49 protein-coding genes and 4 tRNA genes (1 of these 53 cut by a window edge) are annotated in these 46,608 nt (G+C 73.2%); 36 read left to right on the forward strand and 17 right to left on the reverse strand.

Going from position 1 to position 46,608, the window contains the following annotated elements:
• Nucleotides 1-259, forward strand: the 3' end of a protein-coding gene (locus tag G3T38_RS10725; protein ID WP_163772285.1) for a 1-acyl-sn-glycerol-3-phosphate acyltransferase. It extends 317 nt beyond the left edge of the window; only the last 259 of its 576 coding nucleotides appear in the window; the start codon falls outside the window, past its left edge; the stop codon is at nt 257-259.
• 171 nt (nt 260-430) lie between these two features.
• Here the strand turns inward: G3T38_RS10725 and G3T38_RS10730 are convergent.
• Together G3T38_RS10730 and bcp are read right to left on the reverse strand one after the other, a co-directional pair.
• Nucleotides 431-511 (reverse strand) — tRNA-Leu (locus tag G3T38_RS10730).
• Between the two features lie 13 nt (nt 512-524).
• Nucleotides 525-1,013, reverse strand: coding sequence for a thioredoxin-dependent thiol peroxidase (bcp, locus tag G3T38_RS10735; protein ID WP_163772286.1), 489 nt, complete (start codon nt 1,011-1,013; stop codon nt 525-527).
• A 121-nt stretch (nt 1,014-1,134) separates the two neighbouring features.
• Between bcp and G3T38_RS10740 the strand changes: the two genes are divergently transcribed.
• The 6 genes from G3T38_RS10740 to G3T38_RS10760 are packed head-to-tail and all read left to right on the forward strand — an operon-like array spanning nt 1,135 to nt 4,306.
• Nucleotides 1,135-1,845, forward strand: a complete 711-nt coding sequence (locus G3T38_RS10740) for an energy-coupling factor ABC transporter permease (RefSeq protein ID WP_174267849.1) — start codon at nt 1,135-1,137, stop codon at nt 1,843-1,845.
• A complete protein-coding gene (locus G3T38_RS20910; protein ID WP_174267850.1) occupies nt 1,842-2,189 on the forward strand; it encodes a PDGLE domain-containing protein in 348 nt (115 codons plus the stop codon). Before G3T38_RS10740 ends, G3T38_RS20910 begins: the two co-directional genes overlap by 4 nt.
• A 4-nt stretch (nt 2,190-2,193) precedes the next feature.
• The gene (gene cbiQ / locus G3T38_RS10745; protein WP_338037593.1) at nt 2,194-2,907 is read left to right on the forward strand and encodes a cobalt ECF transporter T component CbiQ; all 714 of its coding nucleotides are present in this window, start codon (nt 2,194-2,196) and stop codon (nt 2,905-2,907) included.
• Complete coding sequence (locus tag G3T38_RS10750; protein ID WP_163772287.1) at nt 2,904-3,665, forward strand: ATP-binding cassette domain-containing protein; 762 nt, start codon at nt 2,904-2,906, stop codon at nt 3,663-3,665. Before cbiQ ends, G3T38_RS10750 begins: the two co-directional genes overlap by 4 nt.
• Before the next feature lie 54 nt (nt 3,666-3,719).
• On the forward strand, nt 3,720-3,968 hold the full coding sequence (locus G3T38_RS10755) for a DUF3618 domain-containing protein (RefSeq protein ID WP_163772288.1): 249 nt from the start codon (nt 3,720-3,722) through the stop codon (nt 3,966-3,968).
• A 38-nt stretch (nt 3,969-4,006) separates the two neighbouring features.
• Complete coding sequence (locus G3T38_RS10760) at nt 4,007-4,306, forward strand: GroES family chaperonin (protein ID WP_163772358.1); 300 nt, start codon at nt 4,007-4,009, stop codon at nt 4,304-4,306.
• Nucleotides 4,307-4,328: 22 nt separating this feature from the next.
• On the opposite strand, the gene G3T38_RS10765 is transcribed toward G3T38_RS10760, so the two are convergent.
• Nucleotides 4,329-5,813, reverse strand: a complete 1,485-nt coding sequence (locus G3T38_RS10765; RefSeq protein WP_163772289.1) for a tyrosine-protein kinase domain-containing protein — start codon at nt 5,811-5,813, stop codon at nt 4,329-4,331.
• 86 nt (nt 5,814-5,899) lie between these two features.
• On the opposite strand from G3T38_RS10765, the gene G3T38_RS10770 reads away from it, so the two are divergent.
• Entirely contained in the window at nt 5,900-6,481 is a 582-nt protein-coding gene (locus G3T38_RS10770) for an arsenate reductase/protein-tyrosine-phosphatase family protein (RefSeq protein WP_163772290.1), read from the forward strand.
• Between the two features lie 20 nt (nt 6,482-6,501).
• On the opposite strand, the gene G3T38_RS10775 is transcribed toward G3T38_RS10770, so the two are convergent.
• On the reverse strand, nt 6,502-6,777 hold the full coding sequence (locus G3T38_RS10775) for a PqqD family peptide modification chaperone (RefSeq protein ID WP_163772291.1): 276 nt from the start codon (nt 6,775-6,777) through the stop codon (nt 6,502-6,504).
• Nucleotides 6,778-6,791: 14 nt separating this feature from the next.
• Here G3T38_RS10775 and G3T38_RS10780 point away from each other — a divergent pair, with 14 nt between their 5' ends.
• Genes G3T38_RS10780 through G3T38_RS10800 form a run of 5 tightly spaced genes read left to right on the forward strand, consistent with a single transcriptional unit; the run spans nt 6,792 to nt 10,360 of the window.
• A complete protein-coding gene (locus tag G3T38_RS10780) occupies nt 6,792-7,637 on the forward strand; it encodes a hypothetical protein (RefSeq protein WP_163772292.1) in 846 nt (281 codons plus the stop codon).
• Nucleotides 7,634-7,945: a hypothetical protein gene (locus G3T38_RS10785; RefSeq protein ID WP_163772293.1), complete on the forward strand. Its 312-nt coding sequence runs from the start codon at nt 7,634-7,636 to the stop codon at nt 7,943-7,945. The genes G3T38_RS10780 and G3T38_RS10785 overlap by 4 nt, the downstream gene beginning before the upstream one ends.
• A gap of 22 nt (nt 7,946-7,967) precedes the next feature.
• Nucleotides 7,968-8,831, forward strand: coding sequence for an aldo/keto reductase (locus G3T38_RS10790; protein WP_163772294.1), 864 nt, complete (start codon nt 7,968-7,970; stop codon nt 8,829-8,831).
• Nucleotides 8,832-8,849: 18 nt separating this feature from the next.
• Nucleotides 8,850-9,890 carry an LLM class flavin-dependent oxidoreductase gene (locus G3T38_RS10795; protein ID WP_163772295.1) on the forward strand — a complete coding sequence of 347 codons (1,041 nt, stop codon included), beginning with the start codon at nt 8,850-8,852 and terminating at the stop codon, nt 9,888-9,890.
• Nucleotides 9,887-10,360 (forward strand): YbaK/EbsC family protein, encoded by a 474-nt coding sequence (locus G3T38_RS10800; RefSeq protein ID WP_163772296.1) that lies wholly within the window; start codon nt 9,887-9,889, stop codon nt 10,358-10,360. Before G3T38_RS10795 ends, G3T38_RS10800 begins: the two co-directional genes overlap by 4 nt.
• Nucleotides 10,361-10,509: 149 nt before the next feature.
• Here G3T38_RS10800 and G3T38_RS10805 read toward each other — a convergent pair whose 3' ends face one another.
• Nucleotides 10,510-11,352, reverse strand: coding sequence for a DsbA family protein (locus G3T38_RS10805; protein ID WP_163772297.1), 843 nt, complete (start codon nt 11,350-11,352; stop codon nt 10,510-10,512).
• 213 nt (nt 11,353-11,565) lie between these two features.
• Here G3T38_RS10805 and orn point away from each other — a divergent pair, with 213 nt between their 5' ends.
• Nucleotides 11,566-12,219, forward strand: coding sequence for an oligoribonuclease (orn, locus tag G3T38_RS10810; protein WP_163772298.1), 654 nt, complete (start codon nt 11,566-11,568; stop codon nt 12,217-12,219).
• 55 nt (nt 12,220-12,274) lie between these two features.
• Nucleotides 12,275-12,350, forward strand: a tRNA-His gene (locus G3T38_RS10815).
• 76 nt (nt 12,351-12,426) lie between these two features.
• Here the strand turns inward: G3T38_RS10815 and G3T38_RS22645 are convergent.
• Nucleotides 12,427-14,499: an ATP-binding protein gene (locus G3T38_RS22645; RefSeq protein WP_163772299.1), complete on the reverse strand. Its 2,073-nt coding sequence runs from the start codon at nt 14,497-14,499 to the stop codon at nt 12,427-12,429.
• Nucleotides 14,500-14,625: 126 nt separating this feature from the next.
• On the opposite strand from G3T38_RS22645, the gene G3T38_RS10825 reads away from it, so the two are divergent.
• Nucleotides 14,626-16,245 (forward strand): phytoene desaturase family protein, encoded by a 1,620-nt coding sequence (locus G3T38_RS10825; protein ID WP_163772300.1) that lies wholly within the window; start codon nt 14,626-14,628, stop codon nt 16,243-16,245.
• Nucleotides 16,246-16,299: 54 nt separating this feature from the next.
• A tRNA-Lys gene (locus G3T38_RS10830) sits at nt 16,300-16,372 on the forward strand.
• 47 nt (nt 16,373-16,419) lie between these two features.
• Here G3T38_RS10830 and G3T38_RS10835 read toward each other — a convergent pair.
• On the reverse strand, nt 16,420-17,220 hold the full coding sequence (locus G3T38_RS10835; RefSeq protein ID WP_163772301.1) for an IclR family transcriptional regulator domain-containing protein: 801 nt from the start codon (nt 17,218-17,220) through the stop codon (nt 16,420-16,422).
• A 129-nt stretch (nt 17,221-17,349) separates the two neighbouring features.
• On the opposite strand from G3T38_RS10835, the gene G3T38_RS10840 reads away from it, so the two are divergent.
• From G3T38_RS10840 to G3T38_RS10860, 5 genes are all read left to right on the forward strand, one after another.
• A complete protein-coding gene (locus G3T38_RS10840) occupies nt 17,350-18,528 on the forward strand; it encodes a CaiB/BaiF CoA transferase family protein (RefSeq protein ID WP_163772302.1) in 1,179 nt (392 codons plus the stop codon).
• Entirely contained in the window at nt 18,525-19,355 is an 831-nt protein-coding gene (locus tag G3T38_RS10845) for a citryl-CoA lyase (RefSeq protein ID WP_163772303.1), read from the forward strand. The genes G3T38_RS10840 and G3T38_RS10845 overlap by 4 nt, the downstream gene beginning before the upstream one ends.
• Nucleotides 19,356-19,474: 119 nt before the next feature.
• On the forward strand, nt 19,475-20,377 hold the full coding sequence (locus G3T38_RS10850; RefSeq protein ID WP_163772304.1) for a DODA-type extradiol aromatic ring-opening family dioxygenase: 903 nt from the start codon (nt 19,475-19,477) through the stop codon (nt 20,375-20,377).
• The gene (locus G3T38_RS10855) at nt 20,374-20,736 is read left to right on the forward strand and encodes a hypothetical protein (protein WP_163772305.1); all 363 of its coding nucleotides are present in this window, start codon (nt 20,374-20,376) and stop codon (nt 20,734-20,736) included. Before G3T38_RS10850 ends, G3T38_RS10855 begins: the two co-directional genes overlap by 4 nt.
• A gap of 119 nt (nt 20,737-20,855) precedes the next feature.
• Entirely contained in the window at nt 20,856-22,313 is a 1,458-nt protein-coding gene (locus G3T38_RS10860; RefSeq protein ID WP_163772306.1) for an amidohydrolase family protein, read from the forward strand.
• A gap of 303 nt (nt 22,314-22,616) precedes the next feature.
• Here the strand turns inward: G3T38_RS10860 and G3T38_RS10865 are convergent, their stop codons facing one another.
• The 5 genes from G3T38_RS10865 to G3T38_RS10885 form a co-directional block, all read right to left on the reverse strand.
• Nucleotides 22,617-24,089, reverse strand: coding sequence for an HNH endonuclease signature motif containing protein (locus tag G3T38_RS10865; protein WP_163772307.1), 1,473 nt, complete (start codon nt 24,087-24,089; stop codon nt 22,617-22,619).
• Nucleotides 24,090-24,299: 210 nt separating this feature from the next.
• Entirely contained in the window at nt 24,300-24,719 is a 420-nt protein-coding gene (locus tag G3T38_RS10870; RefSeq protein WP_338037595.1) for a DoxX family protein, read from the reverse strand.
• Nucleotides 24,716-25,129 carry a hypothetical protein gene (locus G3T38_RS10875; protein ID WP_163772308.1) on the reverse strand — a complete coding sequence of 138 codons (414 nt, stop codon included), beginning with the start codon at nt 25,127-25,129 and terminating at the stop codon, nt 24,716-24,718. Before G3T38_RS10875 ends, G3T38_RS10870 begins: the two co-directional genes overlap by 4 nt.
• Before the next feature lie 67 nt (nt 25,130-25,196).
• Nucleotides 25,197-25,862: a hypothetical protein gene (locus tag G3T38_RS10880; protein WP_163772309.1), complete on the reverse strand. Its 666-nt coding sequence runs from the start codon at nt 25,860-25,862 to the stop codon at nt 25,197-25,199.
• Between the two features lie 123 nt (nt 25,863-25,985).
• Nucleotides 25,986-26,059: transfer RNA gene (locus G3T38_RS10885), tRNA-Arg, on the reverse strand.
• Between the two features lie 151 nt (nt 26,060-26,210).
• Here G3T38_RS10885 and G3T38_RS22650 point away from each other — a divergent pair.
• The 5 genes from G3T38_RS22650 to G3T38_RS10910 are packed head-to-tail and all read left to right on the forward strand — an operon-like array spanning nt 26,211 to nt 30,304.
• Nucleotides 26,211-27,155: a septum formation family protein gene (locus tag G3T38_RS22650; protein WP_163772310.1), complete on the forward strand. Its 945-nt coding sequence runs from the start codon at nt 26,211-26,213 to the stop codon at nt 27,153-27,155.
• A 1-nt stretch (nt 27,156) separates the two neighbouring features.
• On the forward strand, nt 27,157-27,888 hold the full coding sequence (locus G3T38_RS22655) for a septum formation family protein (RefSeq protein WP_163772311.1): 732 nt from the start codon (nt 27,157-27,159) through the stop codon (nt 27,886-27,888).
• Nucleotides 27,889-27,928: 40 nt separating this feature from the next.
• Complete coding sequence (locus tag G3T38_RS10900; RefSeq protein ID WP_163772312.1) at nt 27,929-29,455, forward strand: SDR family NAD(P)-dependent oxidoreductase; 1,527 nt, start codon at nt 27,929-27,931, stop codon at nt 29,453-29,455.
• Nucleotides 29,456-29,484: 29 nt separating this feature from the next.
• Complete coding sequence (locus G3T38_RS10905; RefSeq protein ID WP_163772313.1) at nt 29,485-29,802, forward strand: hypothetical protein; 318 nt, start codon at nt 29,485-29,487, stop codon at nt 29,800-29,802.
• Between the two features lie 52 nt (nt 29,803-29,854).
• Nucleotides 29,855-30,304 (forward strand): hypothetical protein, encoded by a 450-nt coding sequence (locus G3T38_RS10910; protein ID WP_163772314.1) that lies wholly within the window; start codon nt 29,855-29,857, stop codon nt 30,302-30,304.
• 9 nt (nt 30,305-30,313) lie between these two features.
• Here the strand turns inward: G3T38_RS10910 and G3T38_RS10915 are convergent, their stop codons facing one another.
• On the reverse strand, nt 30,314-31,750 hold the full coding sequence (locus G3T38_RS10915) for an aminopeptidase P family protein (protein WP_163772315.1): 1,437 nt from the start codon (nt 31,748-31,750) through the stop codon (nt 30,314-30,316).
• A 110-nt stretch (nt 31,751-31,860) separates the two neighbouring features.
• Between G3T38_RS10915 and G3T38_RS10920 the strand changes: the two genes are divergently transcribed.
• From G3T38_RS10920 to ettA, 5 genes are all read left to right on the forward strand, one after another.
• Nucleotides 31,861-32,979 (forward strand): PrsW family intramembrane metalloprotease, encoded by a 1,119-nt coding sequence (locus G3T38_RS10920; protein ID WP_163772316.1) that lies wholly within the window; start codon nt 31,861-31,863, stop codon nt 32,977-32,979.
• Nucleotides 32,976-34,775: a GTPase gene (locus G3T38_RS10925; protein ID WP_241728722.1), complete on the forward strand. Its 1,800-nt coding sequence runs from the start codon at nt 32,976-32,978 to the stop codon at nt 34,773-34,775. The genes G3T38_RS10920 and G3T38_RS10925 overlap by 4 nt, the downstream gene beginning before the upstream one ends.
• A 109-nt stretch (nt 34,776-34,884) precedes the next feature.
• Nucleotides 34,885-36,504 carry a GTPase family protein gene (locus G3T38_RS10930; protein WP_163772317.1) on the forward strand — a complete coding sequence of 540 codons (1,620 nt, stop codon included), beginning with the start codon at nt 34,885-34,887 and terminating at the stop codon, nt 36,502-36,504.
• A 349-nt stretch (nt 36,505-36,853) separates the two neighbouring features.
• A complete protein-coding gene (locus G3T38_RS10935) occupies nt 36,854-37,417 on the forward strand; it encodes a single-stranded DNA-binding protein (RefSeq protein WP_163772318.1) in 564 nt (187 codons plus the stop codon).
• 75 nt (nt 37,418-37,492) lie between these two features.
• A complete protein-coding gene (ettA, locus tag G3T38_RS10940) occupies nt 37,493-39,175 on the forward strand; it encodes an energy-dependent translational throttle protein EttA (RefSeq protein WP_163772319.1) in 1,683 nt (560 codons plus the stop codon).
• Nucleotides 39,176-39,303: 128 nt separating this feature from the next.
• On the opposite strand, the gene G3T38_RS10945 is transcribed toward ettA, so the two are convergent.
• On the reverse strand, nt 39,304-39,786 hold the full coding sequence (locus G3T38_RS10945) for a MarR family transcriptional regulator (RefSeq protein ID WP_163772320.1): 483 nt from the start codon (nt 39,784-39,786) through the stop codon (nt 39,304-39,306).
• Between the two features lie 84 nt (nt 39,787-39,870).
• Between G3T38_RS10945 and G3T38_RS10950 the strand changes: the two genes are divergently transcribed.
• Nucleotides 39,871-40,749: a thioesterase family protein gene (locus tag G3T38_RS10950; RefSeq protein ID WP_163772321.1), complete on the forward strand. Its 879-nt coding sequence runs from the start codon at nt 39,871-39,873 to the stop codon at nt 40,747-40,749.
• 9 nt (nt 40,750-40,758) lie between these two features.
• Here the strand turns inward: G3T38_RS10950 and G3T38_RS10955 are convergent, their stop codons facing one another.
• Nucleotides 40,759-41,139 carry a globin gene (locus G3T38_RS10955; RefSeq protein ID WP_163772322.1) on the reverse strand — a complete coding sequence of 127 codons (381 nt, stop codon included), beginning with the start codon at nt 41,137-41,139 and terminating at the stop codon, nt 40,759-40,761.
• 55 nt (nt 41,140-41,194) lie between these two features.
• Complete coding sequence (locus G3T38_RS10960) at nt 41,195-42,166, reverse strand: mechanosensitive ion channel family protein (RefSeq protein ID WP_241728723.1); 972 nt, start codon at nt 42,164-42,166, stop codon at nt 41,195-41,197.
• Nucleotides 42,167-42,212: 46 nt separating this feature from the next.
• Between G3T38_RS10960 and G3T38_RS10965 the strand changes: the two genes are divergently transcribed.
• Both G3T38_RS10965 and G3T38_RS10970 read left to right on the forward strand, forming a co-directional pair.
• Nucleotides 42,213-42,599 (forward strand): hypothetical protein, encoded by a 387-nt coding sequence (locus G3T38_RS10965; protein ID WP_163772323.1) that lies wholly within the window; start codon nt 42,213-42,215, stop codon nt 42,597-42,599.
• A complete protein-coding gene (locus G3T38_RS10970) occupies nt 42,586-42,963 on the forward strand; it encodes a DUF5130 family protein (protein ID WP_163772324.1) in 378 nt (125 codons plus the stop codon). Before G3T38_RS10965 ends, G3T38_RS10970 begins: the two co-directional genes overlap by 14 nt.
• Nucleotides 42,964-43,096: 133 nt before the next feature.
• Here G3T38_RS10970 and pepN read toward each other — a convergent pair whose 3' ends face one another.
• Nucleotides 43,097-45,652, reverse strand: a complete 2,556-nt coding sequence (gene pepN / locus G3T38_RS10975; RefSeq protein ID WP_163772325.1) for an aminopeptidase N — start codon at nt 45,650-45,652, stop codon at nt 43,097-43,099.
• A 105-nt stretch (nt 45,653-45,757) separates the two neighbouring features.
• On the opposite strand from pepN, the gene G3T38_RS10980 reads away from it, so the two are divergent.
• A complete protein-coding gene (locus tag G3T38_RS10980) occupies nt 45,758-46,384 on the forward strand; it encodes a mycothiol-dependent nitroreductase Rv2466c family protein (RefSeq protein WP_163772326.1) in 627 nt (208 codons plus the stop codon).
• Nucleotides 46,385-46,608 lie beyond the last annotated feature (224 nt).

Below are 46,608 nucleotides of genomic sequence, written 5' to 3' on the forward strand. Positions count from 1 at the left end.
GCTCGGGATCGCCGCCGAGGGCACGCGCGGCCGGGGCGAGTACTGGAAGTCGGGTTTCCACCGCATCTCGCGACAGACGGGCATCCCGATCACGTTGGCGTTCCTCGACGCCCCGAGCCGCACCGTGGGCTGGGGACCGACCTTCCCGGCGACCGAGGACGTGCGCGCCGATATGGACCGGGTCCGCGCGTTCTACGCCGACAAGCGGGGCTTCAAGCCCGAGCTCGCGACGCCGCCGCGGCTGCGCGAGGAGGGGTAGGGCCGGTCTGCCCCGTCGGCGCCAGCGCGGGGGCCTGGAACTGTGCGGCTGGTGCGGGTCGAGGGGCCTGGAGCGCGACGTACCGTCCCATTTCCGGCCCCGCGGGTTCCGCGCCGCGCCGTACGGCCCAGCTCGGCGCGCCTGCCGCGCCGTACGACCCATCTCGATGGGTGCCGGAGGCGGGACTCGAACCCGCACGCCCTGGGGCACAGGTACCTAAAACCTGCGTGTCTGCCGTTCCACCACTCCGGCGCGGCGCCGCGCCTCAGTCGAGACCGAGGTCGCGGCGCAGCTTGGCGACGTGGCCCGTGGCGCGCACGTTGTACGCCGCGTGCGCGACCTTGCCCTCCTCGTCGACCACGACGGTCGAGCGGATGACGCCCTGGACGATCTTGCCGTAGTTCTTCTTCTCCCCGAACGCGCCCCAGGCGCTGAGCGTCTCCTTCGACGGGTCGGCGAGCAGCGGGAAGGTGATGCCGTCGCGCTCGCGGAACTTCGCGAGCTTCTCGGGCTGGTCGGGGGAGATGCCGAGCACCTCGTAGCCCTGGGCCTGCAGCGCGTCGAGCGAGTCGCGGAAGTCGCAGGCCTGCGTGGTGCAGCCCGGGGTCATGGCAGCCGGGTAGAAGTACACGATCACCTTGCGCCCGCGGAGGCCGGACAGCGTCACCTCGTCGCCGGAGTCGGAGGTGAGGGTGAAGTCGGGGGCGACGTCGCCGGGGGCGAGCCGCTGTGCGGGGGCCGGGGACTGGCTCATCGGGCAGGCACCTCTCTGGTCGGACGGCTATTGCAATGGATCTGCAACAACGTACTCTTCGTGGGCAGCCCGGCACGGGGGTCCGGACGCACTGGTTGACCCCAACCTAGAGGAGGCAGGCATGCACGTGCCTGACGGGTTTCTCGACGCACCGACGTCGATCGCGACCGGCGTGGTCGCCGCCGCCGGCATCGGTCTCGCGCTCCGCGGCGCCCGCCGCGAGCTGGACGACCGCACCGCGCCCATGGTGGGCCTCGTGGCGGCGTTCGTGTTCGCCGCGCAGATGGTGAACTTCCCGGTGGGTGCCGGCACGAGCGGCCACCTCCTCGGCGGTGCGCTGGCCGCCGTGCTCGTCGGACCGTGGTCGGCCGTGCTGTGCCTGAGCACGGTGCTGCTCGTCCAGGCGCTGCTCATGGCGGACGGCGGGATCACGGCCCTCGGCACCAACGTCACGCTCATGGGGATCGTCGGCGTGGGGGCGGGCTACCTCGTCTTCGTCGCGGTCCGCGCGGTCCTGCCGCGGCGCCCGGCGATGGTCGTGCCGGCGGCAGCCGTCGGCGCGTTCGTCAGCGTGCCCGCCGCGGCGGCCGTGTTCACCCTGCTCTTCGCCGTCGGCGGCCAGGCCTCCGTCGGCATCGGGGACGTCGCCGTCGCCATGCTGGGCTGGCACACGGTCATCGGCCTCGGGGAGGCCGCGGTCACCGCGCTCGTCGTCAGCGCCGTCGTCGCGACGCGCCCCGACCTCGTCCACGGCGCCCGTCCGCTCCTCGCGGCCTCGACGCTCGAGATCCGTCGCCCCGGGGCACCGGCCGGGGCGGAGGTGGCGGGATGAGCACCGCGACGGACACCCCGACCTCGCCCGCCCGTCCGCGGCTGTCCCGCGGCCGCTTCTTCGCCGCTGTCCTCGTGGTGACGCTGCTCGTGGCCGGCGGTCTCAGCTACCTGGCGTCGGCGCACCCCGACGGCCTCGAGCACGTGGCGGCCACGACCGGGTTCGGCGACACCGCCCGCGACTCCGCGACGTCGGGCAGCCCGTTCGCCGACTACGGCACGGCCGGCGTCGACCACGCCTGGCTCAGCGGGGCCATCGCGGGCATCGTCGGCGTCGCGGTCGTCCTCGTGCTGGCGGGTGGGCTCGCCCTCGTCGTACGCCGCCGCGGCTCCGCGCAGGACTGACGCCGTGGGAGCGGGACACGGTCGACCGGGCGGGGGACTGACGCTCCACCACGCCGGCGCCAGCCGGGTCCACCGGGCACCGGCCCACCTCAAGGTGCTGGCGCTGCTGGCCTTCATGCTCCTCGTGGTGGCGATCCCGGGGGACGCGGGCTGGGCACCGGAGGCGTACGGCGTCGCCGCGGCCCTCGTCGTCGCGACGGTGCTCGTCGCGCGGGTGCCCCTGCTGTTCGTGCTGCGGCGGATGGTGGTCGAGATCCCGTTCGTGGTCTTCGCGCTCCTCGTCCCCTTCGTCGCCCACGGCCCGCGCACGACGCTTCCGGTGCTCGGGCTGGAGGTCTCGGCCCCGGGCCTCGCCGAAGCCGGTCACCTGCTGGCGACGGGCACGATCGGTGTCGCCGCGGCTCTCACCCTCGCGGCCACGACGACCGCCCGCGACCTCCTCGCGGGCCTCGCGCGGCTGCGCGTCCCCGCTCTCCTGCTCGAGATCATGGGCTTCATGCTGCGCTACGCCGAGGTCGTGACGGGGGAGTGGAGCCGCATGCTCGTGGCCCTGCGGTCCCGCGGCTGCGAGCCCCGCTCGCCCCGCCACTGGCCGGCCCTCGGCCGGGCCCTCGGGGCCCTGTTCGTGCGCTCCTACGAGCGCGGTGAGCGGGTGCACCTCGCGATGCTCTCCCGTGGGTACGTCGGGGCTCGCCCCGCGCGGGAGGGGGCGCCGTGAGCGACCCTGTCCTCGCCCTCGACGGCGTCGCGTTCGCCTACCCCGACGGCCACCAGGCGCTCTTCGGCGTCGACCTGCACGTGGAGCGTGGCGAGCGGGTCGCCCTGCTCGGGCCCAACGGCGCCGGCAAGACGACCCTCGTGCTCCACCTCAACGGCATCCTCAGCCCCGGCGCCGGCACGGTCCGGGTGGCGGGGCTCGACGTCGGTCGTCGCACCCTCGCCGAGGTGCGCCGCCGCGTCGGGGTCGTCTTCCAGGACCCCGACGACCAGCTGTTCATGGGCACCGTGCGCGACGACGTCGCCTTCGGGCCCCGCAACGCCGGGGTGCGCGGCGCCGAGCTGGACCGCCGCGTGGAGGCAGCGTTGGAGCAGGTCGGGATGGCGGCGTACGCCGACCGGCCGCCCCACCACCTGTCCTTCGGGCAGCGTCGCCGGGTCGCCATCGCGACGGTGCTGGTGATGGAGCCGGAGCTGCTCGTGCTCGACGAGCCCTCGTCCAACCTGGACCCCGCCTCGCGCCGGGAGCTCGCCGAGATCCTGCTCGGCCTCGACGTGACCATGCTGATGGTCACCCACGACCTGCCCTACGCGTTGCAGCTCTGTCCGCGGTCGGTCGTGCTCTCCGACGGGGTCGTCGTGGCGGACGCCGCGACGTACGACGTGCTCACCGACGAGGCGACCATGGCCGCGCACCGCCTGGAGCTGCCGTTCGGCTTCGATCCCCGCACGGCGGGTCGCCCGGGCGCGCGTTGGTAACGTTCAGCCCGACCGCCGAAGTGTTGACCTGAGCCTGTCGAAAGTGGTGCGTACGTGAGCAACGACCTCAACTCCCTCGAGGGCGAGATCGAGCAGACGCGGGAGCGTCTCGCCTCGACCATCGACGAGCTGCTGCACCGCACGAACCCGAAGACGATCGCCCGCAAGGAGGCGAACGCCGTCAAGGGCTACTTCGTCGACGAGGCCAGCGGTGCGCCCCGCACCGACAACATCCTCAAGGTCGTCGGCGGGGTCGCGGGCGTGGTCGCGGTGGTCGTGGTCGTCCGCAAGCTCGTCAAGTGAGCTCCGCCGGCGGCGCCGGTGACGGCACGCCGATCCGCATGCTCCACGACCGGCTCCTCGTCGAGCTGGACCGTGAGGCGGGGGAGCGGCGCTCGTCGGGCGGCATCGTGATCCCGGCGACCGCCGCCATGGGGGCGAAGCGGCTGGCCTGGTCGCGCGTGGTCGGTGTCGGTCCCCAGGTGCGCTCGGTGGAGGTCGAGGACCGGGTGCTCTTCGACCCCGACGAGCGTGCCGAGGTCGAGGTGCACGGCGACACCTACGTGGTGCTGCGCGAGCGCGACGTGCACGCGGTGGCGGCGGGCCGGCTCGGCGACTCCGCCACCGGCCTCTACCTCTGAGGGTCCCGCGCCGACGCCGCCGTCAGCTGCGGCGCCACCACCGGCTCGCCCTGCCGTCGGGCCGGGACTCCCGTGCCTTCCGGCTGCGGACCTTCGCGCCGTCCTTGCCGCCGTCCGTGGCGGGCTCCTCGCGGTAGTAGCCGCCGTAGTAGTAGCCCCCGGCCGAGTTGCGCCGCGGCACGCGGTTGAAGACCACGCCCAGCACGCGGCCGCGCACCGCCGTGAGGTTGCCCAGCGACGTCTCGAGCTCGGTGTCGACGGTGCTGCCGTAGGACACCACGACGATCGCGCCGTCCGCGACGGTCGAGAGCACGGCGGCGTCGGTGACGGGCAGCAGGGGCGGGGCGTCGAGCACCACCAGCGCCGACTCCGCCATCTGCTTGAGCAGGTTGCGCATCGACTGCGAGCCGAGCATCTCGCTCGGGTTGGGGGGCACGCCGCCGGCGGCGAGCACCTGGAACCCGGGCACGTCGGGGTGGTCCTGGAGCACGTCGTCGAGCTCGGCGCGCCCGATGAGCACGTCCGTGAGGCCCGCGCCCTCGACGAGACCGAGGGTGGGCGCGACGACGGGACGACGCAGGTCGGCGTCGACGAGGATGACCGGCTGGCCCGACGTCGCGATGGCGGCGGCGAGGTTGGTGGACACCGTCGACTTGCCGTCCGACTGCCGGGAGCTGGTGACGACGATGATGCGCGGCGGGTTGTCGATGTCCATGTACGACAGGTTGGTGCGTAGCTTGCGGAAGGCCTCGCCCGCGATGAAGGCAGAGTTCTGCTCCGTCTCCGTCACCGCCAGGTCGGCCGCCTCCCCCCGGGCGTGCTCGAGCGCCTTGGTGGCCGGGATGGCGCCGATGACGGCCACGCCGAACTTCTTCTCGATCTCCTGCGCCGTGCGGAGGCGACGGTCGAGCTGGGAGCGGACCGCGGCGTACGCGACGCCGAGGAGGAGGCCCAGGACGAGGCCGATGCCGCCGTCGCGGGCCGGCACCGGGGAGACGGGGGTGCTGGGCAGAGCAGCGCCCTCGACCGGACGCACGACGAGACCGGTGCTCGCGGCGACGCCGTCCGGGTTCTGGATCTCGTCGATCTCGTCGGCCAGCGCCTGCACCCACGCGTCCGCGAGGTCCCGGGCCGCCTGCGGCTCACCGGCCTGGGCCGTGATGCGGATGAGGGAGGTGTCGACGGGCTGCTCGACCGAGATGCGGCCGATGAGCGCCTGCGGCGACACGTCCAGCCCGAGGGTCGTGATGGCCCGCTCCGCGACCGGGCGGCTGGTGGCCACCTCGACGAACGACTTCGCCTGCGACTTCGCCAGCGAGTCGGCCACCGACTGCCCCGCGATCGAGGGATCGGGGTTGGCGGAGGTGACGAGCCCGGTCGCGTTCGCGGCGTACACCGCCGGCTGGCTCAGCGAGTAGGCCAGGGCCAGGACGAGGCACGCGACGACGATGACCCCGGCGCCGAGCCAGTGGTTGCGCAGCGCACGCAGGTAGTCGCTGAGGGACATGGGGTCCTTCCATCGGGAGGGTCTCGCACCTCACGGAACCGGGACTTCGGCTTCGTGACCCCACCGTCTCGTGGGAGCCTGGGCCCGTGAGGATCCTCATCGTATGCGTCGGCAACGTGTGTCGTTCGCCTCTTGGTGAACGTCTGCTCCGACTCGCGCTGGCCGACGAGGTCGCCGCCGGTCTCGTGGAGGTGACGAGCGCCGGCACGGGAGCGCTGGAGGGTCGGGCCATGGAGCCGGACGCCGCCGCCGAGCTCGAGCGCCTCGGCGGGTCGGCCGAGGGGTTCGTCGCCCGCTCGGTCACGGACGCGATGCTGGTGGGGTCCGACCTCGTGCTGACGGCGACCACGGAGGTGCGCAAGCAGGTCGTGGGCATCACCCCCGCGGTGCTGCACCGCACCTTCACGCTCAAGGAGCTCGCACTCGTCGTCGAGCAGGAGGCGCAGCACGTGCAGGTGCTGCCCGACGTGCGGCGTGCGATGCGCGCCCTCTCGGCCCGCCGCGGCGCGGTCGCGCGGAACGACCTCGACGTGCCGGACCCGATGGGACGGGACGCGGCGCGCCACCGCGAGGCGGCCGACCAGATCGCCGCGGCCGTCGACGTCCTCGCTCCGCTCGTGGCGGTGCTCGTCGAGGAGCAGCTCGCCGCCCAGGCAGGGGAGGCGTGAGGGCTGCGACCCGGCGCGCCTCAGGTCAGCAGCACCAGCCCGCGCTCGGCCAGCTCGCCGAGGAAGGGCAGCACGTCGCCGCGCACCTGGGCGGCGGCCGCGCCGTACTCGGTGGCCAGGAGGAGCACCAGTGCGCCGAGCGTCATCGGCCGCTCGAGGCTCTCCCACACCGACACGCCGACGGGGTTGAGCTCGAGGTACTCGCCGCGCTCGTCGAGCAGCACCATCGTGTCCCCGGTGCTGGTGCCGAGGGCCGACGGGTTGCGGGTGAGCGTGGTCGTGTCGTCGATGCGCACGGGGTGATGGTGCCATGACCGCGGAGCCCGGCGAGGGCACGCTCGTCCCCGTGCACGGCCTGGGTGCGGTCGTGACGCTGCGGCTCCGCGGCACGGAGCGGGCCGCGCTGGTCGACACGGTCCGTGCGGCCTGGGAGCGGTGCCTCGTGCCGGCGCCCGCACCCGGCGGCGCCGGTGACGTCGTCGACGCCGGCACGCTCGACGTCGTGCTCGACGCGCCCGACGCCGATCCCGCCGACCGGCACGCGGCCGTCGCGGCGGGTGCGGTGGCCGGCACGTCGCTCGCCGACGTGATGCACCAGCTGTCGCCGGCGGTCACCCTCCGCCTCATCGAGAGCCGCGCGGGGGCGCTCATGATGCTCCACGCCTGCGCCCTCGCCCACCCGGCGACGGGTCGCACGGCGGTGCTCGTGGCACCGTCGGGCACGGGCAAGACGACGCTCGCCCGCACCCTCGGCACGACGTTCGGCTACCTGACCGACGAGACCGCCGGCATCGACGCGCGCGGCCGGTTGCTGCCCTACCCCAAGCCGCTCTCCGTGATCCCGGTGCCCGGGGAGCCGATCAAGGACCAGCTCGCGCCCGCAGCCTGCGGGCTCGCGCCGGCGCCGGACGGTCCCCGGCTCGCTGCGGTCGTCCTGCTCGAGCGCGACGCGGCGGGTCCCGACGAGCCGGAGGTCGTGCCCGAGCCCACGGTCACCGCGCTGGCGACCCTGGCGGGCCAGACGTCGTACCTCACCCGCATCGAACGGCCCCTCCACGCCCTGGCCGCGACGATCGAGCAGGGCGGCGGGCTGCGGCGCGTGCGCTACCGCGAGTCCGCCAGCCTCGCCCCCCTCCTCGAGGAGTGGCTGTCGTGAGCGGGCTGCGGGTGCGGCGGGCGCCGGTGGCGGACTGGTACGTCGAGGGCGAGGACTCCGCCGTGATGGTGGGCGCCACCGTCGTCGTGCTGTCGGCGCTCGCCACGGCGGTGCTCGAGATCCTCGACGCCGAGCGGACCGCCGAGGACGGCTGGGTCGCCGCCACCGTCGTCACCGCCGGCCTGGTGGAGCGCTTCGGGGAGCCCGAGGGGCTCGACGTGCACGCCACGACCGCCGGCGTCCTGGCCGACCTCGCCGAGCAGCGGGTGGTGGAGACGGAGCAGCGGCCGGGACCGGCCGCGGGTTGACCCCGGTGGGACGCTGGAGGTCATGAGCGACCACGTCTCCGCAGCAGCGTCCGGCCACTTCCGCATCGGGGGCGAGCTCCCCGTCGTCCGCCTGGGCTACGGCGCCATGCAGATCACCGGCGAGGGGGTCTGGGGCTGGCCCGACGACCGGGAGGGCGCGATCGCCGTGCTCCGCCGGGCCGTCGAGCTGGGCGTGACCTTCATCGACACCGCCGACTCCTACGGCCCGACCGTCTCCGAGGAGCTCATCGCCGAGGCTCTGCGGCCCTACGCCGACGACCTCGTCATCGCCACCAAGGCCGGCCTGGTGCGCACCGGCCCGGCGCAGTGGGTGCCGGTCGGCCACCCGGCGTACCTGCGCCAGCAGGCGGAGCTCAGCCTCCGCCGCCTCGGCGTCGAGGCCATCGACCTGTTCCAGCTCCACCGCGTGGACCCGGCCTTCCCGCTCGAGGACCAGGTGGGCGAGCTGAAGAAGCTGCAGGAGGAGGGCAAGGTGCGCCACATCGGGCTCTCCGAGGTCTCCCTCGGTCAGCTGCAGGAGGCCCGCGAGGTCGCCGAGATCGCGACGGTGCAGAACCTCTTCAACCTGGTGAAGCGCGACGCGGAGCCGCTGCTCGACTACTGCGACGCGGAGGGCATCGGGTTCATCCCGTGGTTCCCGCTCGCGACCGGCGAGCTCGCCGGGGCCGACGGCCCGCTGGCGCAGTCCTCCCGCGACCACGGGGCCGAGCCGTCGCAGCTGGCCCTCGCCTGGCTGCTGCGCCGCTCGCCCGTCGTGCTGCCGATCCCCGGCACGAAGACCGTGGCGCACCTCGAGACGAACGTCGCGGCAGCGGCCATCGAGCTGAGCGACGAGGAGTACGCGGCCCTCGACGCCGTGCGCTGAGCCGGGGTCGACCCTGCGATGACACGACCGCTGCGCCGTCTCGGCTTCCTCACCATCGGGCTGTTCGACCCCGACGAGCCCCGCGCCGGCCACGAGGCGACGCTCCGCATCATCGAGCTCGGCGAACGGCTCGGGTTCGACAGTGCCTACGTGCGCCACCGGCACCTGCAGCACGGCATCTCCTCGCCGCTCACGTTCCTGGCTGCCGCCAGCCAGCGCACCCGCCGCATCGACCTCGGTACGGCGGTCATCCCCCTGGGCTGGGAGAACCCGCTGCGCCTGGCCGAGGACCTGGCCACCGTCGACGTCCTGTCCGGCGGGCGGCTCCAGCCCGGCGTCAGCGTCGGTCCGCCGATGCAGTGGGAGCACGTGCGCGGCGCGCTCTACCCCGACACCGCCGACGTGGAGGACTTCTCCTACGCACGGGTCGAGCGCCTGCTGCGGCACCTCCGCGGCGAGCCGGCGAGCACGTTCAGCGGCCAGCAGGGGATCGAGGTGTTCTCCGAGCGCGTGCAGCCGCACGCGCCCGGTCTCGCCGACCGGGTCTGGTACGGCGCCGGCTCGGTCCGGTCCGCCACGTGGGCGGGGCGGCAGGGCCTGGGGCTGCTGAGCAGCAACGTCGTGAAGCACGAGGGCGACCCGGGGGAGCCCGTCGACTTCGCGCGGGCGCAGCGCGCCCAGATGGATGCGTTCCTGGCCGCCCACCCCGACCCCGGCGCGGCGCGGCTGTCGCAGGGGCTGGTGGTCGTGCCGACCGACAGCGCGTCCGCCGACCAGCGGCGGCGCTACGAGCAGTACGCCGCGGAGCGACTGCCCCGCACCGCGGAGCCCCAGGGGCCGGCCCGGATGCTCTTCGCCCCCGACCTCGTCGGGCCCTCCGAGCAGCTCGCCGAGCAGCTCCGGGCGCACGCGGGCTTCCAGGCCGTCGACGAGGTCGTCGTCGCGCTGCCCTTCACCTTCGACCACGAGGACTACGTGCAGATCCTCACCGACATCGCGGAACGCCTGGCGCCCGCGCTGGGGTGGACGGGCCCGGCGGACGACGGGGACCCCGCGTGAGCGAGGAGCGAGCGGTCGCGGCCGCGCGAGCCCTCGGCGTACCCGTCACGGTGACGCGGCACGGTCCGGTCGCATCGCTGGAGGAGGCGGCCGCGGCCCGCGGCGTCGCGCCGGACCGCCTCGTCAAGACGCTGGTGGTGCGGCGCGGGGACGACGACCACCTCCTGGTGCTGGTGCCGGGGGACCGCACGATCAGCTGGCCGCGGCTGCGCGCCCTGCTCGGCGTCTCGCGGCTCTCCATGCCGTCGGCCGCCGACGCGCAGCGCGCCACCGGCTACGCCCGGGGCACCATCACGCCGTTCGGAGCCGCACCCGGACCGCACGGCCCCTGGCCCGTCGTCGCCGACAGCCGGGTCACCGGCACGATCTCCATCGGCGGTGGCGACCACGGCGTCGGGCTGACGGTGGAGGCGGAGGCCCTGCTCGCGGCGTACGACGCGGTCGTCGCCGACGTCACGGACCCCGCCTGACGTCGGCGCCTTCTCCTGTCCGCCCTCCGTGTAACGCGGTGTCCGGGCTACTGGAGCAGTGGTCGACCGCTTCTCCAGTAGCCATAACACCGCGTTACACGGGGAGGGGGCGGTGCGAGGCCACCACCAACCCCGCCCCGAAGGGACGGTCAGGAGACCTGGGCCAGGATGTTCTGGGTGATCTCGTCGATGCTCGCGCCACCCACCTGCTGGCCGTCGACGAGCACGGTCGGGGTGCCCTGCACGCCGTTGTCGGCGGCGGCGGTGCCGGCCTCCTCGACCCAGTCCTCGAACGCGAGGTCCTCGATGCCGGGGCGCACGGCGTCCTCGTCGGCCCCGGCGACGACGGCCTGGTCGACGAGCCAGTCATCGTCGGGGAACGGGCCGCTCTCGGAGGGCTGCTGGTCGTAGAGGAGGTCGTGGAACGTCTTCGCGGCGTCCGGCCCGGCGGCGTCCATGACGACCGCCATCGCGTTGGCCGAGCGCAGGGAGTAGTCGCTGATGCGGCCGAGGAGGTCGAAGACGCGGTACTCGACGACGATGTCGCCGGAGTCGACGAGCTGGGTCAGCTGGTCGCTGCTCGCCGCCTCGAGGGCGCCGCAGAACGGGCAGAGGAAGTCCTCGTAGATCACCACGCGGTGCTCGGCGCCCGGGTCGCCGAACGCGAACCCGTAGTCGGAGGTGACCTCGCCCGTCAGGTTGACGCTGTCGCCGCTGCCGGGGGCCGTCGCCGACCCCGCGTCGTCGGAGGGAGCGTCGGAGGGGTCGGTGCTGCGTCCCACGCCGGGAGCGTCGGCCTCCGCGCCGCCGTCGTCGTCACCGCCGGTGAACACGAGCACACCGATGATGACCACGGCCACGGCGACGACGACCCCGCCGACGATCAGCCACTCGCGGAGGCGCTCCTTGCGCTGCGCCTCGCGCTGGGCACGGGCCGCGACCTCCGCCCGGCTCTGCTTCGGTCCGTCGGGCCTGCCGGGCGCCTGGGCCATGCGTCCACGCCTCACTTCGTCGGGGAGCTCGGGATCGTTGCTGGCTCCTGAGGCTAGGCAGGGTTCCTTAATCCATCCTGAGCCGGTGCCGGGCGCGGGCCGTCCCGCGCCGGGCACGTGCGGGGGCGCGGGCAGGGGCGCGGGCGGGGGCGCGGGCGGGGGCGCGGGCGGGGGCGCGGGCGGGGGCGCGGGCGGGGCGTAGGCTGCGACGTCGTGACGGACCGACTGGTGTGGATCGACTGCGAGATGACGGGCCTCGACCTGGGTGCGGACGCGCTCATCGAGGTGGCCGCGCTCGTCACCGACTTCGAGCTGAACGTGCTGGGCGACGGGGTGGACCTCATCATCAAGCCCGAGCCGGAGGCGCTGGCGCAGATGGGCGACTTCGTGCGCGACATGCACGAGAAGTCGGGCCTGCTCGCGCAGCTCGACACCGGCATGACCCTCGCCGAGGCAGAGGCCGAGGTGCTCGCCTACGTGAAGAACCACTGCCCGGACGGCAGCCGCCCGCCGCTCGCCGGCAACACGGTGGCCACGGACCGCTCCTTCCTCGCGCGGGACATGACGGAGCTCGAGGGCTTCCTCCACTACCGCATCGTCGACGTCTCCTCCATCAAGGAGCTGTCGCGCCGCTGGTTCCCGCGGGCCTACTACCAGGCGCCGAAGAAGCGCGGCAACCACCGCGCGCTCGCCGACATCCAGGAGAGCATCGAGGAGCTGCGCTACTACCGCGAGGCCGTCTTCGTCCCGTCCCCCGGTCCGAGCTCGGCGCAGGCCGGCGAGATCGCCCGCCGCCACGGCGGCGCACTGACCGGTATCGGGGACCCGGAGACCGGATCTGACCCGGGTGGTCAGAGCACCCCCTGAGACCCGGTACACTTCTGCCCGGCCCGTCGCGATGAGAGTCGCGCACGCGGTCGTGGTGGGTATAGCTCAGCTGGTAGAGCGCCGCCTTGTGGTGGCGGATGTCGCGGGTTCGAGTCCCGTTACTCACCCCATGGAACGCGCGAGGCCCTCGGGCCTCGCGCGTTCGTCATTTCCGAGGGTCCCTGCAGGTCGGGCTCCGTCCCGGCGCTACCGCGCGCCGACGCCCAGCCGGGGGAGCACGACGAGGAACGTCGAGCCGATCGAGGGCTCCGACGTGGCGCCGATGACGCCACCGTGCTGCTCGATGATCGCGTGCGCGATGGAGAGCCCGAGGCCGGTGCCCTGGATCGCCTCGCGCTTCGCGATCGACGAGCGGAAGAACTGGGTGAACAGCTGGTCCTGCTCCTCCAGGGGGATGCCGAGGCCGGTGTCGCTGACCTCGAGCACCGCCTCCTCCGCCTCGAGCTTGACGGAGACGTCCACCTGTCCGCCGTCGGGGGTGAACTTGAGGGCGTTCGTCAGCAGGTTGAGCACGACGCGCTCGAGCATCCCCGCGTCGCCTTCGACGAGGGCCTTGCTCTCACCCAGCGTCACGCGCACGTCGAGCGCGCGCGTCTCGAGCTGGGGGGCCACGACGTCGTACGCCGAGCGCACGACGTCCCGCAGGTCGAGCGGCTCGCTGGCGAGGTCGAGCTGCCCGGCGTTGACGCGCGAGAGCACGAGGAGGTCCTCCACGAGCGAGCGGAGGCGCTCGCCGTTGTTGATGATGCGGTCGAGGGTCTGCGCCACCAGCGGCGGGAGGTCCCCGAGGTCGCCGTCGGCGAGCATCGTGGCGTAGCCGAGCACGCTCGTGAGCGGGGTCCGCAGCTCGTGGCTGACGGTCGAGACGAGGGCGTCCTTCATGCGGTCGGCCTGCTCGAGGCGCTCGACGGCCTCGCGCTCGCTGAGCAGGGCCGCCAGGAGCGCGTCCTGGCGCTGCACCCGCGCGGTGACGTCCTCGGACGTGCAGACGTAGCCGACGACCTCGCCGCGCTGGTCGTGCATGCGCGTGATGGTGAGCGAGTGGGTGCGCATCTCCCCGGACCTGCGGCGCATGCGCCAGTCGCGCGGCTCGCTCGAGCGCTTCGTGAGGGCGCGGGCGATCCGGTGGAACTCGGGCGCGGTGCCGACGGCCTCCGCCTGCGCGTGCAGCTCCGACCTCGGGACGAACGAGGCCGGGGTCTGCCCCAGCATCTCGCGTGCGTCGTACCCCAGCAGCAGCTCGGCGCCCACGTTGAACAGCGTGATGCGCCCGTCGCGGTCGGTGCCGATGATGGCGGTCCGCGTGGCCGAGTCCATGATCCGGCCCACGAGCTCGCGCTCGCGGTGCGCCTCCGCGGAGCGCTCGCGGAACAGCTGCGCCACGAGGGTGTACGGCACCACGAGGAGCACCGCGCTCACGAGGAACAGGTGCAGCACCGTGCTGTCGTGCACCGCCGTGCCCTCGCGCAGGGAGACGCTGTAGGGGCCGACCCCCAGGGAGGCGAAGGTCAGGACCGCGACGGAGACCACGAACAGCTGCGCGATCATGTCCGTCAGCGTCAGGCGGAGCGCGCCCCACGCCAGGAGCGGCACGAGCGTGAACGCCCACGCGACCTCGTCCTGCAGCGTGAAGACCGCGCTGGTCGCCAGGAGCACCGCGATCCACTGGGCCCAGCGTTCCGGGTCGGTCACCCGGAGGGTGGCCCGGTCGAGGCGCAGGAACGGGAGCACCAGCAGCAGCTGGGAGAACGCGGTGGCGAGCACGACCAGCATCGACCGGCTGGGCCCGGGTTGCACGCCGGCGGCGGCGACGAAGCCGGCGAGCGCGAGCACGCCCAGCAGCGGCCCGAGGGTGCCGGCGACGAGCCAGCGGGCCAGGTCGCCCTGGCTCCGCAGCCACGGCCGTCCACGCCCCCGCCAACGCAGCACGACCGATCCCACGAGCGCCTGTGCCGCCACGCTGACCCCGAAGCCGACAGCGGTGAGGGGGCGGACCTCGGACAACGACATCGTCCACCAGCCGACGAGGCCGCCGAGCACGATCGGCACCGGCGCCCAGCGGCGGGGCGCCACGATGACCGCGACCGTCACCAGGCCGACCGGCCACTGGGTGAACGCCACCACCCAGGACTCGCCCCAGTAGGTCGCGGTGAACCCGAGCCCGAGCACCACGAGGAGCAGCGACGCCGGGAGGCGGAGGCCCGTGAACGGGTCGCCCGTCCCGGGACGGGCGGTGCCCGTCTCGCTGGTGCTGCTCACGCGTCCTCCCTGCCGGGCCGGCATCGCCGGCCCCTCGTTGCCGCACATTCTCACCCCAACGGCGGGGCTTGGCAGGGGAACGCCGCTCTGTCCGGTCCTGGAGGGCCGCGCCCTAGGGTGGCCGACATGGACGAGAGCACGGAGACCCGGTCGCCCCGGCTCGGGCGGCGTGAGTACGACGTCGTCGTGGTGGGTGGCGGTCACAACGGCCTGGTGGCCGCGGCCTACCTCGCCCGCCGCGGCCTGTCGGTCGCGGTGCTGGAGCGTCTCGGACGCACCGGCGGCGCCGCCGTGTCCGCCGAGGCGTTCCCCGGTGTGCCGGTGCGGCTCTCCCGCTACTCCTACCTCGTGAGCCTCCTGCCGGAGCAGGTCGTCAGCGACCTCGGGCTCGACCTGCGTCTCGTGTCGCGCTCGACCGCGTCGTACTCGCCCTACCGACGCGACGGCGTCGACGGCGGGCTCCTGGTCGAGCGGCCCGAGGGTCCGGCCACGCGTCAGTCGTTCGCGGCGCTGACGGGCTCGGACGACGCGTACGAGGCCTGGACGGCGTTCTACGGCGAGGTGGAGGAGCTGGCACGGGTCGTCGCGCCGACCTTGACGCAGCCCCTGCCCCGGGTGGACGACCTGGCCGCGCGGGTCCCCGCGACGATCTGGCGGGACGTCGTGGAGCGCCCGCTGGGGGAGGCCGTGGAGCGGCGGTTCGCGGACGACCTCGTGCGGGGCGTCGTCGCCACGGACGGGCTCATCGGCACGTTCGCCTCGCTCCACAGCCCGTCGCTGGTGCAGAACCGCTGCTTCCTCTACCACCTCGTCGGCAACGGCACGGGGGAGTGGCGCGTGCCGGTCGGCGGCATGGGGGCGGTCACCGACGCGCTGCTCTCCTCCGCCGTGGGCGCGGGAGCCGAGGTGCTGACGCACGCCGACGTACGCCGCGTGCACGCCGCCTCCGCCGGCGCGGGGGCCGGAGGGTCGGGGGCCGAGGTCACGTTCGTCGACGCCGAGGGGACGCACACGGTCGGTGCGCGCTTCGTGCTGTCGGGCGTCGCGCCGTGGACGCTGGCCGGGCTCGTCGGCGACCCGCTCGACGGCGTGGTGAAGCCCCAGGGGTCGCAGCTGAAGATCAACCTCCTCCTCGACCGCCTGCCGCGCCTGCGCTCGGGCGTGGACCCCGCGGTGGCGTTCGCGGGCACGCTGCACCTGGCCGAGGGCGCGGCCGAGCTCGAGGTGGCCCACGCCGACGCGGTCGCCGGCCGGGTGCCGACGCGGATGCCGGGCGAGGTCTACTGCCACTCCCTCACGGACCCGTCGATCCTGGGCCCGCTGGCCGGCACCGGGGCGCACACGCTCACCTACTTCGGGCTCCACACGCCGGCGGGGCTCTTCGCCGGTGACCCCGGGTTCGCGAAGGTCGCCGTCGAGCGGGCCATCGCCTCCCTCGACGAGGTGCTCCTCGACCCGATCGCCTCCGTCGTCGCCCGGGACGCGGACGGCAAGCCGTGCATCGAGGCGAAGACCCCGCTCGACGTCGAGGCCGACCTCCAGATGCCCGGCGGCCACATCTTCCACGGCGACCTCGAGTGGCCCTGGGCGCCCGCGCGCGCCGCGCTCGACGCACCGGCGGCGGCGTGGGGGGTCGAGACGGCGCACGACGGCGTGCTCCTGTGCGGCTCCGGCGCGCGCCGCGGCGGAGCGGTCTCCGGGCTCGGCGGACACAACGCCGCCCAGGCGGTCCTGGCCTCGATCTGAGCCTCGATTTTTCTGGGGCGTCACTCGCTGCTAATGTTGCACCCGCTTCACCGCGCGCCATTAGCTCAATTGGCAGAGCAGCTGACTCTTAATCAGCGGGTTCGGGGTTCGAGTCCCTGATGGCGTACCGATCGAGAAGGCCCCGCACCACTGGTGCGGGGCCTTCTGCGTCTCTCAGGTCGTCTGCACCGAGGGGATGGCTGCCCGGCGCGCGATGTCGTCGCTGATGGCCGCGGCCGTGGCGAGCAGGTGGGGGAGGTGCTCCTCGACGAGGGTCTCGACCGTCGTCTCGGCAGCGTGCACGGTGACGTTGAGCGCCGCCAGGGTGCGGCCGTCGGCGCCGCGGATGGCCGTGGCCACGGAGCGCACGCCCGCGGCGAGCGCCTGGTCGGTGAGGCACCACCCCCGCTCACGGATCTCGGCGAGCTCGCGGTGCAGGTCCGCGGGACCGGGCGTGCGCTGCACGGTGACCCCGGAACGGCTGGGCTCGGCGAGCACCTCGTCCACCTGCTGGGGGTCCAGGTCGGCCAGCATGACCTTGCCGAGCGACGTGGACGTGGCCGGGAAGCGGGTGCCGATGGTCACGGCGAGCGCGATGATCTTGGGGACGGCCACGCGCGCGACGTACACGATGTCGGAGCCGTCCAGCTGGCCGACCGAGGACGACTCGCCCGTCAGGCGGACGAGGTCCTCCATGTGGGGGCGGGCGAGCTCCCAGAGCCCGGTCGAGTGGACGTAGGCCATGCCGAGCTCGACCACGCGCGGGGTGAGCGTGTAGCCGCTCTCCCCGGCGCGCACGTAGCCCAGCTCCTCGAGGGTCAGCAGGATCCGGCGCGCGGTGGGGCGGGCCAGCCCGGTGCGGGCGGCGACCTCCGACATGGACAGGGTGGGGCGCGCCGCGTCGAAGGCCTTGATCACGTCGAGCCCGCGGGCGAGCGCCTCGATGAAGTCCGGACCGGTGCCACGGGGACTCATCTCGCTCCTTCGGTCGGTCGCATCGCGGGTCACTGTACGGCCCTTGACAGCGCGCATGACGACGACCACAGTGACGGGCATGCATTGGCGGACAAGTGACCGCCAGGCGGACACGAAGGGTTCTGGTTCATGACCACGCGCACTGACGGGCCGCTCAGCGGGCTGCTCGTCGCCGACTTCTCGCGGATCCTCGCGGGTCCCTACGCCACGATGCTGCTGGCGGACCTCGGGGCCGAGGTGATCAAGGTCGAGGGCCCGGCCGGCGACGACACCCGCACCTGGGTGCCGCCGGTGCGGGACGACGTCTCGACCTACTACCTGAGCGTCAACCGCAACAAGAAGTCCATCGCCCTCGACCTCAAGGACCCCGCCGACGTGGAGGTCGCCCGCGACCTCGCCCGCCGTGCCGACGTGCTCGTCGAGAACTTCCGCCCGGGTGGCCTCGCCAAGTACGGCCTCGACTACGCCAGCGTCAGCGCGGAGAACGCAGGACTCGTCTACGCCTCCATCAGCGGCTTCGGCTCGGGCGGCGGCGCGCACCTGCCGGGGTACGACCTCATGGTCCAGGCCATGTCGGGCCTCATGAGCCTCACGGGCGACCCCGAGGGGCAGCCGTACCGGGCCGGCATCTCCGTCTTCGACGTGATGACCGGGATGCACGCACTCGTCGGGGTGCTCGCGGCGCTCAACGAGCGCCAGACCTCGGGACGTGGCCAGCACGTGGAGGTCAACCTCATGTCCTCCGCCCTCTCGGGGCTGGTCAACCAGACCGGGGCGTTCGTGGCGGGCGGTGCCGTGCCGTTCCGGATGGGCAACGCCCACCCGTCGCTCTTCCCCTACGAGCCGCTCCCCGCGGCTGACGGCGACATCATCATCATCGCCGGCAACGACCGGCAGTTCGCGGCGCTCGCCACCGTGCTGGGGGCGCCCGAGCTCGTCGAGGACCCACGCTTCGCGCACAACGAGGACCGCACCGCGCACCGCGAGGAGCTGCGTCCGCTCCTCGTCGAGCTGCTGGCGAAGCGCACGAAGGCCGAGTGGTTCGAGGCCCTGTCGGCCGCCGGCGTCGCCTCCGGACCGATCAACACCGTGGACGAGGGCGTCGCGTTCGCCACCGGGCTCGGCCTGGAGCCGGTCGTCGAGGTCGGGGAGGGCGCCGACGCCGTGCCGCTCGTGCGGAACCCCATCACGTTCTCGCGGTCGGGCGTCCGCTACGACCTGCCGCCGCCCACCGTCGGACAGCAGGGCGCCGAGGTGCGGGCGTGGCTGTCCGAGCAGGCCCCCGTCGGGACGGAGGGGGACCGATGAGCGACGACCTCCGCTTCCCGACCTCGCTCGGGATGTCCACCACCTCGAGCATCACCCTGCTGGGGGAGGACCTCGCCACCGACCTGATGGGCTCGGTGAGCCTCACCGAGCTCGTCTACCGCATGGTCACGCTGCGCACCCCCACGCCGGGACAGGTGCGGATGCTCGACGCCTGCCTCCTCGCGCTCGCCGACCACGGGTTCACGCCGACCGCCATCGCGGCGCGGCTCACCTTCCTCAGTGCCCCCGACTCGGTCCAGGGCGCCATGGCGGCCGGCCTGCTCGGCGGCGGCTCCCGCTTCCTGGGCGTCACGGAGGACGCGGGCCAGTTCCTGCACGGCGTCATCGAGGGCCTCGACGACCTGCCCACGGACACTGCGGGCTGGGACGACGTCGCCCGTGAGGTCGTGCGCGCGGCCCGGGCGGAGCGCCGCACGATCCCCGGCCTCGGCCACCCGGTGCACAAGGAGCTCGATCCCCGCACCCCGGCGCTCGTGCGCATCGCGACCGAGGAACAGGTGTACGGCGCGCACCTGGCCCTCTTCGAGGCCATCGGCCGGGTGCACCCCGAGCTCATCGGCCGCCGCCTGGTGCTCAACGGAGCCGGGGTCGTCGGCGCCGCCCTCGCGGACCTCGGCCTGCCGATGCAGCTCCTCCGAGGGTTCGCGCTCCTCGCCCGCGCCGCGGGCCTGCTGGGCCAGCTCGCCGAGGAGCTGCGCATGCCCGTCGGCATGGACACCTACCTCGCGGTCGAGCACAACGCCGTCTTCGTGCCGCCCGCGGAGGCGCTGGCGCGGCAGGAGGAGGCCGGAGGCAGCACCGGGTGAGCGCCTGCCGGCGGGGGAGCGCCCGCCGGGCCACCCGCCGTACCGCCCGTCCTGCCTGACCAGCCGACCCCACCCGAACGCGTCTCGATCCGCCTGCCGTCCGAACCGGAGGACCCCCGATGGCCGACCTCGTCGCGGTGCTCGCCACCACGCACCACCCGTTCTACTACCGCACCAGCCAGCTGCCCCCCGAGGAGCGGCCTCCGTTCGCGGAGGAGTGGATCTCCAAGATCGCCACCTACCGGGAGACCCTCACGCGGGCACGGCCCGACGTGCTCGTGATGGTCGGCTCCGACCACTTCCACCAGCTCTGGCTCGACAACATGCCGCAGTTCCTCGTCGGCAAGGCGCCGTTCTACGACGCGAACTGGGAGAACGAGATCCGGGAGTTCGGCATGCCGAAGCTCCTGCTGAAGGGCGACGAGGAGCTCTCGGCGTACATGCTCCGCGAGGGGCTCGATCGCGGCTTCGACCTGGCGTTCTCCAACGAGCTGCGCATCGACCACTCCGTGACCTGCCCGATCCTGACGGTGCGCCCCGAGGCGGACCTGCCGATCGTGCCGATCTACACCAACATCTTCGCCCCGCCGCTGCCGAAGCCCGAGCGCTTCGTGCAGCTCGGGCGCACGATCCGCGAGATCATCGACGCCTGGCCGAGCCACCTGCGCGTGGCGGTCATCGGCTCGGGCCACCTGTCGCTCGAGCTCGGCGGGCCGCGCCAGTTCGGTCCGACGGGACCCGACCCGGAGTTCGACCACCGCGCCGTCGAGTGGATCAGCAACGGCGACATCGACGGCTGCCTGCGCGAGGTGACGCTCGACAGCCTCCACGCCCCCGGCAACGCCACCCACGGGTTCATGGACTTCATGTTGATGATGGGCGTCGCGGGCCACGAGAAGGCCGATCACGCCGACCACCTGAGCCTCTTCCACACGATGGAGGCCTACTTCACCTGGTACCCGAACCCCCACCTGGTCGACCCGCCGCTCGGCGGTGTCCCCACGATCGGAGCGACGGCGTGAGCAAGTACCTCGTCAACAAGTTCCTCTACACGGTCGACCGCGACCACGACCTCACGGAGCGCTACCGGACCGACCCTGCCGGCACGGTCGCCTGGTGGGAAGTCGAGATGGCCGGCACGCTGCTCAACGCGATCGACGCCGAGCGCACGACCTGGCTGTCGTTCACCGACGCGGAGCGGGAGGCGCTCGTGGGGCACGACCACGTGGCGCTCTTCGAGATGGGCGCGCACCCGTTCCTCACCCTCACGCTCTGGATCGCGATGTTCGAGCGCGACCACCCGGAGCCGCTCGCCATGCAGCTCGACTACGCCGCGCGCCTCGCGCACGTCACGCAGCCGTACCCCGACATCACGACCTGAGCCCGGTCGTCCGGTCGTCCGGTCCGGCCGGCCGGTCGGTCGGTCCGGTCCGGCCGGTCGGTCGGTCCGGTCGGTCGGCCACCGCCACCCGTCCCACGCTCCGCCAGAGAGGCACCCCCATGACCCAGTCCGCAGCCACCTCCGCCGTCGCGTCAGCGCCGGCGGTCGTGTTCCGCAACGCGCTCGTGCTCACGATGGACACCGGGCGTCGCGTGCTCGAGGGCACCGACGTCCTCGTCGTCGGCACGACCATCGAGGCCATCGGCCCGGACCTCGCGGTCCCCGAGGGCACCGCCGAGATCGACGCCGCCGGCGGCATCCTCATGCCCGGGATGGTCGACACCCACCGGCACATGTGGCAGACCGCGATGCGCGGGTACGGCGCGGACTGGACCCTCACGCAGTACTTCGTGTGGAACTACCTCGAGCACGGCATCAAGTTCCGGCCCCAGGACATCTTCGCCGGCAACCTGCTGAGCGGTGTGGAGGCGCTCGACGCCGGCGTCACCACGACGGTCGACTGGTCGCACGGGCTCTCCACCGTCGACCACGCGGACGCAGCGGTCGACGCCCTGGAGGCGGTGCCGGGGCGCTTCGTCCTCGCCTACGGCAACATCCACGCCGCGCCGTGGGAGTGGACGCAGTCGGCCGACTTCCGCAGCTTCGTGGAGCGCCGCATGCCGCGCACCGACATGCTCGGCTTCCAGCTCGCGTTCGACGTGACCGGCGACCCGGCCTTCCCCGAGAAGGCGGCCTTCGAGGCGGCACGCGACCTCGGCGCCGCGGTGACGACCCACGCCGGCGTCTGGGGCGCGACCAACGACGACGGCATCCGCCTCATGCACGAGCACGGCTTCATGACGCCCGAGACGGTCTACGTCCACGCGGCCACGCTGTCCGACGACTCCTACCAGCGGATCGCGGCGACCGGAGGCACAGCCTCGGTCTCGGCCGAGAGCGAGGCCAGCTGCGGTCAGGGCTACCCGTCGAGCTGGAACCTCCGACGGCACGGCATCGACGTCTCGCTCTCCGTCGACACCAGCGTCTGGTGGAGCGCCGACGCGTTCGCCGCCATGCGGTCCACGCTGTCGTCCGACCGCACGCGCGAGCACCACGAGGCCCACGCCCGCGGGGAGACGGTGACCCACGTCGGGCTCCGCGCACGGGAGGTCGTCGAGTGGGCGACCATCGGCGGCGCCAAGGCCCTCGGGCTCGACCACGTCGTCGGCAGCATCGAGGTCGGCAAGCGCGCCGACCTCGTCCTCGTCAAGAACGACCGCTCGCCGGCGATGTTCCCCCTGCTCAACCCCTACGGCCACGTCGTCTTCCAGGCGCAGCGCGGCGACGTGCACACCGTGCTCGTCGACGGCCGGGTCGTGAAGCACGAGCACGAGCTCGTCGGGATCGACCTCGGCGCCGCGCGCGAGGCCGTCGGTGCGACGGTCGAGCACCTGCGCGCCACGCTCGGCGAGGAGGAGTGGATCGCGGGGATGAACCCCGACGTGCCGGAGTCGAAGATCCTCGACAACCCGTACACCTACACCGACTACGCCGACGCCTCGACGCACGGCCAGTGACGGGCGCCGGCGGATCGGGCCGGTCGGGCCGGTCGGGCCGGTCGGGCCGGTCGGGCCGGTCGGGCCTGGCTGGGCCCGTCGGGCACATGCCCCTCGTCGGACGTCATGCGAGGCGGTGCGCTCGGCGACCGGAGCGCATGACGTCCCCGAGCCCGGTCGCCGGACGTCATGCGAAGCGGCGGCCCGGGCGATCGTCGCGCATGACGTCTTCGGGCCTGACCATCTGGCTGGGTGCGTCGGGGCATGCTGCGCCGCCCGGCCACGGGCGTGGGCGGGCGGCGGGTGGCGCTGGGTCGGTCTTCGTCAGGTGTTGTCGGGCTCGCGACCTGGACCCGGTGGCGGCCACGGTCGGGTGCCGTCGCGGTCGACGAGGTAGCGCAGGCCCAGCGGGCTGGTCCAGATGACGGCGTTGGGCAGCTCTCCGGCGCTGGGGTCGGTGGGCCGGTAGGTCCACCGTTTCCCTGTTGCCATCTCGCGGTGGGTCTTCATGCGGTGGTGGCGTCGGCAGAGCGGGAACAGGTTCCGGGTGGAGGTCTGGCCGGGTGGGCCTTGCGGGTCGTAGGGGTGGCAGTGGTCGAGGTCGGCGGTGCGTGAGCTGCGGGTGCAGTAGGGGAAGACGCACCTGGGCCAGCGGGCTCTGACGTGGTCGGCGATCCGGTCGGGCGGGTTGTAGCCGTTCACGGCCTCGTGCTTGGTGAGGTCGATGATCGGCTTGACCGTCACTCGGGTGTCGGGCAATCCGCACCAGGACTGGACCTGCTCGACCGTCACGGCCCCGCGGGGCGCGCCTGGGGTGTCAAGGCGGGCGAGGTCGATGCCCGTCATGCCGGTGCAGGCATCGATCCCGGGACCGATCCCGTTGAGGGTGCCGGTGATCGCCGCCTGGTCGAGGTGCACGAACAGCACCACCTCGCGCCGCGCCCGGTGCACCGGTCGCGGCTCGGTCTCGGTCGTCGCTTCACCCGCGTCGTACTCCAACGTCGTCACCCCGTCGCAGCGCCGTGCGATCTCACCGAGGGCCATCGAGCGGCGGATGTCGAGGTTCGGGTCGCAGCCGAGCTCGCCCAACTGCCGGGCGACGTGCGCGATGCTCCGCTCCAGGTCGAGCGCATCAGCCAGATCCAGGGAGCCGTGGACGTTCACCGTGCCGCGCAGCGTCCCGGTCAACGGGTCCGCATAACCGACCTCGCCCAGGTCGATCGCCAGGTACCGATCCCCGTCAGCCGCATGCCGTTCGGCCTCGGTGGTCTCGGGGTCGAACCGCGTCGCGGCCTCCGCCACCAGCCGGTCGACCTCGGGACCGGTGGCCTTGCCCGCGACGTACGCAATGTGCCGGTCGACGAACCCCGCCGCGTCGAACGTCAACGTCCGCGTGGCTTGGGCGATCCGCCGGCCCCGCCACACGTCGACCTCACCCGCAGCCACCCGCGCATGCACCCGCGGCAGCCGCCAGCGCAGCTCCACCGCATCGCCCACCAGCCGACGGGCCGCATCGAACGAACATCCCCGGGCGGCCGCGACCTCGCCGATGCAGAACTCCGCCACCACCGGCGCCCCCGGTCCACCCAGCTCGAGGAACTGATCCCCAGCCAGAGCCTCGGCGTCCCACTCGCCCAGCGTCGTGATCGGATCACCCACCACCTCGTCCGCGGTGTGCGCCGCAGCCCAGTCACCCACCGCGACGAACGCATCAGCCTCCGCCACACGCGCAGCAGCCGTGCGCTCGCGGACCGCGTTGATCAACGCGGTCGCTGTGGTGTGGGTCCCCCGATCCATGCCCCCGACCCTAGTCGAACAGACATACGATCACCACCTCTGAATGGTGACCTGTGGACGACCAACCCGAGGCCGGCACCGAGTTGTCACGTACACAGCGACGTGTCCTCACTCGCGCCACGGCGTACATGACAACTCGACACCCCCCGACCCGCGCCATACGACCAAACGCGACGCGCCTGCCGCGCCATACGACCAACCTCGACGCACTCACCGCGGCGTACGTGACAGCTCGGCGCCACGCGGGTCGAACCACCCGCACGCCCACAACGCCGCGACCACGAGCACCGGCTGGAAGAACAGTCGCGTCAGCCGGGCGCCGTCGGTGTCGAGGCCGAACGCGGACGTGCCCTCGACGTACTGGGCCACGTTGCCCGGGAACACCGCCACGAAGAACACCGCCACCACGAGGCCGACGAGGCGGCGCTGACGGGCCGGTGTCAGCAGCAGGGCCAGTCCGAGCGCGATCTCGACGACGCCGGAGACGACCACCACGAGGTCCGCGTCGGCGGGGAACCACGACGGCACCTGGGCCTGGAACTCCGCGCGGAGCGACGTCAGGTGCAGCACGCCGGCGGCGACGAGGAAGACGCCGAGCACCACGCGCAGCGCGTGGCGGGCCAGCGTCACGGGTGCTGCTCGTGGCCGGGGTGGCCGTGCGTGCGCCGGTCCTCCTTCATCTCCGCCTCGAAGAGGTGGCGACGGCCCTCGACGAGCTCGTCGCGCGCCTCCTTCTCGATGCGGCGGAAGGTGGCGTAGTAGCCGTCGTCGTACTCCTCCACGATCTGGAACGACCAACGTCCGTGGAGCAGGTTGCGGCCGACGACCTCCCGCTCGACCCGGTCCGCCAGCTCGCCGTGGCCGGCCTCCCGCAGCTCGTCGACGGCTTGGCCGACGGTCAGGTCGGCGGTGCCGGAGAGCCGGTGGAAGGTGTAGAGGTGACCGCGCGCCACCTCCACCGCCTCGAGGGCCTCGGACAGCTTGCCGAGTGCGCTGACGGTGGCGTCCGAGACGCCGTCGGGCCGCTGGTGGTCGTCCATGGCTCGATCGTGCCCGGACAGCACAAGACGCCCCCGCCCGGACGGGCGAGGGCGTCTCGAGGAGGGGTCAGGACCAGGTGACCTGCGTGTCGTCCCACAGGCTGTAGTCGTCGCCCTCGGCGAACGCGACCTGCGTGACGGCCTGGTCGGAGACGAAGGTGTCGCAGGTCTCGAACGTCGCGCCGTCCCAGTCGGAGTCGGGGCTCTCCTCGTCGCAGCCACCGACGCCGCTGCCGAAGTTGATGAGCTGCGAGGCGCCGTTGCCGTCCGCGGTGAGGCCGTCGAGGCTGATGACCATGCCGCCGAGGCCCTCGGGGTTCTCGACCCCGGTCACCTCGTAGGTCACGTGGTACGGCGTCATCCCGTCCGCGCCGTCGACGTCGGCCACGTCCGCCGGGTCGCCCTCGCGGATCTCGACGACGGTGATCTCGATGACGCCGTCGTTGCCGGCGTAGTCGAACGGCACGGTGGCGGTGTCACCGAGGGCCAGGTCGGAGCCCGGCTCCGTCAGCTCGCCGTCGAACGCCGCCGGGGTGTCGCTCTCGTCGTCGGCGTCGTCCGTCTCGGTGTCGTCGGACTCGTCGTCGCTGGTCTCGTCCTCGGAGGGCGACGGGGTCGACTCGCTGGTCTCGTCCTCGGTCGAGTCGTCCGCGTCGTCGCTCCCGCAGGCGCTGAGGGCGGCGGTGAGGACGGTCGCGACCGCGACGGCGGCCAGCTTGCGGCGGTGACGCATGGGGGTGCTCCACTTCTGTCGGGGAGGCACCGCCTCCCCGCGGCGCCGGGGAGTCTTTACCTTCGTCCGAGCCAAACGAAACGGAGCGGTGCGGTGTGACCTGTGTCGCACGGAGCTGGAGGGTGCCCCCGGCAGGATTCGAACCTGCGACCGGCGGATTAGAAGGCCGCTGCTCTATCCAGCTGAGCTACGGAGGCGTGGCGACCCGCGGCACGGCCGCGGTCTCCGGGGAGATTGTAGGGGTCGTCTGCTCCGATCGGCTGTGCCGTCGGCCAGCGACTGGGAGGATGCTCGCCGAGAACAGCAGCAGCGTCCGCACCGCCGGGCGTCGACGAGGGAGCAGTGCACGTGTCCGACCAACCGCCCACCCCCTACCCCGGGGAGCCGGGCCCGTACGCCGCACCCCACCCCCCGTCGTACCCGGTGGGATCGCTCGCTCCCCAGCACCTGGCCCCGCCGCCCCCGTCGCTCCCGACGGACGGCCCGTCGCCGCACGCCCCCGCCGGGGACGGGAGCCGCCTGGCCTCCGCCGCGCTCGCCCTCGCGTGCCTGCCGCTCGGCGTCACCAACGCGCTCGGCGTCGTGCTCGGCGCCGTCGGCATGGCCGCCGGACCGCGGGTGCGGCCGCGCTGGGGCATGTCCGTCGCCGCCGTCGTCGTCGGCACGCTCTGGATGGCGGCCGGGACCGGCATCGGCGTCGCCGTGTGGGCAGGGGACCGCGACGGGTCCGCCGACCCCGACACGGCTGCCCGGGTCGCGGAGCTGGGCGACGAGATCGACGACCTGCGGGGGGACCTCTTCGCGGCGATGGGCCCCGGCGGCGCCTACTCCGACACCGAGGTGCTCTCCGAGCTGGACGACGAGGACGAGCGGGCGGCGGTCGAGCTCCTCGCCGAGGACGTGCCCGTCGCCGACCTCGCGACGGGCGCCTGCGTGCTCGACCCCGCCCTGAACCAGGTGCTGTGGACGGGGGAGCACCTCCCGACGGTGCTCGCCACCGTCGACTGCGCGGACGTCCACGACGCCGAGATGGTGGGGTCGATCACCGTCCCGGACCGCATCGCCGAGGACGGCTGGGACAGCGACCCGTTCCTCGACTTCGCGTGGGACGCGTGCGACGACGCGTTCTACGACTACGCCGGCGACGCGGGCTACTGGGACGCGGAGGAGACCTACGCGGCCTTCGTCCCCCCGTCGGAGGAAGCGTGGGACGCGGGCGAGCGCGCCATCGCCTGCTTCGCGTCCAGCGAGGGCCTCACGTCCGGCTCCCTGCGCGCGGTCGAGGCCGGCTGACGTGGGCGACCACGACGTCCCGCCCGGGCCGCCGCCCGAGCAGTTCCTGCGGCCGGGGCCCGCTCCCTACCCGCAGGTCGAGCCCAGCGCCACCCCGCCGCCACACGTCGCGCCCCCGGCGTCGCCGTACCCCGTGCCCGCGCCGTACCCCGTGCCCTGGGGCGGGCCGGTGCCGCCCCGCCGCACCTCGGGCACGGGCCTCGCCGTCGTGGTCGGCATCGCCGTGGCCGCTGCCGCGCTCGGTGTGGGCCTCATGCTCGTCGACGACGCCCTCAGCAGCCCGAACGCCGGCACCACGATGGAGGACGTCGACGCGAGCGACCCCTGGTTCGTCGACGAGCTCGACTCCACGGCGGTGTGGGTCGAGGACCTGGCCGTGGGGGACTGCTTCTTCGACGGCCCGTACGAGGGGGACGGCGACATCGGGAGCAGCTGGGAGGTCGACGTGGTGGACTGCGCCGACCGCCACCCGCTGGAGGTCGTGGGCGAGTTCGAGCTGACGGGTGATCGTCTCCCGCGCCAGAACGAGTCGTTCTTCCTCGACCTCGAGGATCGGTGCTGGTCGGCCTTCGACGACAACGTGGCCCCCGACGCCGCGCCTGCGGACCTGTGGATCACCTTCTACTGGCCCTCCCGGCAGTCCTGGGACGAGGGCGACCGGCTCGTGACCTGCGTGGCCGCGACCGACCGGCTGAGGCGGGGGTCGCTCGTGGGCGGGTCGAGGCCGACCTGACGTTTCCGCGGTACGCCGCGGGTCCGCCTACCATCGACCGGTGATCGACCCCGCTGGACCCGCCTCCACCCCCGGTCCCACCCCGGACGGCATCGACCCCGCCGACCTCGCCACGACGCTCCGCGTGCTGCAGGAGGTCTCGGCGCTGCACCCGGACCACCCGGACGTGACGACGGTGAAGCGCGCCGCGTCGTACATGTACAAGCTCATCAAGAAGACCCGCCGCGCCGAGATCCGCATGGAGCGGCAGTCGCACGACCAGGAGATCATCGAGCGCACCGCGACGGGCTCGCGCATGCGGATCGACGACGAGACCGCGGGGATCCCGCTCGTGTCGACCGCGCCGGGCGCCTTCGCGGGCGAGCTCATCACGGCGCGCGGCTGCTACATCTGCAAGCAGGACTTCACGCTCGTGGACGCCTTCTACCACTGGCTCTGCCCCTCGTGCGCCGCGAAGTCCCACGCCAAGCGCGAGCAGCGGACCGACCTGACGGGCAAGCGCGCGCTGCTGACCGGCGGGCGGGCGAAGATCGGCATGTACATCGCCCTCCGGCTCCTCCGCGACGGCGCCGACCTGACGATCACGACGCGGTTCCCGCGGGACGCCGTACGGCGCTTCGCGGCCCTCGAGGACTCCGACGACTGGCTGCACCGCCTCAAGGTCGTCGGGATCGACCTCCGCGATCCCACCCAGGTGCTCGCGCTGGCCGACGACGTCGCGGCGGGCGGCCCGCTCGACATCATCGTCAACAACGCGTGCCAGACGGTGCGGCGCTCGCCGGGCGCGTACTCCCAGCTGGTCGAGATGGAGTCGGCACCGCTCCCGACCGACCGCGTGCTGCCCGAGATGGTCACCTTCGACCGGGTCTCCGAGGCCCACCCCGCCGCGATCGCCGGGGCGCTCGCCGACGTCGCTGTCGCCCACCACGAGGGCGAGTCGGCGGAGCACGCCCAGGCGATGCACAACGCCGCGTCGCTGACCGCGCTCGCGCTCAAGGCCGGCAACGCCTCGCTCGAGGCGCACCTGGCTGGCACGGCCGTCGACGCCGGCGGTCTGCTGCCCGACCTGCAGTCCACCAACTCCTGGACCCAGGTGGTCGACGAGGTCGACCCCCTGGAGCTCCTCGAGGTGCAGTTCTGCAACTCGATCGCGCCGTTCCTCCTCATCAGCCGGCTGCGTCCCGCGATGCGGGAGGCCGTACGACGCGGGGCCCGCCGCGCCTACGTCGTGAACGTCTCGGCGATGGAGGGCCAGTTCTCCCGGCGCTACAAGGGTCCGGGGCACCCGCACACCAACATGGCCAAGGCGGCGCTCAACATGCTCACGCGCACGAGCGCGGGGGAGATGTTCGAGACCGACCGGATCCTCATGACGGCCGTCGACACGGGCTGGATCACCGACGAGCGCCCCCACCAGGAGAAGCTGCGCATCGCCGCCGAGGGCTGGCACGCGCCGCTCGACCTCGTCGACGGTGCCGCCCGTGTCTACGACCCGATCGTGCGGGGCGAGGCCGGCGAGGACCTGTTCGGTTGCTTCGTGAAGGACTACGAGCCCAGCCCCTGGTGACGTCCGGCACGTCGCGTCGTTGACGGGGCATGGACACCATCGCCCTCCACGTCCTCCTCGTCGAGCAGGTGGCCCGCGCCGTCGACGAGCTCGTGCGTCCCGCCGCGACGACGCGGTCCCGGTGGGTGGACCTGTGCGTGGAGGGCGCGATGGCCTGCGACGTCGTGACCGACGACGGCCGCGTCGCCGACCACCCCGACGTCGCCCGCCGGTCGCGCTGGGCCACGTCCGTGCTGTGCGACCTCGCCGAGCCCGGGATCGACGACTCGACGCGCCACCGCCTCGGTCTGGCCTCCGAGGTCGGCGTGGCGCGCTTCTGCGCGTCGGTGCGCCGCCGCGCCGCCTGAGCCGGCGCCCCCGGTCGGGGTGGGGACGCTGCGGGCGGGGTAGGACCGCGCCGTGCGTCGCGACCCGAAGGCCTCCGCCGTCCCGCCCGTCGTCCCCTACGCCCGTGGGACCAGCGGCCCGGTGCGGGTGCTCCACCTCGAGACGCGGCGGGGCATGCTCGCAGCGGCCTCCACGGTCGTCACGGTCGACGGCGCGGCGTACCCGCTGCCCTGGGGCCGTTCGGCCTTCGAGCTGCCCGCGGACCGTCCGGTCGCGCTGCAGGTCAGCCAGGCCTGGCGCAACGGGACCGTCGGGGTCGCCTCGATCGTGCTGCCGCCCGGGCCGGACCTCGCGCTGGAGTACCGCGGACCGAGCCACCTCGCCATGGCGGGCGAGCTGGGGCTGCCCGGCACGGTGCGGTCGCGCGGCACGGCACTGCAGGCCACGCTCCTCGGCTGCGTCGGCCTGCTGCTGCTGGGTCTCCTGGCCCTCGTGCTCCTGGTCGTGCTCACGGCGTCGTGAGCAGTCGGCTCAGGGGACGAGCCGCCCCATCCACTCCTCGACGTCGGTGACGGTGCGGGGGAGCGCGGCCGACAGGTTGCGGCAGCCGTCCGCCGTCACGAGCACGTCGTCCTCGATGCGGATGCCGATGCCGCGCAGCTCCTCGGGCACGAGCAGGTCGTCGGCCTGGAAGTAGAGGCCCGGCTCGACCGTGAGGCACATGCCCTCGGCGAGGTCGCCCCGCGGGTAGACGTCGACCGACGCCTGGGCGCAGTCGTGGACGTCCATGCCGAGCATGTGGCTCGTGCCGTGCAGCGTCCAGCGCGCGTAGACCCGGCTGTCCGGGTCCAGCGCCTCCTCCGGCGTGCAGGGCAGCAGCCCGAGGTCGCCGAGGCCGTGGGCGAGCACGGTCATCGCCGCCTGGTGGACCGCGGTGAAGGCCACGCCGGGCCGCACCGTGTCGATGCCGGCCTGCTGGGCGGTCAGCACCAGCTCGTAGAGGTCGCGCTGCAGCGGGGTGAACCGGCCGTCGACCGGGAGCGTGCGCGTCACGTCGGCCGTGTAGAGGTTGCGACCCTCCACGCCCATGTCGAGGAGGACGAGCTGGCCGGGCAGCACGGGACCCGTGTTGTCGATCCAGTGCAGCGTCGTGGCGTGGGCGCCGGCGCCGACGATCGAGTCGTAGCCCAGGTCGTTGCCCATCGCCCGCGCCCGCCGGAAGAACGTGCCCTCGAGCCAGCGCTCGCCGTGCTCCAGCACCCGCGGCCACTCGCGCACCGCGTCCTCGAAGCCCAGCGTCGTGATGTCGCAGGCCTCCTGCAGCTCCTCGACCTCCCACGCGTCCTTGACGAGCCGGAGCTCGGAGGCCACCCGGGCGAGCTCGCCGTCGGCCGCCGCGTCCCCGTCCGCGCCCGTCGTCGCGTCGACCGAGGCGTCGACCCCGCGCAGCACCCGGGTCTTGCCGCCACGGCGCAGCTCGGCGTCGAGGTCGTCGCGGTGGCGGACCGGGAGGCCCAGCGATGCCTCCAGCTCGGCCAGCGAGGGCCGCTCGCCGGCCCAGAGCGCGCCGTACTGCCGGTCGCGGAAGAACTCGTCGGAGTCCCGCCCCGAGCGCGGCCGCGCGTAGAGCACCGGCTCCCCGTCGGTGAGCACCAGCACGGCGTCGGTCGTGTGGTTGCCGCTGAAGTAGGTGTGCGCCGTGTCGGGGCGGAAGCGGTAGTCCGTGTCGTTGGACCGCTGCTTGAACGAGCCCGCGGGGAGCACGAGGCGCTCGCCGGGGAAGGCCGCGGCGAGCCGCTCGCGCCGCGCCGCGGCCCACGGCTGGATCGGGTGCGCCGGGACGTCGCGCTCCACCTCGGCCCAGCCGGTCCGCATGAACGCCGCGTACGCCGCCGGCACCGCCGGGTCGTGGGACTCGGTGCCCTTCTCGGGGCCGGTCGGGGCGCTGGCGTCCGTCTCCGCAGTCATGACGCCACAGTACGCCGCGGCGACGCCCTGTCGCGGGGTGCGAACCCGGCCTGTGGAGAAGCCCGGGAACGGCTCCGGCGGTGTCCCCGTCCTCCACTAGGGTGACGCCCATGCCGGCCCGCCATCGCGACAACATCGCCTTCACGGTGGTGGTGTGGGTGCTGGTCGCCCTCGGCGCGGCGGCCGTCCTCCTCGTGCTGGCGCTCTCCGGCGCGGCCGGCACGCTCGTGCTCGCGGCGGCGCTGGCCGCCCTGCCGGTGGGGCCGGTGGTGGCGACCTACCTGTGGTTGGACCGCTACGAGCCGGAGCCACGGAGCCTGCTCGTCGCGGGTCTGCTCTGGGGCGCCTGCGTCGCGACGTCGGCCGCGGTCCTGCTCGGCGGCGTCGGCGGGCTGGTGGCGCCGCTCGACCGGGCGGCGTCCGCGGTGCTCGTCGCTCCCGTGACCGAGGAGGCGACCAAGGGTCTGTTCCTGGTGCTGCTGCTGTGGTGGCGCCGCCACGAGCTCGACGGCGTGCTCGACGGGATCGTCTACGCGGGCATGGTGGGCGTCGGCTTCGCCTTCACCGAGAACATCCTCTACCTCGCCGCGGCCTACGACGGCGCCGACGGCCTCGGGCCCGGGGGCGTCGACGCGCTCACGGCGACGTTCGTGCTCCGCTGCCTCCTGAGCCCGTTCGCCCACCCCTTCTTCACGGCCTTCCTCGGCATCGGGATCGGGCTGGCCGTCACGTCCCGCTCGCGCGCGGTGCGGCTGGGTGCGCCGGTGGTGGGGTACGGGGTCGCCGTGGGCTGGCACGCGCTCTGGAACGCCTCGACCATGCTCCCGACGGGCTTCTTCGGCACCTACGGGCTGCTCATGCTGCCCGCGTTCCTGCTCCTCGTGGCGGTCGCCGTCTGGTGCCGGGCACTGGAGCGCCGCGTGCTCACCGCCGCGCTCGAGGACGCGGCCGCGCGGGGCCTCCTGCCCGCCGGCGACATCCCCTGGATCGCCGACCTGCGGCTGCGGCGGCAGGTGCGTGCCGACGCCCGGCGGGGAGGCGGTGCGCGGGCGGCGGGCATCGTGCGGGAGTATCAGGAGGCGGCGGTGGAGCTCGGCTTCCTCCACCACCGGGTGCTCCGCGGCACCGCGCCCGGTGACTTCGTCCAACGGGGGCAGGTGCACCTGCGTCGCATGCGGGCCACCCGGCCCCTCATCCCGATTCCTGCACAGGTGGTGACCGTCAGATGAGCACTCCCGACGACCGTGGACGACCCGGCGGTCCGCCGCGCCGCGGCACCCGGTCCGGCGCGACCGAGCCGGGCGGCGTCGCCCAGACGGGCAACGCGCAGATGCTCACCGCCCTCGTGCAGCTCCGCAGCGCCCTCCAGGCGGCGCAGCTCCCGTTGGAGATGCCCGGCGTCGAGGCCGTCCGCGCGGCGCGCACCGAGATGATCGACCAGCTGGAGGACTACGCGATCCCGCGGCTCATGGCGGTCGAGGCGCCGCTGCTGACCGTCGTGGCGGGGTCGACCGGGGCGGGCAAGTCGACGCTGGTGAACTCGCTCGTCGGCCACCGGGTGTCCCAGGCCGGTGTGCTGCGGCCGACCACGCGCTCCGCGGTGCTGGTGCACCACCCCGACGACCGCTCGTGGTTCGGTCCCGACCGCCTGCTGCCCGAGCTGCGTCGGGTCGAGGACCCGACGACGGACCCGGGTTGCCTGCAGCTGGTGTCGACCGACGCCGTGCCCAAGGGCCTCGCGATCCTCGACGCGCCCGACATCGACTCCGTCGACCGGCACAACCGCGAGCTCGCCGCGCAGCTGATGGCGGCAGCCGACCTCTGGCTCTTCGTGACCTCGGCGGCGCGGTACGCGGACCAGGTGCCGTGGGAGTTCCTCAAGGAGGCGGGCGAGCGCTCGACGGCCGTCGCGATCGTCCTCGACCGCACGCCGGCCGACGCCGTGGAGACCGTGGCCGCCCACCTCGCGCGGATGCTGGCCAGCCGCGGCCTCAAGGACTCGCCGCTGTTCATCGTGCACGAGGGCGACCCCGGCACCGACGGCGTGCTGCCGCCCGCCGAGGTCAACGACGTCGTGACCTGGCTGGCGAGCCTGGCCGCCGACCAGAAGGCGCGCGAGTCCGTCGTGCGCCAGACGCTGTCGGGCACGATCCGCACCCTGTCGCGCCACAGCCACCAGATCGCCGACGCGGCCGAGAAGCAGGTCGACGAGGCCCGCCGGCTCCGTGCGGCGGTGGACAGCGTCTACGACGAGGTCGCCTTCGACCTGGAGCAGCAGGTCGTCGACGGCTCGCTCATGGCGGGCGAGCTGCTCGCCCGGTGGCAGGAGTTCGTCGGCAACGGCGAGCTGCTCCGCTCCCTCGAGACGAGGGTCGGTCTCATCCGCGACCGCATCGTCAACGCGGTGAAGGGCAAGCCGCAGCAGGCCGAGCAGGTCGCGGTGGCGGTTGCCGCCACCGCGGGCGCCGAGGTCGTCGCCCAGGCCGAGCGCGCCACCACCGAGCTCGTCGAGCGGTGGCGGTCGTCGGAGGCCGGAGCCGCCCTCGTGGCGACCGGCGACCGGCTCGAGCGCCCGTCCCGCGAGGTGGCCCGCGCGGCCGAGCGCACGGTCCGGGAGTGGCAGCGGGAGATCACCGACCTGGTGCGCGACGAGTCGGCCGACAAGCGCACCTCGGCCAGGTTCATGGCCTTCGGCGTCGACGGCTTGGGCTCGACGCTTGCCGTCGTTGTGCTCGGCGGCCCCTCGTCGTCGGGCGGGCGGCAGCTGCTCGACGCGGTGCTCGGGCCCGAGACCACGGGTCGGCTGGTCACCGCGGCCACGGCGTCGCTGCGGGAGCGCGTGCGCGCGGTCCTCGAGGCGGAACGCGCCCGCTACGCAGGCGTCGTCGACCGGCTCGAGATCGGCGAGGACGCGAGCCTGCGGGTCCGCGGTGCCTCCCGCCGGGTGGACGACATCCGCTTCGCCGACCGGTCCGCGTTGCGGAGCGCAGCCGCCGGGACGGCCCCCGGCACCACGCGCCGCTGACTCCGGCCGGCTCCTGCGGCCGTCCCGCCCCACGTGGCGCGGCCGCTCCACTAGGGTGGGCCGCGCCTGCCCGCCGATCCGCCGCGCACCCGCGCACCCGAGGGAGACAATGACCCTGTCCCACGCCCCCGACGGCTCCAGCTCGGCCCCCCGGGCCGACCTCGGCGCCCGCGTCACCGCCCTCGAGGAGGCTGCCGCCACGTCCCGCGGACGGCTCGACGAGGCCCTGGTCGCGGAGATCGAGGGCGTCGCCTCCCGGGCCACGACGCGCATCCGGTTGTCGGCCGCCCACACGGTGATCGGCATCGCGGGCGCCACCGGCTCCGGCAAGTCGTCGACCTTCAACGCCCTGACCGGCCTCGAGCTCTCGTCGGTCGGCGTGCGTCGCCCCACCACCTCGTGGGCGAGCGCGTGCATCTGGGGCAGCGACGGGGCCGACGAGCTCATGGACTGGCTCGGCATCCCGCCCCGCTACCGCACGAGCCGCGACTCCATGCTGGACACCAGCGACGAGACCCGCGACATGCAGGGCGTCGTGCTCCTCGACCTCCCCGACCACGACTCCACCGAGGTCTCCCACCACGACGAGGTCGAGCGTCTCGTCACCAAGGCCGACCTCCTCGTGTGGGTGCTCGACCCGCAGAAGTACGCCGACGCCGCCATCCACGAGCGGTACCTGGCGCCCTACGCGGCACAGCAGGACGTCATGCTCATCGTCCTGAACCAGATCGACTCCGTGCCCGAGGAGCGCCGCGACGCGATGATCGCCGACGTGCGCCGCCTCCTCGACGACGACGGCCTCGAGCGGGTCCGGATCTTCCCCGTCAGCGCCAAGGAGGGGTGGGGGATCGCCGACCTGCGCAGCGAGATCGTGCAGCGCGTGGCCGCCAAGCAGGCGATGGTGGCGCGGCTCGACGCCGACATCGTGGAGGCCGCCGACCGGCTGGCCGCCGCCTCGGGCGACGCCCGTGCCCCCGAGCTCACCGACGATGCGGCGAGCGAGCTGCGGACTGCGGTGGCCGCGGCCGCCGGCGTCCCGCCGCTCGTCGACAGCGTCGAGCAGGTCGTGGCCGGCCGCACCCGCCGGGCCGTCGCCCCGACACCGCAGACCTGGGTGACCCGTGACCCGCTCCGCCGCGTGGAGGTGGACCTCGGTGAGGCCGCCGCGCTCCTGACGGGCAACCGGCCGCCCGAGGCCGGGCGCGTCCAGCGCTCCCGGCTCGAGATGGCCGCCCGTGCGCTCGGCGACCGGGTCTCCGACGGTCTGGTGCCGGCCTGGGCCGAGGCGGTCCAGCGAGCTGCGACCAGCGACGTGGACGGCCTCGCCGGGCGCGTCGACGACGCGCTCCAGCGCACGGACCTCCGCGCCGGCTGGCTGCCCGGGTGGGCGAAGGCCGTGCGTGTCGTGCAGTGGGTGCTGCTCGTGCTCGTCGTGCTGGGCCTGTTGGCCGGCATCGCCGCGGTCGCCGGCGTGGACGCCGTGCCCGGTCCCGCCGTCGGCTTCGGGGTGGCGGTCGGAGCCCTCGTGCTGTCCCTCGTGCTCGGCGTGGCGGGCCGCGCCGGCGCGGCGGCTGCCGGTCGGGACGCCGCCGCGCAGGTCGACGACGAGCTGCGACAGGCCACCGACGTCGCGGTCGACGCCACGGTGCTCGCTCCGGTCCGCGCCGAGATCGACGCCTACCGCGTGGTCCGGGAGCGGCTCGCGGTCGCCCAGGTACGCCGCGACTGACGCGGCCCCCCCCGACGCCTCGCCCGACGCCGAGTTCTCCTCGGTGCTCGCCGTGAGGCGGGCTCAGAAATGTGCGCTGGGGGTGCCTCCGGCGCGATGCGGCGTGCACCAGGTGCACATTTCCGGGCTGGGCCGGATCCGAGATGCCTCAACGGCACAGTTCGTGCTGGCCGGGTCCGGCCCACCCGGCCCGCCACCCGGCCCGCCAACCGACCCGCTCCCCGTCCCCAGGCGACCTCCGTGTCCCCGTCGTCCCCAGGTCCGCCCTGGCCCCTCGCCGAGCCGCGCCCGGTCGGGTTGGCTCGTCGTGTGCCCGGCACCAGGTCGGGTGGAGACGAAGGGGACGGACGTGAGCACGACGCACATCACGGTGCAGGGTTGGGTCGGCACGGAGGTCGAGAGCAGCATCACGAGCAGCGGCCGCACGGTCGCGACGTTCCGGCTGGGCTCGACCCCGTCGCGACAGGACCGGGACGGCACGTGGCAGCCGGGGGAGACGGCCTGGTGGACGGTGCGCGTGTGGCGCCAGGTCGCCGAGCAGGTCGGGGCCTCGCTCCACAAGGGTGAGCCGGTGGTGGTGACGGGCCGTCTCGTCCTCGAGCGCTGGGACCGCGCCGACGGCTCGATCGGGGAGCGCCACATCATCGAGGCCACGGCGCTCGGTCACGACCTCACCAAGGGTCGTTCCGCCTTCATGCGCGCCGCGCGTCCCGTGACCGCACCCCAGGGTGTCCCCTCGGTGCAGCACGACGCGGCGCTGGCCGACCAGGCCCGACCGATGTTCTCGACCGTGTTTCCCGACACCCGGCCGGCCGACGCCCGTCCGCTGGACCCGCAGGAGGTCGCGGGCGGCGTCGGCGTGCCCGGAGCGGCCGGCCCGACGGGCGAGGAGCCGCAGGCTCCGGCGGCCTGAAGAGGTGCCGTGGCCGCCGGCCGGGCGGGGAGACCGGCGGGCGGCCGCAGCGCGGCCTCAACTAGGCTCGGACGCATGGCCGACTTCATCTTCACCCTGCGCAACGTCCGCAAGGCCCATGGCGACAAGGTCGTGCTCGACAACGTCTCGCAGTCGTTCCTCAAGGGCGCCAAGATCGGCGTCGTCGGTCCCAACGGCGCGGGCAAGTCGACGCTCCTCAAGATCATGGCGGGGCTCGAGCACCCCAACAACGGCGAGACCTTCCTCGACCCGGAGTCGACCGTGGGGATGCTCCAGCAGGAGCCGCCGCTCACCGAGGGCAAGACCGTCCTGGAGAACGTGCAGGAGGCGGTGGCCGACACGCTCACGAAGAAGGCGCGCCTCGACGAGGTGTACGCCGCGATGGGCGACCCCGACGCCGACTTCGACGCGCTCAACGAGGAGGCGGGCAACCTCCAGACGGAGCTCGACGACTCCAACGCGTGGGACATCGACTCCCGCCTCGAGCAGGCGATGGACGCGCTGCGCTGCCCGCCGGCCGACGCGATCGTCGACAACCTGTCGGGTGGTGAGCGTCGGCGCGTCGCGCTGTGCAAGCTGCTCCTCCAGGAGCCCGACCTGCTCCTCCTCGACGAGCCCACCAACCACCTCGACGCCGAGTCCGTGCAGTGGCTCGAGGGTCACCTGAAGACCTACAAGGGTGCTGTCCTGGCGATCACCCACGACCGGTACTTCCTGGACAACGTCGCCGAGTGGATCGCCGAGGTCGACCGCGGCCGCATCCACGGCTACGAGGGCAACTACTCGACCTACCTCGAGACGAAGCGTGAGCGCCTCAAGGTCGAGGGGCAGAAGGACGCCAAGCGCGCCAAGATGCTCGAGAAGGAGCTGGAGTGGGTCCGCTCCAACGCCAAGGCCCGCCAGACGAAGAGCCGGTCGCGCCTGGCGCGCTACGAGGAGATGGCGGCCGAGGCCGACCGCGCCCGCAAGATCGACACCAGCGAGATCAACATCCCGCCGGGCCCCCGCCTCGGTGACATAGTGCTCGAGGCGAAGAAGCTGACGAAGGGCTTCGAGGGGCGCACGCTCATCGACGACCTGTCGTTCTCCCTGCCGCGGGCCGGCATCGTCGGTGTCATCGGTCCCAACGGCGTCGGCAAGACCACCCTGTTCCGCATGATCACCGGCGGTGAGCAGCCGGACGGCGGCGAGCTGGTGGTCGGCCAGACCGTCAAGATCTCGTACGCCGACCAGAGCCGCGGCGGCCTGGACTCCCAGAAGAACGTGTGGGAGGTCGTCTCGGACGGGCTCGACTTCATCAAGGTCGCGAACTTCGAGATGAACTCGCGGGCCTACGTCGCGTCGTTCGGCTTCAAGGGCCCCGACCAGCAGAAGAAGTCGGGTGTGCTGTCCGGTGGCGAGCGCAACCGCCTCAACCTGGCGCTGACGCTCAAGATGGGCGGCAACCTGCTGCTCCTCGACGAGCCCACCAACGACCTGGACGTCGAGACGCTGTCCTCCCTCGAGGACGCGTTGCTCGACTTCCCGGGCTGCGCCGTGGTCACGTCCCACGACCGGTGGTTCCTCGACCGCGTCGCGACGCACATCCTGGCCTGGGAGGGCGACGAGGAGAACCCGGCCAAGTGGTTCTGGTTCGAGGGCAACTTCGCGTCGTACGAGGCCAACAAGATCGAGCGTCTCGGTGCCGAGGCCGCGCGTCCGCACCGCGTGACCCACCGCCGCCTGACGCGCGACTGATCCAGCGACGTACGACGCGGGGCCCGGTCACCGAGAGGTGACCGGGCCCCGCTGCGTTCGTCCCACCTCACCCGGGACGTCATGCGGTCCGGCGCCCCGAGCGACCGCACCGCATGACGTCCGGCGGCCTACCGGATGTCGAGGCCGGGGCGCGCGCTGATGAGGCTGTCGGCGACGGCGTCCATGACGCGTCCGACGGCCGCGAAGTCGTCGGTCGACACGCGGTCGACGAGGTGGCGACGCACGCCGGCCACGTGCACGGGGGCGGCGCGGCGGAGCAGGTCCCAGCCCGCGTCGGTCATGCTGCAGAGCACCCCGCGGCCGTCCTCGAGGCAGGTGCTCCGCTGCACGAGGCCCATCTTCTCCATGCGGGCCACCGTGTGGGTGATGCGACTGCGGCTGTGGCGCAGCGAGTCGGCGAGGACGGCCATGCGGAGCGCCTGGTCGGGGCGCTCGGAGAGCCGGACGAGGATCTCGTACTCCGTCAGCGACAGCGAGAACTCCGTGCGCAGCTCCTCGTCCAGCTTGTCCATGAGGAGCGTGGTGGCGATGAGGAGCGCCCGCCAGGAGTGCTGCTCGTCGGCGTTCAGCCAGGTCGTCTCGTCGCCCACGACCCCGATCCTACGCGGGGAGCGGCGGCCGCTCGCGGGCATCCGGGCCCCCGACGGGGGCGGGCTTCTGGCAGCATCCCTCCCGTGCGCCACCTCTACGCCTGCCAGGTCCGTTGGGCCGACCTCGACGTGCTGGGGCACGTCAACAACGTCGCCTACCTGGACTACGTCCAGGAGGCGCGGATCGACATGCTCCGCACCCATGCGCCCGAGCAGCGGGACGCCCTCGTCGAGGGGGCTCTCATCGTGCGCAACGACGTGTCCTACCTCGCTCCGCTGATGCTGCAGGAGAGCGTCGCCATCGAGGTGTGGGTCACGGAGATCAAGGCGGCGTCGTTCACGTTGGCCTACGAGGTCTTCGACGTGGACGCGGAGGGCAACCGCGTCGTCTACTTCCGCGCGACGTCCGTCACGGCCCCGTTCCTCTTCGGCGAGGCCCGGCCGCGTCGCCTGACGCCGGCCGAGGTCGAGGTGCTCTCGCGGTTCCTCGAGCCGGGCGAGTCCGCGCTGCCGTCGCGCTCGGCCCAGCAGGATCGTGCGCTGCGGTCGGCCGCGCCCGAGCGGACCCACCGCTGGGAGGCGCGTGTGCGGTTCACCGACGTCGACGCCTACCAGCACGTCAACAACGTGACCTACTTCGAGTACTTCCAGGAGGCGCGGATCTCGACCTTCCGTCGGCTCTTCGGCGACGTCGCGTCCGCCGAGACCCAGAGCGTCGTGATCGCCCAGATGAGCGTCGTGTACCGGCGTCCGATCGTGCTGCGGCCCGCGCCGTACACCGTGCGGAGCTGGATCTCCCGCGTGGGCCGGTCGTCCTACGACGTCGACGCCGAGATCGTCGACGGCGACACCGTCATGGCCCGCTCGCGGGCCACCCTCGTCACCTTCGACACCACGACGCAGCGGGCTGCGCAGCCGTCGCAGGCCTACCGCGACGTGCTCCTCGCCGAGCTGGAGGGGTGAGCGGGACGCTCACGCCTCCATGGTGTTGACCATGAACTGCGCCGCGTGGGTGACGTAGGCCCAGAACTGCGCGTCCTGCTCGTCGGTCAGGTCGACGGAGTCGAGACCGGCGCGGAAATGCACCAGCCAGCGTTCCGCTGCGGCCGGGGTGACGGCGTACGGCGCGTGCCGCATCCGCAGCCGGGGGTGTCCGCGCGTCTCGGAGTAGGTCGACGGGCCACCCCAGTACTGCACCAGGAAGAGGCGGAAGCGCTCCTCGGCGGGGCCGAGGTCCTCCTCGGGGTACATCGGGCGCAGCAGCGGATCGGTCGCCACGCCCTCGTAGAAGCGGTGCACGATGGCCCGGATGGTCGGCTCGCCGCCGATCTCGTCGTAGAAGGTGGTGGTCATCCCCGCCATGATCCCACCCCGGCCACGGGGCGGACGTCCGGGAGGGTCGCCACGCTCAGGCGAGCGGCGTGCCCTCGAGCCCGGCGGCGTCGAGGCGCAGCTTGATGCGCTCGCGGAGGACCCGGGCGACCCGCCACTGCTCGAGGGGCGCGGTCTTCACTGTCATCCGCACCGTGAGCAGGTCGTGGGTGAGCTCCTGGACGCCCCACACCTCGGGCTCCTCGATGAGCACGTGCCGGTAGTCGTCGTCCTCCCAGAGCTCGTGCCCGGCGTCCTTGAGCACCTCGATGAAGCGGCGCACGTCGGTCGCGTAGGGGAGGCCCACGTCGACGATGGCGCGGGCCCAGTTCTGCGACTTGTTGCCGACGCGCACGATCTCGCCGTTGCGGACGTACCAGACCGTGCCGTCGGTGTCCCGCAGCCGCGTGATCCGCAGGCCGACGGCCTCGACGGTGCCCGACACGGTGCCGACGTCGACGACGTCGCCCACGCCGATCTGGTCCTCGAAGATCATGAAGATCCCGGTCAGGAAGTCCTTCACGAGGTTCTGGGCGCCGAAGCCGAGGGCGACGCCCACGACGCCGGCGCTGGCGATGAGCGGTGCGACGTTGAAGCCGAGCTCGGCCAACGCCATGATCACGACGATGGCGCCGATGATCGCCGAGACGATGCTCTTGAGCAGCGATCCCGTCGTGCGGGTGCGCTGGGCGCGGCGCGAGGTGGCGACGGGGTTGTCGGCGCTGGTGCCGGCGGTGCGGTCGCCGCGGCTGAGCCGCCCCATGCCGGCGGGGAGCACGCCGGTCGCGGCGCGGGAGACCATCCGGTCGATGGCGCGGTGCGCCAACCAGCGGGCGATCCAGGCGACGAGGAAGATCCCGACGAGGGCGATCAGCGCCGACAGCACGGTGCTCGCCAGGTCGGCGACGACCTCGTTGCCGGTCATCTGGAAGGTCACGCGGCAGGCGAGCGTCTGGTCGGGCGCGCACTCCGTGGCGTCGGCGATCAGGGGCGTGGTCGCGGACAACATGACGCCCAGTATCGGCGCCGGGCCCACCAGCGATATCCTCGGGTCCGTGAACCAGCACCGTGAGCTCCGCCCCGCCCGACAGACCCCGCGCGGGCCCGTCCGCCGCGTCGCCGCGCTCCTGCTGGCGACCACCCTCCTCACCGCCGCCGGGTCGCTCCCGGCCCACGCCGACGTCCCCCTCGGGTGGGACCCGGAGCAGCAGCCGGTCGACGGCCTCCACGTCCTGTGGATCGTGCTGGCGATCGTCGGCGGCATCCTGCTCATCGTCGCCGCGGTCTACGTCCCGGCCGCCGCCCGGGGCGAGGACATCCGCCCGGGTGCCGCCCGGGCGATCGAGGCCGAGTGGTTCGGCGGCCCCCGCAAGAGCCACGACGAGCTGGCCGCCCCGGACGACTCCGAGTCGCAGGCAGGTGGCGCAAGTGGCCGCTGGTGAGCTGTTCTCCGACGACGACCGCCGGCAGATCGACACGACGATCCGCACGGCGGAGCAGCTCTCCCGCTTCGAGTTCTCGACCTACGTGGGTTCCGTGGCCGGTGACCCGCGCTCCTTCGCCACCCAGCTGCACAACACCCTCGTGGTGCCGCAGAAGAGCCTGCTGATCATGGTGGACCCGCAGCAGCGGGTGCTCGAGGTCGTGACGGGCCGCAAGGTCCGTGAGCGTCTCCCCGACTCCGAGGTGCTGTCGGTCGTCGCCGTCATGCAGGCGGAGTTCGCCGAGGGCGACCTGGTCGGTGGCATCGTGCGCGGCATCTCGAAGCTCGCCGAGATGGCGCGCCGCTCGCTCCCCTCCTCGTGAGGAACCGCCCCTCCTGAGGCCCCGCCCCCCTGAGGCCCTGCACCTCCCGAAGCCCAGCACCTCCCGCAACGTCATGCGCCCCGTGGGTCCCGACCCACGGGGCGCATGACGTCCGAGACGGCGTACGGCGCGGTCAGCCCGCGTCGCGCTCCTGGGCCGCGAGGGCCCGGGCCATGTCGGAGCGCCCCTCCGCGACGTACCGCTTCGCCGCCGGGTTGGCGCTCGACGTCGTGAGCCACTCGTCGACCCGCGCGAGCGTCTCCGGGGAGACGAGCGGCAGCGGGAACATGCCGACGAGGACGGTCGAGGCCCGCTGGACGCCCTTGGCCTCCCAGAGCGTCTCCGCGGCGGTGAGGTAGCGCTCCAGGTAGGGCGCCAGCACCTCGGCCTGGTCCGAGCGTGCGAACGAGTAGGCGACCTGGCGCTGGGTCTCGTTGGGCACGTCGTCCCGCTCCACCGCTGCGGCCCAGGCGGCGGCCTTGGCCTCCGCGGTGGGCCGCGCGGCGCGGGCCGCGGCGGCCCGCTCCTGACCGGAGATGGTGGTGTCCCGCTCGAGCTCGGCGGCGATCGCGGCCTCGTCGGCGCGACCGGCGGCCGCCAGGGACGTCAGCAGGGCCCAGCGCAGGTCCGCGTCGACCTCGAGGCCGGGCAGCGAGGCGGTCCCGTCGAGCCAGCTCGCGACCAGGTCGAGGGCCGGCTCGGAGCGTGCCGCCGACGCGAAGGCCCGCACGAGGGCGAGCTGGGCGTCCGAGCCCGCCTCGGCGCCCTCGGCCAGCTCGCGCAGGCCCGCCTCCCAGCGGGCTGCGACCTCGGCCCGGCGCTGGGGCGCCGTGTAGTAGCCGACCGCGGTGCCGGCGTACACGGGCAGGCGGCCGACGGCCGTCATGTCCGTCTCCGTGGCGAGGCCGCGGAGCACGAGCTCGACGAAGTCCGTCGCGCGCATCTCGGCGTCGCGGGTCATGTCCCACGTCGCCCCCCACAGCAGGGCCCGCACCAGGGTGTCCTCGACGCTCGCGACGTGCTCGACCGCGGTGGCCAGCGAGACGTCGTCGAGTCGGATCTTCGCGTAGGTCAGGTCGCCGTCGTTGAGCAGCACGAGCGCGGGGCGCCGGACGCCCACGAGCTCCGCGATCTCGGTGCGCTCCCCGCGCACGTCGACCTCGACGTACCCGGCGCCCTCGGTGCGTCGCTGCAGGCGGCCGTCGACCACGTCGTACAGGCCGATGCCGAGGCGGTGGCGTCGCAGGGTCGGGTAGTCCTCGGCGGCCGTCTGCTCGACGACGAAGGAGGTGATGACACCGTCGGCGTCCGTCTCCACGACGGGCGTCAGGGTGTTGACGCCCGACGTCTGCAGCCACTCGGCCGCCCAGGAGGTGAGCTCACGGCCCGACGCGCGCTCGAGCGCGGCCAGGAGGTCGCCGAAGGTCGAGTTCGAGAAGGCGTGCGCCTTGAAGTAGGCCCGCAGGCCGGCGAGGAACTCGTCGATGCCGACCCACGCGACGAGCTGCTTCAGCGTCGAGGCGCCCTTGGCGTAGGTGATGCCGTCGAAGTTGACCTCGACGGCCTCGAGGTCGTGGTTGTCGGCCGCGATGGGGTGGGTCGAGGGCAGCTGGTCCTGGCGGTACGCCCAGTTCTTGCGGGCGTTGGTGAAGCCGGTCCACGCGTCGACGTACTTCGTCGCCTCCACGAGCGCCCAGTGCGAGGCCCACTCGGCGAACGACTCGTTGAGCCAGAGGTCGTCCCACCACTTCATCGTCACGAGGTCGCCGAACCACATGTGCGCCATCTCGTGGAGCACCGTGTTGGCGCGCTGCTCGTAGAACGCGTGGGTCTGGCGCGAGCGCGGGAGGTACTCGTCGCGGAAGGTCACGCAGCCCGCGTTCTCCATCGCGCCCATGTTGTACTCCGGCACGAACAGCTGGTCGTACTTGCCGAACGGGTAGGGGAAGTCGAACTTCTCCTCGAAGAACGCGAAGCCCTGCTTGGTCAGCTCGAACAGCTCGTCGGCGTCGAGGTAGGGCTGCACCGAGGCGCGGCAGAACAGGCCGAGCGGGATCTCCCCGTGGGCGCCGACGTAGGTGTCGTGGACCGCGACGTACTCACCGGCCACGAGGGCGGTGATGTAGGTCGAGATGCGGTCGGTCTCGCCGAACGCCCACGTCGCGCGGCCCTCGCCGGCGGGAGCGGGCTCGGGGGTGACGGCGTTGGACACGACGGTCCAGTGCGCCGGCGCGGTGACCGTGAAGGTGAAGGTGGTCTTGAGGTCGGGCTGCTCGAACGACGCGTAGACGCGCCGCGCGTCCGGCACCTCGAACTGCGTGTAGAGGTAGACCCGGTCGTCCGCCGGGTCCACGAACCGGTGCAGGCCCTCGCCGGTGCGGCTGTAGGGCAGCCGCGCCGTGACCGTCAGCTCGTTCTCGGCGGCCAGGTCGTCGAGCGTGATCCGCGCGTCGGCGTAGACCGCCGCGGGGTCCAGCGACGTGCCGTTGAGGGTGATGGTCAGGTCCTCCGCGCCCACGAGGTCGGCGAACGTCGTCGCGCCGGGCTCGGAGCAGGCGAAGCGCAGCACGGTGGTGCTGCCGAAGTGGGTCTCGCCGACGGTGAGGTCGAGCTCCACGGTCGCCGACGTGAGGTCCAGAAGGGCCGCGCGGGCGGCGGCCTCGTCACGGGTCAGGTTGGTTCCAGGCATGCGCCCGATCCTCGCACCCCGGTCCCACGGGCGTCGCGCACGACGCGGCCGTACGGCGCTGCTCGCCCGGGAATCCCCGCTTCGCCCCCGGTGTTGACTGCTCTCATGACGACTGCTCCCGTGCCCGCGACGTCCGCCCGCGCCGACTTCTGGTTCGACCCGCTGTGTCCCTTCGCCTGGATCACGTCCCGCTGGATCCTCGAGGTCGAGAAGGTCCGCGACATCGAGGTGTCGTGGAACGTCATGAGCCTGGCCTACCTCAACGCCGACAAGGACATCCCGGAGGACTACCGGAAGATGCTCGAGACGGCCTGGGGTCCGGTGCGCGTCTGCATCGCCGCCGAGCAGGCCCACGGCAAGGAGGTGCTGCTCCCGCTCTACACGGCGCTCGGCACCCGCCGTCACAACGAGGAGCAGGAGTTCACCCGCGAGGTGATCGAGGCGGCGCTCACCGAGGCCGGCCTGCCGACCGAGCTGGCCGACGCCGCCGACTCGACGGACTACGACGAGGCGCTGAAGAAGTCCCACCACGCCGGCATGGACCAGGTCGGCATGGAGGTGGGCACGCCCGTCATCGCTATCGACGGCACGGCGTTCTTCGGCCCGGTGCTCACGAAGATCCCGCGCGGCGAGGAGGCGGGCAAGCTGTGGGACGCGTCCGTCGTGCTCGCCGACTACCCGTACTTCTTCGAGCTGAAGCGCACCCGCACGGGGGACCTCGACTTCAGCTGAGCCTCCTCCGGAGGGGTGGGCCGGCGCCCGAGGGGTCGACGTCCCGGCCCGTCTGTCCCACCATGGGGCGATGGTCTCGGACAATCTCTCGGGTCCCACCCGGACCACCCGGCCCTCCCGCCGCGCCCTCGTCGCGGGCGCCGGCCTCGCGGTCGGTGCCTCGGTCGCCGCAGCCGCCCCCGCCGCCGCGCGCGGCCCGGCCCGCACCGTGCCCCGGCCCGCCG

The organism is Nocardioides zeae (assembly GCF_010686755.1).
Taxonomy (GTDB): domain Bacteria; phylum Actinomycetota; class Actinomycetes; order Propionibacteriales; family Nocardioidaceae; genus Nocardioides; species Nocardioides zeae.

Bases quoted from the DNA above. Each gene is read 5' to 3' on its own strand.
- G3T38_RS10790 (WP_163772294.1), top strand. From the start codon at position 7,968: ATGAGCGACCACGTCTCCGCAGCAGCGTCCGGCCACTTCCGCATCGGG.
- G3T38_RS10905 (WP_163772313.1), top strand. From the start codon at position 29,485: ATGGACACCATCGCCCTCCACGTCCTCCTCGTCGAGCAGGTGGCCCGC.
- G3T38_RS10825 (WP_163772300.1), top strand. From the start codon at position 14,626: ATGGACGAGAGCACGGAGACCCGGTCGCCCCGGCTCGGGCGGCGTGAG.
- G3T38_RS10920 (WP_163772316.1), top strand. From the start codon at position 31,861: ATGCCGGCCCGCCATCGCGACAACATCGCCTTCACGGTGGTGGTGTGG.
- G3T38_RS10955 (WP_163772322.1), bottom strand. From the start codon at position 41,139: ATGACCACCACCTTCTACGACGAGATCGGCGGCGAGCCGACCATCCGG.
- G3T38_RS10835 (WP_163772301.1), bottom strand. From the start codon at position 17,220: ATGAGTCCCCGTGGCACCGGTCCGGACTTCATCGAGGCGCTCGCCCGC.
- ettA (WP_163772319.1), top strand. From the start codon at position 37,493: ATGGCCGACTTCATCTTCACCCTGCGCAACGTCCGCAAGGCCCATGGC.
- G3T38_RS10915 (WP_163772315.1), bottom strand. From the start codon at position 31,750: ATGACTGCGGAGACGGACGCCAGCGCCCCGACCGGCCCCGAGAAGGGC.
- pepN (WP_163772325.1), bottom strand. From the start codon at position 45,652: ATGCCTGGAACCAACCTGACCCGTGACGAGGCCGCCGCCCGCGCGGCC.
- G3T38_RS10875 (WP_163772308.1), bottom strand. From the start codon at position 25,129: ATGGACGACCACCAGCGGCCCGACGGCGTCTCGGACGCCACCGTCAGC.
- bcp (WP_163772286.1), bottom strand. From the start codon at position 1,013: ATGAGCCAGTCCCCGGCCCCCGCACAGCGGCTCGCCCCCGGCGACGTC.
- G3T38_RS10850 (WP_163772304.1), top strand. From the start codon at position 19,475: ATGGCCGACCTCGTCGCGGTGCTCGCCACCACGCACCACCCGTTCTAC.
- G3T38_RS10805 (WP_163772297.1), bottom strand. From the start codon at position 11,352: ATGGCCCAGGCGCCCGGCAGGCCCGACGGACCGAAGCAGAGCCGGGCG.
- G3T38_RS10880 (WP_163772309.1), bottom strand. From the start codon at position 25,862: ATGCGTCACCGCCGCAAGCTGGCCGCCGTCGCGGTCGCGACCGTCCTC.
- G3T38_RS10740 (WP_174267849.1), top strand. From the start codon at position 1,135: ATGCACGTGCCTGACGGGTTTCTCGACGCACCGACGTCGATCGCGACC.
- G3T38_RS10930 (WP_163772317.1), top strand. From the start codon at position 34,885: ATGACCCTGTCCCACGCCCCCGACGGCTCCAGCTCGGCCCCCCGGGCC.
- G3T38_RS10845 (WP_163772303.1), top strand. From the start codon at position 18,525: ATGAGCGACGACCTCCGCTTCCCGACCTCGCTCGGGATGTCCACCACC.
- G3T38_RS10980 (WP_163772326.1), top strand. From the start codon at position 45,758: ATGACGACTGCTCCCGTGCCCGCGACGTCCGCCCGCGCCGACTTCTGG.
- G3T38_RS10960 (WP_241728723.1), bottom strand. From the start codon at position 42,166: ATGTTGTCCGCGACCACGCCCCTGATCGCCGACGCCACGGAGTGCGCG.
- G3T38_RS10795 (WP_163772295.1), top strand. From the start codon at position 8,850: ATGACACGACCGCTGCGCCGTCTCGGCTTCCTCACCATCGGGCTGTTC.
- G3T38_RS10760 (WP_163772358.1), top strand. From the start codon at position 4,007: ATGCTCCACGACCGGCTCCTCGTCGAGCTGGACCGTGAGGCGGGGGAG.
- G3T38_RS10865 (WP_163772307.1), bottom strand. From the start codon at position 24,089: ATGGATCGGGGGACCCACACCACAGCGACCGCGTTGATCAACGCGGTC.
- G3T38_RS10780 (WP_163772292.1), top strand. From the start codon at position 6,792: ATGACCGCGGAGCCCGGCGAGGGCACGCTCGTCCCCGTGCACGGCCTG.
- G3T38_RS10860 (WP_163772306.1), top strand. From the start codon at position 20,856: ATGACCCAGTCCGCAGCCACCTCCGCCGTCGCGTCAGCGCCGGCGGTC.
- G3T38_RS20910 (WP_174267850.1), top strand. From the start codon at position 1,842: ATGAGCACCGCGACGGACACCCCGACCTCGCCCGCCCGTCCGCGGCTG.
- G3T38_RS10925 (WP_241728722.1), top strand. From the start codon at position 32,976: ATGAGCACTCCCGACGACCGTGGACGACCCGGCGGTCCGCCGCGCCGC.
- G3T38_RS10765 (WP_163772289.1), bottom strand. From the start codon at position 5,813: ATGTCCCTCAGCGACTACCTGCGTGCGCTGCGCAACCACTGGCTCGGC.
- G3T38_RS10840 (WP_163772302.1), top strand. From the start codon at position 17,350: ATGACCACGCGCACTGACGGGCCGCTCAGCGGGCTGCTCGTCGCCGAC.